This is a genomic window from Reyranella sp. (assembly GCF_050185545.1).
Classification (GTDB): Bacteria; Pseudomonadota; Alphaproteobacteria; order Reyranellales; family Reyranellaceae; genus Reyranella.
Map to the genome: position 1 here is coordinate 2403 of NZ_JBFWZI010000026.1, position 55548 is coordinate 57950.

The window sequence follows — 55548 nt, forward strand, 5'->3', positions numbered from 1 at the left end:
ACCTCGGCGGCGGTCAGATAGACCAGCCGGTCGTTGCGTGGCGATGATTCGATGTAGCAGTTGGCGCACGTGAGGTTGCAAAGCGTGCCGGTGTTGAACCACAGCGTGTCGAGAGAGCGCAGCGCGACATGCGCGCGCGTCTCACCCCTGGCGGTGGTCAGGGGATCCTTGAACTTCGCCGGATCGATCGGAACGGTGAGCATCGATTGGGTCCTGCGTGACGATATGAGGTGAGCCTAGCACAGACCGCCCACGCTCGACCGGGAGCATGGGCTTGGCTACGGTCCTGCATCAACCGGGGAGACAAATGCTCGACGCCCAATCGCTGGACAAGATCCTGAGGAATGCCCGCACGCACAATGTCTGGCTGCCCAAGCCGGTTACCGATCAGCAACTGCGTGAGATCTACGAAATCATGAAATGGGGGCCGACCTCGGTGAACTCCCAGCCGGGCCGCATCGTCTTCGTCCGCACGCGCGAGGGCAAGGAGAAGCTGAAGCCCGCCCTCAGCCCGGGCAACCTCGACAAGACGATGGCGGCGCCGGTCACCGCGATCGTCGCCTACGACACGCAATTCTACGAGCACCTGCCGACCATCTTCCCGCACAATCCAGCGGCGATCGAGCTGTTCAAGGGCGCGGGAAAGGAGGAGATGGCGCGGGTGACCGCGGTGCGCAACGGCACCTTGCAGGGCGCGTACCTCATCATTGCCGCCCGCGCGCTGGGGTTCGATTGCGGTGCGATGAGCGGCTTCAATAATGCGATGGTCGACCAGGCCTTCTTTCCGGACGGCCGCTTCAAGTCGAACTTCCTGTGCAACATCGGCTACGGCGACCACAGCAAGCTGTTCAACCGCAGCCCGCGCCATTCGTTCGAGGAGGCGTGCACGCTGATGTGATCGGGTCTTCGCTGGGAGCGCGCCACTCCGATGGCGCTCATGGTCTTCATCTGGACCGCGGGCGTCCCGCCCGCCCTTCTCATGAGCCATGAGCGGGCGAGACGCCCGCGGTCCGAAAAGAGCATGAGCGCCATCGGAGTGGCGCGCTGACAGTAATGAGCATAATCGCTGAAAGCCTCAAATCCCGAAATTGCGGCCGATCGAGCGCCACGGGATCGGCAGCAGCGAGACCAGGGCGGCGACGCCGAAGGCCAGGATGACGGCGCCGGAAATGCGGTTCAGCCACAGCAGGCCGACGCCGGTGAAGCGTGCGCGCAGCGCCACCGAAGCGGTGCAGATCAGGATCCACCAGGCGAGCGCGCCGCAGAACACGGCGGTGACCAAGAGGCCGGCGTCGGGCAGGCTGGCGCCGACGCCCGCCAGGTTACGGCCGGCGAAGGCCGCGCCGAAGGCCATCACGGTCAGCGGGTTGAACACGGTGATGAAGAAGCTTGAGCTGGCGTACTGGAAGTGGGTCGAGATGCGGTGCTCGCGGTCGTCGGCCACCGGATCGCCGACCGTGCGCGGGCGGTGGCGCATGGTGGTCCAGCCCATGGCGCACAGGCCGGTGCCGCCGAGGGCGAGCAGCCAGGCCTCGCGTTCGGCGACGAACTGCTCGACGAAGGAGAGGCCGAATGCCGCAACCGCGCCGAACACTGCATCGCCCAGCGCGGCGCCGATGCCGGTCAGGTAGCCGGCCACCGCGCCGACGGTGATCGAGCGGCGGATGCACAGCACTGCCGCTGGCCCGACCGGCACGGCGATCAGGAAGCCGATGATGGCGCCTTCGATGGCAAGCGCAATGGGATCGAAGACGAAGCCCGGGACTCTCATGGCCGGGCTAGAGCGCCTCGGCGACGAAGCAACGCCGCGGGGCGACCAGGCGATCCTGCGCCGCCACCAGCTGCAGCTCGCGCTCGCCGGCGGCGCGCGTCGCCTCGAGCACGGCGAAGATCGACGAGGCCGCCTTGCCGAGCGCCAGCGCGACGTCGCCGCTTTCGATCCAGTGGGCGGAGAACAAAGCCGCCACCGCATCACCGGTGCCGTTGGGGGCGATCTCGAAACCGATCAGCGGCGTGGCGATGCGCCAGGCGGCGTCGCGGCCGACGGCCAGCATCTCGATCCGGTCGGGCGGCGCGTCGGCGCGGCGCAGGCTGGTGATCAGGGCGAGCCTCGGCCCGTTCAGCAGAGTGCGCGCCGCGGCCAGCGCGTCGTCCAGGGTCGTCACCGTGCGACCCGTCAGGTGCTCGAGCTCGAAATGGTTGGGGGTGACCAGGTCGCAGGCCGGAATGGCACGCTCGCGGAAGAAGGCGTCGATGCCCGGCCGGACATACAGGCCGGTGTCGACGTCGCCCAGCACCGGATCGCAGCACCACAGTGCGCGCGGGTTGGCCTGGCGCACGCGGCGTGCAGTATCGAGCACGACATCGGCCAGGGCGGCGTCGCCGACGTAGCCGGTGAGCAGGGCGTCGCAGCGCTTCAGGAGGCCCAGCGCCTCGATGCCCTGCACGATCTCGCCCACCTGGTCGGCCGGTGCGACCCTGCCGCGCCAGGCGCCGTAGCCGGTGTGATTGGAGAATTCCACCGTGTTTACCGCCCAGACCTCGTGGCCCAATCGTTGCAAAGGAAAGGTGGCTGCCCGGTTGCCGACATAGCCGTAGGCGACATGGCTCTGAAGAGAAAGAAAATGCATGCAGTCCAAGACCTTGCCACAAGCAGGCCCGCCGTTATAGTCCGCCGCCCCTGCAGGTATCCCCGTCGCCCGGAACCTCACTCCTCGGAACCCCGCTCCCCGGAATCATCGTGATGGCCCAGATCGTCCGTCCTCGCCGCAGCGTCCTCTACATGCCGGGTGCCAACACGCGCGCGCTGGAGAAGGCGCGCACTCTGCCGGCCGACGCGCTGATCTTCGACCTCGAGGACGCGGTGGCGCCCGACGCCAAGGAGGCGGCACGTGCCAACGTGGTGGTGGCGGCGCAAGGTCGCAGCTACGGCAAGCGCGAGATCGCCATCCGCTGCAACGGGCTCGCCACCGAGTGGGGCAAGGCCGACATTGCCGCTATCGCAAAATCGGGCGCCGACGCAATCCTGGTGCCCAAGGTCGAGAGCGCGGCGCAGGTGCACGATGTCGTGACGCAGCTCGATGCGGCAGGCGCGCCGGCCTCGATGATGGTGTGGGCGATGATGGAGACGCCTAAGGGCATCCTGCGCGCCGAGGAGATCGCCGGCGCCCATCCGCGGCTCAGCCTCTTCGTCATGGGCACCAACGACCTGGTGAAGGACATGCGCGCGCGCCACACGCCGATGCGCCTGCCGATGGTAACGGCGCTCGGCCTCGGCATGCTGGCGGCGCGCGCTCACGGGCTCACCATCCTCGACGGCGTCTACAACGACATCAAGGACGAGGCGGGCTTCCGTGCCGCCTGCCAGCAGGGCCTCGAGATGGGCTTCGACGGCAAGACGCTCATCCATCCCAGCCAGGTCGAGCCGTGCAACGAGGTGTTCGCGCCGTCGTCGTCTGAGCTCGAGATGGCGGGCAAGATCGTCACCGCCTTCAGGCAGGCGCAGGCCGAGGGCAAGGGCGTGGTCACGGTCGACGGCCGTATGATCGAGAACCTGCACGTCGAGCAGGCCGAGCGCGCCCTGGCGCTCGACGCCGCGATCCGCGAGATGCTGGAAGCGGCGTGACCGTGTTTTCTTCCGGACCGCGAGCGTCTCGCTCGCTCAAGCTCTTCCTGGACCGCGGGCGTCCCCCCCGCACAAGAACCATGATCGGGCGGGGCGCCCCCAGTCCAGGAAGAGCTCATGTATCTTAAGCGAGCGAGACGCTCGCGGTCCGGAAGACCATGAAAGAGACCAACATGAGAACCAAGAGCAAGACCAGCGCCGGCAACTTCTTCGAAGATTTCCACGTCGGCCAGGAGATCCGGCACGCCACGCCGCGCACGCTCACCGAGGCCGATGCCGCGCTCAATGTCGGGCTCTACGGCTCGCGTTTCGCCATCAACTCGTCCGACGTGTTCGCACGCGCGCTCGGCCTGCCGCGCGCGCCGCTCGACGATCTGCTGGTCTTCCATGTCGTGATCGGCAAGACGGTGCCCGACATCTCCCTCAATGCCGTGGCCAATCTCGGCTACGCCGAGTTCCGCTGGGGTGTCCCGGTCTACCCCGGCGACACGCTGTCGGCGCAGTCGACGGTGCTCGGCCTGCGGGAAAACTCCAACCGCGCGAGCGGCGTGGTCTGGGTGCGCTCGACCGGGGTCAACCAGAACGGCGAGATGGTGCTCGACTACGTGCGCTGGGTGATGGTGAACAAGCGCGATCGCGAGGCTGCCGTCGCGCAGGCGGTGACGCCCAGGACGGCGCCTTCGGTGGCGCCGGCCGACCTGATCGTGCCCAAGGGGCTCGACCTCGCCGGCTACGACGACATCGCGGCAGGGTCGTCGGATCGCTGGGAGGACTACCAACCGGGCGAGCGTATCGACCATGTGAGCGGCATCACGCTCGAGGAGTCCGATCACATGTTCTCGACGCGGCTCTATCAGAACACCGCGCGGGTTCATTTCGACGCTTTCGCCGGCAAGAGCACGCGCTTCGGCCGACGGTTGGCCTATGGCGGGCACGTGATCTCCCTCGCCCGCGCGCTGTCCTTCAACGGGCTGGCCAACGGCTTTCGCATGGCCGCGATCAACGGCGGCAGCCATGTCGCGCCGACCTTCGGTGGCGACACGATCTATGCCTGGTCCGAAGTGCTGGAGACGGCGCCCCTGCGGGGCCGCGCCGACGTAGGTGGCCTGCGCGTCCGCACGATCGCCAGCAAGGATTGCCCGGCCGGCTCGTGGCCGGGCAAGCAGGCCGACGGCAAGTACCACCCGGCGGTCGTGCTCGATCTCGACTACTGGCTGCTGGTGCCGCGCCGGCGCTAGCACCTCATGATCTTGGACCGCGGGCGCCTGGCCCGCCAATGAACGACCATGCGAATGCTCAGCGCTTGACCATGAGGACTCTGAGCGGGCGGGACGCCCGCGGTCCGTCATGATCATGAGCGGGCGGGACGCCCGCGGTCCCGTCATGAAGCAGGGGATACTCCCGACGCCCAGCTCAGCTCGCAAATTTCGCTGAGAAATCCGGGGCTTAAGCTTGAAGTTCCCCTCACTTTCGTTGAACTGACGGCGGCCGCGCGCTAAACAGGACAAAGCCGTCTCGCTATTCGGGGTCCATCGCGATGAGCGTCGCCAATCGGCCGGTCCACCGGCCACTCTCTCCGCACCTGCAGGTCTACCGGCCGCAGCTCACCTCGGTCCTGTCGATCCTGCATCGCGGGACCGGCATGGCCTTGTCGGTGGGGGCGCTCTATCTCGCGACCTGGGTGGTCTACGCCTCCGCGAGCCCCAAGACCTACGCGCTGTTCCAGGGCTTCAACACCTCGATCCTGGGCCGCATCTTTTTGGCCGGCTGGCTGTTTTGTCTATTCTACCACCTGTGCAACGGCATCCGGCACCTGTTCTGGGACGCCGGCTACGGCTTCGAGCTCAAGGATGCCTATCGCAGCGGCTGGATCGTGGTCGGCGTATCGGCAGTGGCGACCCTGGTATCGTGGATCGTCGGCCTGAGCCTGGCGTAAGGAGAGCGGACCATGGATGATCGCAGAACTCCCCTGGCCCGCGCCCGCGGCCTCGGTTCGGCGCGCGACGGCCTGCATCATTGGTGGGCGCAGCGGATCACCGCCATCGCCCTGATCCCGCTGGTCGTGTGGTTCGCGGTGTCTCTCGTGATGCTGAGCGGCGCCGACCACATGGCGGTGCGTGCGTGGATCGGCTCGCCGGTCGTCATGGTGTTGCTGATCCTGACCATCGTCATCGGCCTGCATCACGGCCAGCTCGGCATGCAGGTCGTGGTCGAGGACTACGTGCACGGCGACGGCTGGAAGCTCGCCCTGATCGTGGCCATCCGCTTCGTCGCGTTCTTCTTCGGGCTGGCGGCGGTGGTCGCCATCCTGCGCATCGGTTTCGGAGGCTGACATGGCCGAGGCAAGCAGCGGCAAGACCAACGGCGCCAGTGCCGGCACCGTCAACATCGGCGGCAATGCCTACAAGGTCGTCGATCACGAGTACGACGTCGTCGTGGTCGGCGCCGGTGGCTCGGGCCTGCGCGCCACGTTCGGCATGGCGGCCAAGGGCCTGAAGACGGCCTGTGTCACCAAGGTGTTTCCGACCCGCAGCCACACTGTGGCGGCGCAGGGCGGCATCGCGGCGTCGCTCGGCAACATGGGGCCGGACGATTGGCGCTGGCACATGTACGACACGGTGAAGGGCTCGGACTGGCTGGGCGACCAGGACGCCATCGAATACATGTGTCGCGAGGCAGTGCCGGCCGTCATCGAGCTTGAGCATTACGGCGTGCCCTTCAGCCGAACGCCCGAGGGCAAGATCTACCAGCGTCCGTTCGGCGGCATGACGACCGAGTACGGCAAGGGCATCGCCCACCGCGCCTGTGCCGCAGCCGACCGCACCGGCCATGCCATGCTGCATACGCTCTACCAGCAGTCGCTCAAGAACAACGCCGAGTTCTTCGTCGAGTACTATGCGCTCGACCTGATCATGGACGAGGGCGTGTGCCGCGGCGTCATGGCCTGGAACCTCGACGACGGCACCATCCATCGCTTCCGCGCCCACAAGACCGTGCTGGCGACCGGCGGCTACGGTCGCGCCTACTTTTCCTGCACCTCGGCGCACACCTGCACCGGCGACGGTGGCGCCATGGTGCTGCGCGCCGGCCTGCCGACCCAGGACATGGAGTTCGTCCAGTTCCATCCCACCGGCATCTACGGCGCGGGCTGCCTGATCACCGAGGGCGTGCGCGGCGAGGGCGGCTACGTGACCAACGCCAGCGGCGAGCGTTTCATGGAACGCTACGCGCCGTCGGCCAAGGATCTGGCCTCGCGCGATGTCGTCAGCCGCTCGATGACCATCGAGATCCGCGAAGGCCGCGGCTGCGGCCCCAACAAGGACTACATCGAGCTGCACATCGAGCATCTCGACCCGAAGCTGATCCACGAGCGCCTGCCCGGCATCGCCGAGACGGCGCGGATCTTCGCCGGCGTCGACGTGACGCGCCAGCCGATACCCATCCTGCCGACCTGCCACTACAACATGGGCGGCATCCCGACCAATCATCACTGCGAGGTGCTGACGGTCAAGGACGGCGACCCGAACTACGTGGTTCCGGGGTTGATGGCGATCGGCGAGGCGGCCTGCGTCTCGGTGCACGGCGCCAACCGGCTCGGCACCAACTCGCTGCTCGACCTCGTAGTGTTTGGCCGCTCCGCCGCCAATCGCGCCCTCGAGCTGGTGACGCCCGGCGAGCCGCACAAGCGGCTGGCGCACGCCGGCGAGGAAGCGATCGCCCGCTTCGACCGGCTGCGCCATGCCTCAGGCGGCACCGGCACCGCCCAGTTGCGCACGAACATGCAGCGCGCCATGCAGAACGACTGCGCCGTGTTCCGCACCCAGCAGAGCCTCGACGAGGGCTGCAACAATCTGGAAAAGGTGATCGGCGGGCGTTCCGATATCCGGGTCAAGGACCGCTCGCTGATCTGGAACTCCGACCTGATGGAGACGCTGGAGTTCGAGAACCTGATCCTGCTCGCCCAGGCGACCATCCGGTCCGCCGCCAACCGCAAGGAAAGCCGCGGCGCGCACGCCCGCGAGGACTACCCCGAGCGCGACGACAAGGAATGGCTGAAGCACACGGTGATCTGGGTCGACGACAGCGGCAAGACGCGCATCGATTATCGCCCGGTCAAGCTGCAGCCGATGAGCAACGACGTTCAGTCGTTCCCGCCCAAGGCGCGCGTGTACTGAGCAACGTCCGACAGGTCGAGAGGGAACGATGGCCGAGTTCGCACTGCCCGCCAATTCCAAGATCGGCGCGGGCCAAACCTACAAGGCGCCGGCGGGCGCCAAGAACATCCGGACATTCAAGGTCTATCGCTGGACGCCTGACGACGGCAAGAATCCCTCGCTCGACACCTACGAGGTCGACTTGGACAGCTGCGGGCCGATGGTTCTCGACGCGCTGATCAAGATCAAGAACGAGATGGACAGCTCGCTGACCTTCCGCCGCTCGTGCCGCGAGGGCGTGTGCGGCTCGTGCGCGATGAACATCGACGGCACCAACACGCTGGCCTGCACCAAGTACCTGTCCGACATCAAGGGCGACGTGAAGATCTACCCGCTGCCCCACATGCCGGTGGTGCGCGACCTGGTGCCCGATCTCACCGTGCCCTACGCCCAGCTCGCCTCCATCGAGCCGTGGCTGAAATCGACCAGCCAGCCGCCGACCCGCGAGCGCCTGCAGTCGCACGACGAGCGCGCCCGGCTCGACGGGCTGTGGGAGTGCATCCTGTGCTTCTGCTGCTCGACCGCGTGCCCGAGCTACTGGTGGAATGGCGAGCGCTATCTCGGCCCGGCGATCCTGCTGCAGGCCTACCGTTGGCTGGCCGACAGCCGCGACGAGGCCAAGGGCGAGCGCCTCGACCAGCTCGAGGATCCGTTCCGGCTCTACCGCTGCCACACCATTATGAACTGCACCAAGACCTGCCCCAAGGGTCTCAATCCGGCGAAGGCCATCGCCGAGATCAAGAAGATGATGGTCGAGCGGACGATTTGACGGTCTGAGCGACGGAGATGTAGAATTTTGGCCAAGTTGGCCAGATTTCCATGACCAGGGTCTTCAACCTCTACGAGGCCAAGAACCAGCTCTCGTCGCTGGTGGATCGTGCTGCCTCTGGCGAGGAGATCGTGGTCGCCAAGCACTGTCGGCCGATGGCCAAGCTGGTGCCGGTTCCAGGTGCCCCGAAGGGGCGACGACGCCCGTCGGGGCTCATGAAAATCAAATGGATCGCGCCGGATTTCGACGATCCGCTGCCTCCTGAGCTGCTGAAGCAATTCGGCTACGATCCCTGAGCTGTGGATCTCCTCGCCGACACGCACGATTTCCTGTGGTGGGAATGGAGCGAGCTGTCGCAGACGGCGCGCGAGGCAATCGGCGATATCGGTAACGGGTATTCGTAAGTGTGGCGACAGTCTGGGAGATATCGATCAAGAGAGCCAGCGGTCGCCTCGACTTCGACGGCGACACGATCGCATCATGCACTGCGAGCAGGTTCCAGATACTTCCGATCTTGGCCGAGCACGCGGAACTCGCAGGCCGGCTGCCGCTTCACCATACCGATCCATTCGACCGAATGCTTGTCGCGCAAGCCACGATAGAAGGGCTGGTGCTCCTGACAAGGGACCGTAAGCTCACTCCGTACGGCGTGCCGATCTTCGGTGCGGGCTGAGACGGCGTGGCGTTTGCCAGGCTTGGACTGCAATTGAAACAGAGGGCGCGAGCATGATCGTCAAATCCTTTATTGCAATAGGGGCACTCTCTGGGGCAGTTGCCCTGACGTCTTCACCCGCCTTGGCTGGCACCACGTTCGATGCGGTCAAGGCCAAGGGCTTCGTGCAATGCGCGGTGAATACCGGGCTCGCCGGGTTCTCGTTCTCCGACAGCCAGGGCAAATGGACGGGGCTCGACGTCGATCTCTGCAAGGCGATCGCTGCCGCGATGTTCGGAGATGCGGAGAAGGTGAAGTTCACGCCGACCACGGCGCAGCAGCGCTTCGTCGCCCTGCAGTCGGGCGAGGTCGACGTCATCACCCGCAACGCCACGCAGACCCTGATGCGCGATACCTCGCTCGGCTTCAACGGCGCCGGCGTCAATTTCTACGACGGTCAGGGCTTCCTCGTGCCGGCCAAGAGCGGCATCAAGAGCGCCAAGGAGCTGAACGGCGCCACGATCTGCGTGCAGCCCGGCACGACCACCGAGCTCAACCTCGCCGACTACTTCCGCAAGAACAAGATGACCTTCAAGCCGGTGCTGATCGAGAAGCTCGATGAGCTTCTGCAGGCCTACGCCGCGGGCCGCTGCGATGCGTACACGACGGACGCCTCAGGCCTGGCCGCGGTGCGCGCCGCGCAGCTCTCAGGCAAGGGCGAGCATGCGATCCTGCCCGAGCGCATCTCCAAGGAACCGCTCGGTCCGATCGTGCGGCACGGCGATGACCAGTGGCTCGACCTGGTGAAGTGGACCCTGATGGGCATGATCGAGGCCGAGGAGCTCGGCATCACCTCGAAGAACGTCGACGAGATGCTGAAGAGCGACGATCCCGTCATCAAGCGCTTCCTCGGCGTGACGCCGGGCTACGGCAAGGCGGTCGGCGTCGACGAGAAGTGGATGTACAACATCATCAAGCAGATCGGGAACTATGGCGAGAGCTACGAGCGCCATGTCGGCGTCAACACCCCGCTCAAGCTTGAGCGCGGTCAGAACGCGCTGTGGACCAACGGCGGCCTGATGTACGCGATTCCGTTCAGGTGACGATCTTCTCCTCCCCAGCAAAGCTGGGGAGGAGGGGTTGACGCCGTCACCCCACCCGATCGAAGCGCATCTTCTTGATGCGGCCGGTCGAGACCTCGAGCGCGGTGATGTTGCCGGCGCCGTCGCGCACCAGGTGCGCGAGTTGGGTCGGGGTGATCCAGCTTGCCGGCGATTCGATCTCGATCGTGTCGGCGTCGAGGCCGCGTATCGTCCACGGCGGGCCGCCGGCGATCAGCGGGCCGCTCACGGCCATGGTCCAGGCCTCGCCGTTGTGCTGGATCGTCCAGGTGGCGCCGCAATCGGCCGAGGCGTAGCGGCCGTCGAGCGCGGCCGGCACGGCGTCGCGCTGGCCGAGCCTGCTGAAGGCGAGCACGCGGCCGGCGCCGAGATCGACGGCGACGCGATCCTTGCCGTCGGGCTTCATCGCGAACTCGAACGAGCCGCGCTCGGCAGCGAGCCAGCCGTCGGCACGGCGGCCGAGCACGAAGGGCATGCCGTTCTGCGTCACCGTCGCCTCGCCGTTGCGCCACGCCAGGTCGAACAGCGACGGTTCCTCGGCGTTGAACCAGGCGCCGGCGAGCGGCGCGATCTCGACCTCGGTGAGAGCGGAGGGCGCCGGCTTCAGGCGTTCATGGCCTTCCAGGACCATCCGGGCGATGGTGCGCGCCTGGCGCCACGGATCGATGCTCGCGAGGTTGGCGATCACCACCACGGTGAGATCGGCCTCCGGCACGCGCAGGAACTCGGTGCGGAAGCCCGGCCACAGCCCGCCGTGGCCGATCGTCTGCAGGCCGCCCAGGTCATCGGCCTGCACGCCGCGGCGATATTTGTTGGCGTGGCCGCCGGCGAGGGGCCGCACGGCGGCGAGCTGAGCCGGCAGGTCGCCAAGCGACAGCGTCGGCCGGTCGAAATGGCGGCTCCAGATCAGCAGGTCGTCAGCCGTCGAAGTGAGGCCGCCTTCGCCGCCCTGCGGATAGCCGTGCTGGGCGCGACGGAAACCGCTCGCCGCGTCGCCCAGATAGCCGGTTGCGAGGTCGGGGGTCACGGCATCAATCTCGGCCACCAGCTGGGTCCCGGTCATGCCGAGCGGTCGGAAGAGGCGCTCGGCCAGCACCTCGCCCAGCTTCTTGCCCTCGACCCGCTCGATGATGTGGCCGAGCAGCAGGAAGTTGGTGTTGCTGTAGAGAAAGCGGCTGCCCGGCGTGAAGTTGAGGTGGCCGTTGCGATGGCAGGCGGCCAGGAGATCCTCCGGTCGCGCCGGCTTGTCGAGCCCGTGGCCGCCCAGCCGCAGCAATTCGAGGAAGTCGGGCAGGCCGCTCGAGTTGCGCATCATCTGGTCGATGGTGACGGGCAGGGGCTTCAGCTCCGGCACGTATTTGTGCGGCGGTGCGTCGAGGTCGAGCCTGCCTTCGGCCGCCAGCATCAGGGCGGCGCTGACGGTGAACTGCTTGCTGACCGAGGCGATTCGAAAGCGCGTGTGCGGGCCGATCGGCACGCCGAGCTCGACGCTGGCGAGGCCGTAACCCTTGCGCAGCTCGATCCGGCCGCCTTGCATGACGGCGACGATGGCGCCGGGCGAGCCTTGCTTCGTATAGTGGGCGAACAGCGCGTCGACACGATGTTCGAGAGCGAGAGAGTCGATGGAAGGGGATGAGGCTGGCATTGAGGACATGGCAGGCACTGAAGCCAAGCGGCTCGTGATTGTAAAGCCGAGCCGCTACCATCTCTCGAACACGGGAGGAACGCGAGATGGAGCGGCGCTTCGTCAAGGTCGAGAAGGGAATGGGGCCGCAGGGCCGGATCGCCGTGGTGCGCTTCGATCGCGGCGACGACATCAATGCCCTGAGCCACCAGGCGATGCGCGAGCTGCGCGACGTGCCGCGCGATTTCGAGGACGATCTCGAGACCTCGGTAGTGATCCTGACCGGTTCGGCCAGGGCGTTCTCCGCCGGCTTCGATCTCAAGGATCCCGAGGGCCGGCAACGCGATACCATGGCCATCGGCGAGCGCATCCATCGCCAGCGCCTCGGTCCGAAGATGTGCAAGGCGTGGCAGGACATGGAGCAGGTGACGGTCGCCGCCATCGAAGGCCATTGCATCGGCGGCGGCGCGGCGCTGGTCGTGGCGCTCGATTTCCGCACCTGCGGCCGCTCCGCGCATTTCCGCATTCCCGAGGTCGAGCTCGGCATGAACATGAGCTGGGGCTCGATCCCGCGCATGCTGGCGCTGATGGGACCGGCGCGCACCAAGCAGGCGGTCATCCTTGCCTCGGATCGCATCGGCGCCGCCGAGGCGCTGGCGTGGGGCCTGGTCGAGACCGTGGTCGAGGATGGGCAGGCTTTGCCTGCTGCGATGGCCTTCGCCGAGCGCATCGCGCGCCAGCCGCCGATCCCGGTGCGCATGAGCAAGACCACGGTGAATCGCTTCGCCCACGCGCTCGACGATCTCGGTTCGCACATGGATTCCGAGCAGAACGTCCTGACCGGCCTGACCGAGGACTATCGCGAAGGCACGTCGGCCTTCCGCGAGAAGCGCAAGCCGTCGTTCAAGGGGCGGTAGGTCTTCTCCTCCCCAGCTTCGCTGGGGAGGTGTCGCGTCATACGCGACGGAGAGGTCACGGGCTCATTGCTGGGAGCGCGCCACTCCGATGGCGCTCATCGGATGTATAGTCAGCAAGAAGAGCGCCATCGGAGTGGCGCGCTCCCAGCAATGAGCCCTCCGCCTGCCTGCGCGAAGCCGAAGCGGCTTCGCTTCGGCGAAGGCAGGTCCCCGATGACGGTGACACCTCCCCAGCGAAGACCCTGGGGAGACACCCAGCACGCCGGCGCGCACCACGATGCTGAGAAGATCGGGGCGGTACCCGCCCGATCTTCATAGTAGGCAAATGATCACATCTTCCGGCTGGGCAACTGGTCGATGATGGCCTGGCGCTGCGGGTCGTCGAGCATTGCCCAGCGGCCGATCTCCTCGATGTCGCGCTTGCAGCCGAGGCAGAAGCCGCTCTTGCGATCGAGCGTGCAGATGCCGATGCAGGGCGACATCACGCGGCGCAGCGGAGGCGGGCCGTCTCCCATGGCGGGCGCTCAGGGCTTCTTGCTGAGTTCGGCGAGCTGGTTCTGCAGCTCATCGAGCTTGCGCTTCAGTGCATCGATCGCGGCATCCTTGTTGGGCGCGGCATCTTTGTTCGACGCGGCTTCCTTGTTTGACGCGGCGGCTTCGGGCTTGGGCGGCTCCTGGCCGTTGGCGGCCGTCGGCGGCGGGGGATTGGGCCCGCCGGCCTGGCCGGGGTGGAACGGATTGAACATGCGCATGGCCTTCTCGAACATCGCCATGTTCTGCTTGCCCATCGTCTCGAACTGCTGGAACGGGTTGAAGCCGAAGGCATTCTGCATATAGCGCCGCATCTGCTCCTGGTTGCGGGCGAACTGGGTCATCGACATCTCGAGATACTGCGGCACCACGCCTTGCAGCGAATCGCCGTAGAACGAGATGAGCTGGCGCAGGAACGGGATCGGCAGCAGGTTCTGCCCGCTCTTGCTCTCCTCCTCGAAGATGATTTGGGTCAGCACCGAGCGGGTGATGTCGTCGCCGGTCTTGGCGTCGTAGACGACGAAGTCGGTCTTGTCCTTCACCATCTGCGACAGGTGGTCGAGCGTCACATACGCCGAGGTCGCCGTATTGTAGAGACGCCGGTTGGCGTATTTCTTGATCACCACGGGGGCGGGTTTGGGTCCGCTTTCGGGTACTGCCTGGTCGGCCATTACGCATCGCTCCCTCGTTCCCGAACGCGGTGAACGCCCGTTTATCTCGGAACTTAAACCTTAGCGCTGATACCGCAGTGCGACAAGGCAGGGTTTGCGCTTGCGAAAGCCGTGTTCGCGGCGCGATCCGCCAGCGATCCGCTATAGTGCGGGCATGCCTTCCGACAGCGACGATACCGCCGATTTCGACCGACTGGCGCGCCGTTACCTGGACCTCTGGCAGAGCCAGCTTTCCGGGCTCGCCGCCGACCCGGCGCTGACCGAACAGATTGCCCGCCTTTTCGCTGCCGCAAACGCGCAGTTCGCTTCGGTGCTGCAGGCGGCCCAAGGAGCTCCGCATGCATCCTCCCCGACTGGGACCGCGTCCGCTGCCGCTGCACCTGGGCACGGCCCTGATGACATGGGCGAGCTGCGAAAGCGCGTGGAAGCTCTGGAAGTCCGGCTCGCCCAGCTCGAGGCCCGCCTCGGCGCCTCCTGAGTCGCTGGCCGCCCTGCTGCCCGAGGTCGCCGCCCTCGAGGCGGCGAAAGGCGAGAGGTTCGAAGCGGCGCTCCAGCGCGAGATCGCCCGCCGCCTGCGCCGGCTGGCCGACGGCGTGATCGCCTATCGCGAGCATCCGGTCCATCGTACCCTCGCGAACCCGCTGGCGGTCTGGAGCGAGGGCAACACGCGCCTGCTCGACTATGGCGCGACCCACCGTGCGGCGCGGACGCGCAGCGCGCGCGCCGTGCTCGTGGTGCCGTCGCTGATCAACCGCTGGGAAGTGCTCGACCTGACCCTCGAGAAGAGCCTGCTGCGCGCCATGGCGTCCGAGGGGCTCAGGCCCTATCTGGTCGATTGGGGAACGCCCGACGCCGACGAACGACGCTTCGATCTCACGGCCTACGTGGCCCGCCTCGAGCGTGCCGCGGCCTTCCTCGCCCGTCGGGCGCGCCGCGCACCGGCGGTGATGGGCTACTGTATGGGCGGCACGCTCGCCGTGGCCCTGGCGGCACGCCAGCCGCGCCGGGTCGCCGGGCTCGCCTTGCTGGCGACGCCGTGGGACTTCCACGCCGACCGAACGGGCCACGCCTTCCTGCTGACGGCGGGGCCGATGTTGGCTGAGATGGCCGACCGCATCGGCGAGCTGCCGGTCGACGTCCTGCAGACCCTGTTCTGGTCGCTCGATCCATGGCTCGCGGTCAAGAAGTTCGGCCGCTTCCTCGGCATGGACCCGCAGAGCCAGGCGGCACGCGAGTTTGTGCTGCTGGAGGACTGGCTGAACGGCGGCGCCCCGCTGGCCGGACCGACGGCGCGCGAGTGCCTGATCGGCTGGTATGGCGACAACCTGCCCGGCCGGGGCCAGTGGAAAGTCGGCGGCCGGCGGATCGTGCCGCGGCGGGTGAACGTCCCCGCACTGGTCATGATTCCCTCGGGCGATCGCATCGTGCCGCCCCTGTCGGCGGCGGCGCTTGCCGAGCCGGGACGCGGCTTCGACACCGTCGCGCGTCACGACCTGCCGCTCGGCCATATCGGCATGGTGGTGAGCGGCCGCGCGCGCGAGCTCTGCTGGACACCCCTGTTCGGGTGGCTGGGCGCCATCCCCGCCAAGCGCCGATCGTGATGTCGGGCCGCAAGACCTTCGATTGGCGCCTGTTCACCGCCTGGACGATCCTGCTGGCGGTATCCGTCGCGGCGCGCAGCTACGTCGAGATGGCCAACCAGCAGAGGATCGGCCGGCCGATCGGGCTCGATCATGCGCTGGCGATCGAGCTGACGAGCCATGTCGTCGTCGCGGCGCTGCTGCCCGCGCTGTACTGGCTGCACCGGCGTTGGCCGATCGGTGAATCGGTGCGCACTGTCACGATCCACGTCGCCGCCGTGGTGCCGTTCAGCATCGCCCACACGGTCGGCATGGCGGCGCTCCGCCTGCTCTGGTTCTCGGCGATCCTGCGAACCGACTATTCGTTTCCTCTCACCGCTGATCGACTGGCCTACGAGTTCGCCAAGGACATCGTGAGCTACGGCATGCTGAGCGCCGGTGTCCTGGCGCTGCGCTACCTGTTCGATCGCATACCGCAACGCGCCGACCCGGCGCTGCCGCCCGGGGGGCCCGTGGCGGGAGACACGGCGGCTGAGATCACAGCGGCAGAGCTCCCGGTGTCGGGGACGCCCGCGGCAGCGCCATCGGCGGCAGCATCGCCGCCCTTTTCGGAACGCTTCGCCGTTCGCAAGCGCGGCCGCGAGATCATGGTCGAGATGGCCGACATCGACTGGGTCGAGGCGTCTGGCAACTACGCGGTCCTGCATGTCGGCGGCGAGACCCTGGAGATCCGCTCCTCGCTCAGCAAGCTCGAAAGCGAGCTCGATCCCAAGCGATTCGTGCGGGTCCACAAATCCTACCTGGTGAACGTCACCCGCATCACGGAAGTGACGCCGTGGGTCAGCGGCGACTGGCGCATCCGCCTGCAGGATGGCGCCGAGGTGAACCTCAGCCGGCGCTACCGCCAGCGTTTCGAGAGCCTGGTGCCTGTGAAGAGCTGAAGACTGCGTAATTCGTTTGTCATGCTCTTCCGGACCGCGGGCGTCCCGCCCGCTCATCCTTCATGGATGAAACGAATGGCTCGTTCATGGAAGGAATGAACGGCGCATATGAATGCGCCGGGGTGGGCGGGACCCTTCGGCAAGCTCTCAGGGCAAGCGCCCGCGGTCCGGAAGAGCATGACGCTGCCATTGCGCACCGAGACCGGACGTCACGGCCATCCTGCCGGTCGTCCCACGGGCCGCGCCGGTCGTCACAAAATGCCCTGTAATCAAAGAGTTGAGGCGTAGGAGGGAGGCCCTGTGAAAGGTCCAATTTCCAAGGTGCCGACATGCCCGCCCCCTCTGCTTCCGAGCGCCGCGCCGACCTCGACTGGCTGCGCGTCTCCGCCTTCGCCCTGCTGATCGTCTATCACGCCGGCATGGCATGGTCGGGCTGGAACTGGCATCTCGTCAGTCCCGACAGCATTGACTGGCTGCGCGAGGGGATGCGCTTCGTGAACCGCTGGCGCATGCCGCTGATCTTCCTGGTATCGGGGGCCGCCATCATGCTGGCGCTCGGCCAGCGCTCGCCGGGCGCCTTCGCCCTCGACCGGGTGCGCCGGCTCCTCGTGCCGCTGGTCTTCGGCATGATCGTGCTGGTGCCGCCGCAGGTCTATCTCGAGCGTCTGTACAGTGGCCGCATCACCGAGACCTATCTGCAATGGCTGCCGCAAGCGTTCATCGGCACCTATCCCGCGGGCAATCTCAGCTGGCACCATCTGTGGTTCCTGGCCTACGTGCTTGTGCTTACCGCCGTACTGCTGCCCGTCTTCCTGTGGGCGCGCAGCCTGTCGGGACGGTCGACGCTCGACCGGGCGGCGACTGTCACGGCGCGCGCCGGGCTCCACTGGCTGCTGCCGCTGCCACTCGCCGCCTGCATACTGTGGCTGGCGCCAATCTCGTCCAACCCCAACGGCCTGGTCGGCGACTGGTACGGTCTCGTCTACTACGGCATCCTGCTGCTCTACGGCGCCTTTCTGTTCGGCTCGCGCGATCTCCTGGCCGCGCTCAACCGTCAGCGCTTCCTGTCGCTAGGCATTGGCATTGCGGCCTATGCGGCCCTGTACGTCCTGTTCATCGACGGCGCGGTGCGTCCGGTGATCGCACCGTCGGATCGTCCGGCCTACGCGCTGGTGTCGGCGGTCAACACCATGGCCTGGCTGTTCGCCATCATCGGCTTCGCCAACTGCCACTTGGCGCGGCGGCCGGCCTTCCTGGGCGAGGCCACCGAGGCGGTCTATCCCTTCTACATGCTGCACCAGACCGTGACGGTGATCGCGGTCTACTGGCTCCTCGAGATGGGCGTGCTGCCGGCCGCCGGGTTCATACTGGCTGTCACCGCGACCTTCCTCGGCACGTCGATCCTCTACCTCGTCGCCGTTCGTCCCTGGTGGTTCGTGCGTCCGCTGTTCGGGCTTCGCCCGATGCCCGTGACTGCCCGCGCACGTGCGGCCGGTTGACCCGTGATCCGCACCGCGGCTGCCCCGGTCCTTGCCCTGCTCGACCGCGCCCCTATAAATAGCGACAGGGCGGCACTCGAGGAGGGCACTATGGCAACCGACATCGTCATCGCGAGCGCAGCGCGCACGCCGATCGGCTCGTTCAATGGCGCGTTTGGCTCAGTCCCGGCACACGATCTCGGCAAGGCCGCGATCAAGGGCGCCCTGGAGCGCGCCAAGGTGAAGCCGGAAGAGGTGGACGAAGTCATCATGGGCCAGATCCTGTCGGCCGGTCAGGGGCAGAACCCGGCCCGCCAGGCGGCGATCAATTCCGGCATTCCCGTCGAGAAGACGGCGCTCGGCATCAACCAGCTGTGCGGCTCCGGCCTGCGCGCCGTCGCCTTCGGCTGGCAGGCGATCCGCAACGGTGACGCCTCGATCATGGTGGTCGGCGGCCAGGAGAGCATGAGCCAGGCGCCGCACGTTGCCCACATGCGCGACGGCACCAAGATGGGCGACTTCAAGCTGGTCGACTCGATGATCAAGGACGGCCTGTGGGACGCCTTTAACGGCTACCACATGGGCAACACCGCCGAGAACGTGGCGCAGAAGTACCAGATCACCCGCGCCGACCAGGATGCGTTTGCCGTCTCGTCGCAGAACAAGGCCGAGGCGGCGCAGAAGAGCGGCCGCTTCAAGGACGAGATCGTCCCGGTCACGGTGAAGACCCGCAAGGGCGACGTCGTGGTCGATACCGACGAGTTCCCGCGCCACGGCACCACGCTCGAGGCGCTGGCCAAGCTGCGCCCGGCCTTCACCAAGGAAGGCGGCTCGGTGACCGCAGGCAATGCGTCGGGCATCAATGACGGCGCTGCCGCCCTGGTGCTGATGAGCGCCGACGAAGCCAAGAAGCGCGGCATCCAGCCGCTGGCCAGGATCGTCTCATGGGCGACCACGGGCGTCGACCCGAAGGTCATGGGCATCGGCCCGGTGACGGCCTCGCAGGAAGCGCTGAAGAAGGCCGGCTGGACGGTCAAGGATCTCGACCTGGTCGAGGCCAACGAGGCGTTCGCGGCGCAGGCCGTGGCGGTCGGCAAGGAGCTCGGCCTCGACCCGGCCAAGCTCAACGTCAATGGCGGCGCCATTGCGCTCGGCCATCCGATCGGCGCCTCGGGCGCGCGCGTGCTGACGACGCTGCTCTACGAGATGCAGAAGCGCGACGCCAAGAAGGGCCTGGCGACGCTGTGCATCGGCGGCGGCATGGGCATCGCCATGTGCGTGGAACGCAGCTGAAATGATGTGCGTGGAACGCACCTGAAACGATCTGCGGAGGACACCTGAAGCGATCGGCGTCCGGCGCGATTGACGGTCAGCGACGCGGCCGCTGCGGCGGCATGCGATCGAAGCGCGCAAGCGCGGCGTCCAGCCTGTCCCACGGCTGGGCGCTCGCTATGTAGACAATCGTCGTCGGCACGAACCACGCCGATCATCAAGGCGTCCGGCGATGACGAAGATTGCGCCGGGAACCGTGCCGCTGCGAGGATGATCCGCACTCCGGCAGAAAACGCAGACAGCGGCTTCGCCGCTGTCTGCCATCAATTGGTAGAGCTTGACCGGTCCCGACAGGACGAGCGCCGCCTCCGCCAGCATGACATGGCACGAATGCCCGGTGCCGCTGTCGTACTGGCAATCGCGGCATTGACAGTAAAGCGACACCAGGGGGGCCGCGTCGCTGCGATAGCGCAGCTGTCCGCAGGCCCAGCGACCGGTGAGGGGAAGCTCGGGCATGGTTTCAAAGGCCGAGATCGCTCAGGCCCGGGTGATCGGCGGGTCGAGGACCAGGCGCAGGCCAATGGAACTTGCGGTCGGTCTCGCGCAGGGGCAGGTCGTTGATCGAGGCGATGCGCCGGCGCATCAGGCCGCGCTCGTCGAACTCCCAGTTCTCGTTGCCGTAGGAGCGGAACCAGCTGCCCGAATCGTCGTGCCATTCGTACGCAAAGCGCACGGCGATGCGGTTGCCATCACAGGCCCACAGCTCCTTGATCAGGCGGTAATCGAGCTCCTTCGCCCACTTGCGCGCAAGGAAAGTCTTGATCGCCTCGCGGCCCTGGAAGAACTCGGCGCGATTGCGCCATGCGCTGTCGGCCGTGTAGGCGAGCGACACGCGCTCGGGGTCGCGGCTGTTCCAGGCGTCCTCGGCAGCGCGCGCCTTGGCCGCCGCCGTCTCGGGCGTGAACGGAGGCAACGGCGGGCGCGGCGCGTCGGTCATTGCAGAATCGGCGCCTGTTGTCCCTGGTTGACCAGGCGCCTGCCATCGCCCGGCCCAATCTCCATGAGTCTGGCACTGCCGGGCTCCACGGTGACGGCCTCGAAGAAGCGCGTCTGGCCCGGGTCAACGGTGATGATGAGTTCGGCGTTGGCCTGCGTGCCGTACGCCCGTATGTCGTACAGCTTGGGCACCAGATTCAGGCGCATCCAGCTCTGGCCGGGCAACCCTCCGAGGGCCTGTTGGCCCATGGTGATGTTGATCGGCGGCGCATCGGCTGGGGCAGGTCCACGCACCAGATAGACCGCGGCCTCGCCCGGGTTGGCTTGCGGGAAATTCGTGCCGTAGGCCTGCACCCAGGGCGATTGTTGGCCCGCGCAGCCCGTGAGCATGGACAGCGCCGCGACAACCAGAAGCTTCTTCATCCCCGACCTCCGGGGCGCAAAGTCGACTGATTCGGCGTCAGGCGCAAGCCGCTTGCGGCAAGGTGCGCAAGCGTGCAAGCGGCGAGAGCAGGATGACCAGGGTCGACAGCAGGAACGACACGGCGATCAGCAGCAGCGCGGTCTGCCAGCCGGCCTGCGCCGCGACCAGCCCGCCGGCCAGAGCACCCAGCGGCCGCACGCCATAGATGGCGGTCTGCACCGTGGCGTTGACGCGGCCCAGCAGCGGCGCCGGCGTCACCAACTGGCGCACCGTGGTCTGGCAGATCAGCCACATCATCGGGCCGAACCCGACGAGGAAGTGGCCTGCGGCTGCCAGGGCGAAGCCGTGCCCTGCCGGCGCGGCGAGAAAGCTGCAGGCCGCAATCACGGAGATCGCCGGACCGAAGATCAGGATGGCCAGCGGCGGCAGGCGCCGTGCGGCAATCGGAGCCGCCACCGCACCCAGGATCAGGCCGGCGCCATAGGCCGACTGCGCCAGCCCCATGCCGGCCGGGTCGAGCCCGAGCGGTCCCAGCGCCAGCGGCGCCCAGATCGCGAGCAGGGCGAAGAAGGCGAAGTTCCAGAAGATCGCGCACAGGCTGATGCCGCGCAGCAGCTGGTGACGCACGACGAAGCGGGCGCCTGCCTCGATGGCAGCGACAAAAGACGCCCGGTCGGACTCGGACTGCGGCGCCGGCGCCTTGGGCAGCGCCAGGATGCAGGCGAGTGCCAGGGCAGCGCCGAGCGCCGCCAGCCCGTACCCCCAAGTCGGCGACAGGAGCTGGGCGAGCAGGCCAGCCACGAACGGCGCGGCGAGGCTCACGATGGCCCGGGCGAGCTCGAGCCGCGCGTTGGAGCGCGGCAGGTCCGACGACGGTACCAGGCTGGGTAGGAGGGAAACCGACGTGAGGGCGTAGACGACCGTTCCAGCCGCACCGACGAAGGCGGCGACGCCGAGCAGCAGGGAGAGGTCGGCGGCGGCCGCGATCACGGCAACGATCGAGGCGGTGAGGCCAAGGCCCAGTCCGACGATCAGCAGCGTGCGGCGTGGTGCCCGGTCGATCCACGCGCCGGCCGGCAAGGAGATCAGCAGCCAGGCTGCACTTTGGCAGGCCACCAGCAGGCCGAGTACGTCGGGTCCGGCGCCCAGCACGAGGGTCGCGGTGAGCGGAAGGGTAGCGAGCGCCAGCTGGTCGGCGGCGTGGGTCCCGGCAGCGGCGCCGAGCAGGGCAGTGAAGGGTTTCATGGCGACGGTTCTATGACCGCTGCCCCGCGGCTCGTTATCCGCCACCGTCGGCGAATTCGTCGCGCTTGCCGGCAACCCCACAGAACCGGATAGAGTAGGGCGGCTGCATTGGAAACCGATGGGAGGACATAATGGCCGGACGTGTTGCTGTCGTGACGGGTGGGACCCGAGGCATTGGCGCCGCCGTATCGCGCATGCTGAAGGACAAGGGCTACACGGTCGCCGCCACCTATGCCGGCAACGACGCGGCTGCCCAGAAATTCAAGGCGGAGACCGGGATCAGCGTCTACAAGTTCGACGTCGGCGATTTCGCCGCCTGTCAGACGGTGGTCGCCCAGATCGAGAAGGACCTCGGGCCTGTCGATGTCCTGGTCAACAATGCCGGCATCACCCGCGATTCGACGATGCGCCGCCTCACCCGCGACATGTGGGATGCCGTGATCGACACCAATCTCGGCTCCTGCTTCAACATGTCGAAGGCGGTGTGGGACGGCATGAACACGCGTGGCTTCGGCCGGATCGTCAACATCGGCTCGATCAACGGCCAGGGCGGCCAGTACGGTCAGGTCAACTACGCCGCCGCCAAGTCGGGCATCCACGGCTTCACCAAGGCGCTGGCCCAGGAGGGCGCCGCCAAGGGCATCACCGTCAACGCCGTAGCGCCGGGCTATACCGAGACCGACATGGTGGCTGCCGTGCCGGCCAATGTGCTGGAGAAGATCGTCGCCAAGATCCCGGTCGGACGCCTCGGCAAGGCCGACGAGATCGCCCGCGGCGTGATGTTCCTGGTGGCGGACGACGCCGGCTTCATCACCGGCTCGACCCTGTCGATCAACGGCGGCCAGCACATGTATTGATGATCATTCTCCTCCCCAGCTTCGCTGGTACAGGTGTCCGCGTCCTCGCGGACGGAGGGGGCATGATTCATGTTGGGAGCGCGCCACTCCCATTGCGCTCATGGAATGTGGGATCAACAACAAGTGCGCCAACGGAGTGGCGCGCTCCCAGCAAATACCCCGCCCTCGCCGTATGAAGGCGACACCTCCCCAGCTTCGCTGGGAAGGCGGGCAAGAGGAACCTTCGATGGCCAAGCTCACCGAGTACAAGGACATGAAGCCGCGCGCCAGGACCGTCGTCGACGGCATCGCGGCGGCGCGCGGGGTCGATCCGTCGGCCATCAACAATGTCTGGAAGGCGCTGGCGCGCCATCCTGCCGTGATGGAGCAGTTCGCCGCCGAGATGAAGGCGGCCTTCGCGCCGGGCAAGCTAGATCCGCTGACCAAGGAGCTGATCTACCTCGCGGTCAGCGTCACCAACCAATGCGACTACTGCATCGCCTCGCACGGCGCCATGGCGCGCCGCAAGGGCATGACCGAGGAAATGCACGAGGAGTTCATGGCGGTCGTGCTGGCGGCGCAGAAGGGCAACAAGATCGCCACCGCCTATCGCGTTCCGGTCGACGCCGCGTTCGAGGAGCAATGACGTGAACGATTTCAAGTCACCCGCCTGGGACGCCAACCTCTATCTCAAGTTCGCCGACAGCCGCATGCGGCCGGCCCTCGACTTGATGGGCCGGCTCGATCCGGCAAACGCCGTCCGGCCGGGGCATGCGATCTACGATCTCGGCTGCGGCGCCGGCAACATCAGCCGTGTCCTCGCCGAGCGCTTCCCGCAGGCGCCGGTGATCGGCATCGATTCGTCGGAGGACATGCTGGCCAAGGCGCGCAGCCAGAGCGCCGATCCACGCATCAGCTTCAGCAAAGGCGATTTGACGCGCTTCGAGCCCACTCTGCCGCCGTCGATCCTCTACAGCAACGCGGCGTACCAATGGGTCGAAGGCCATATCGACTACTTCCCTGGCCTCCTGAAGTTGCTGCCGTCGGGCGGCCAGCTCGCCATCCAGATGCCGCGCAACCACGAGGCGCCTTCGCACGCCCTGATGCGCACCGCGGCCGAAGCCGGACGGTGGCGCGACAAGATCGCGAAGGTGAAGGGCATCCGCACGGTGCACGATCCGGCGCGCTACTTCGACGCGCTGAAGCCCCTGTGCTCGGACCTGGAGATCTGGGAGACAATCTACCAGCAGACCCTCACCGGCAAGGATCCGGTGGCGCAATACACGGCCGGGACCGGGTTGCGGCCTTACATGCAGGTGCTCGACGAAGGCGAACGCGCCGGTTTCTACGACGCCTACTGCAAGCTGCTCGCCGAGGCCTATCCGACCCGGCCCGACGGCATCACGCTCTTCCCGTTCCGTCGGCTGTTCATCGTCGCGCGCCGCGCATGATCCGGCGCCTGCTCGCCGCCGTTGTCCTGCTGGTCGCCGTCTGGCGGGTCCCGGCAGGTCTCGCGGCGCCGCAGGCCATGGTGGCGGCGGCCCATCCGCTCGCCGTCGAGGCCGGCCTCGAGATGCTGCGCCGAGGCGGCACCGCGCTCGACGCGGCCATCGCCGTGCAGATGGTGCTGGGCGTGGTCGAGCCGCATGCCTCGGGAATCGGGGGCGGCGGCTTTCTGCTGCATTACGATGCCGCGAGCGGTGCAATCACCGTCCATGACGGCCGCGAGACGGCGCCGGCCGGCGCCACGGCGACGATGTTCCTTGCTGCCGACGGCAAGCCGTTCGATTTCGCCGAGGCCGTGGCGTCGGGCTTCGCGGTCGGCGTGCCGGGTCTGCTCGCCATGCTGGAGCAGGCGCACAGGGAGCACGGCAGGCTCGCCTGGCGCGACCTCTTCGCGCCGGCCATCGATGCCGCTCGCGCCGGCTTTCCCGCGCCGCCCCGTCTGGTGCAGTGGCTCGGCCGCCTGCCGAAGCTCGCCGACGAGCCCGGCATCCGCGCGGTATACTTCAACCCCGATGGCTCGGCGAAGCGGCTGGGCGAGAGGGTGACCAACCCGGCGCTCGCCGCGACCATGCGGCTGATCGCCGACCAGGGGCCGAGCGCCGTGCTCGAAGGCGACATCGCGCGCGAGATCGTCGAGCGGGTGCGTACCCATGTCCGCCCCGGCACGCTGTCGCTCGCCGACCTCGCCGGCTACCGGCCCGTCAAGCGCGAGGTGCTGTGCGGCCCGTATCGCCGCTGGACGGTCTGCGGCATGCCGCCGCCGTCCTCCGGCGGCATCGCCGTGCTGCAGATCCTGAAGCTCCTGGAGCCGTTCGACATCTGGAACGACGCCCCCGACAGCCTGCGGGCCGTGCACCTGATCGCCGAGGCGAGCCGTCTCGCCTTCGCCGACCGTGCGCGTTATGTCGCCGATCCCGCCTTCGTTGCCGTTCCGGTGGCGGGCATGCTGTCGGAAGTCTATCTCGACCAGCGCCGGACGCTGATGTCGCCCATCCGCAGCATGGGCGACGTCGAGCCGGGCCTTCCGCCGGGCTATGTCGAGCGTGGAACCAGCCACGTCAGCATCGTCGACCGGATGGGCAACGCCGTCACCTTCACGACGACGATCGAGGCGCCATTCGGCGCCCGGATGATGGTGCGGGGATTCCTGCTCAATAACGAGCTCACCGACTTCGCGGCGCGACCGGCGATCGCCGGCCGACTGGTTGCCAACCGGGTGCAGCCCGGCAAGCGGCCACGCTCGTCGATGTCGCCGACCTTCGTCTTCGACGGCGATCGCAGGCTGCTGGCGGCGCTGGGCTCGGCCGGCGGCGCGCGCATCATCGGCGACACCGTGCAGGCGGTGATCGGGCTGCTCGACTGGAATCTGTCGATGCAGCAGGCGGTCGCCCTGCCGCGTGTCATCAACGTCAACGGGGTGACCGAGCTGGAGGCCGAAACGCCTCTTTCCGGCCACGCCGATGCCTTGCGCGCGCTCGGTCATCGGGTACAAGTCCGCCGGCACGAGGGCGGGTTGTCCGGCGTGCGCCGGGTGGACGACGGGTGGGAGGGTGCCGCCGATCCCCGGCGAGATGGCGCGGCCAAAGGAGAGTAGTCGGTTGACACAGAAGAAGCGGCCCAGCGTGCTGCTCCGCGCCGGCGAGGATCGCCGCGTACGCGCCGGGCATCCCTGGGTGTTCTCCAACGAGATCCTGATGGACGCCGCGACGCGTGCCCTGCCGCCGGGCTCGCTCGCCGTCTTGCGCGCGCCGGGCGGCGAGGCGCTTGGGTTGGTCACCTTCAATCCGCATTCGCTGATCGCCGCACGCGTGCTGTCGACCAATCCCGAAGCCGCGGTCGATGCGCTGTTCCTCGGCCGGCGGCTCGCCCGGGCTGTCGCCCTGCGCGATCGCCTGATCGGCGTGCCATACTATCGCCTGATCCATGCCGAGGCCGACGGCCTGCCGGGCGTCATTGTCGACCGCTTCGGCGATGCGCTGGTCGTCCAGGTCAACACCGCGGGCATGGAGGCGCTGACCCCGGTGCTGCTCGAAGCGCTGGAGGCCGAGCTCGCGCCGCGCACGATCGTGCTCAAGAACGATTCGCCGGTGCGCGAGCTCGAAGGCCTGAAGCGCGACGTATCGGTCGCCAGGGGCGACGCCTCCGGCACCGTCGAGCTGATCGAGAACGACGCGCGCTTCGTCGCCGATCTGTCGGGCGGGCAGAAGACGGGCTGGTTCTACGACCAGCGCGACAACCGGCGTTTCGTGGCGGGGCTCGCCGCGGACGGGCGCGTGCTCGACGTCTACAGCTACAGCGGCGGCTTCGGCGTGCTGGCGGCCAAGCGCGGGGCCCGCTCGGTGATCTGCGTCGATCGTTCGCAGCCGGCGCTCGAGGCCGCCAGGACGGCGGCCGGCCTGAACGACGTCACGACGACGATGTCGTTCGAGAAGGGCGATGCGTTCGATGCCCTGGAGGCGCAGCAGGCGCGCAGCTTCGACGTGGTGATCTGCGATCCGCCGGCCTTCGTGAAGAGCCGCAAGGATCTCAAGAGCGGCGCCCAGGGCTATCGCAAGCTGGTGCGCCTGGCGGCGCCGGCGGTGGCTCGGGGAGGCTTCCTGTTCGTCGCCTCGTGCTCGCATCTGGTCGATCCGCCGCTGTTCGCCGAGCAGGTGCGGCGCGGCCTGCGCGACGCCGAGCGCAGCGGCCGCATCCTGCTGAGCTCGGGCGCGGCGCTCGATCATCCGGTGCATCCGGCGCTGCCCGAATCGGCCTACCTCAAGGCGCTCACCCTGCAGCTCGATTAAGCCATGCTGCGACCCGGCCCGCGCAACCTCATCACCGACGTCGACGGCATCCTGGTCGGCAATGCCGAGGACCAGCGCCTGCGCTCCGGCGTCAGCGTGGTGCTGTGCGAGGAGCCGTCGATGGCGTCGGTCGACGTGCGCGGCGGCGCGCCGGGTACGCGCGACACCGACCTGCTCGATCCGTCGTGCCGGGTCGATCGGGTCGACGCGATCTGTCTCAGCGGCGGCTCGGCGTTCGGGCTGTCATCGACCGACGGCGTGATGCGCTGGCTGCGCGAGCGCAGCCGTGGCGTTGCCATTGCCGACATCATCGTACCGATCGTGCCGACGGCGATCCTGTTCGACCTGCTGAACGGCGGCGACAAGGGCTGGGACTGGCCGCCCTATCGCGAGCTGGCCTATCGGGCGACGGGCAACGCCGGCCGCGATTTCGAGCTCGGCAATGCGGGCGCGGGACTGGGCGCCAAGGCCGGCAACCTGAAGGGCGGGCTCGGCAGCGCGTCGGCCGTCGATCCGGCGAGCGGCCTGCAGGTCGGCGCGCTGGTCGCGGTCAACGCCCGCGGCTACACGACCATGGGCGACATGGCGCAGTTCTGGGCGTGGCCGGTCGAGCAGGACGGCGAGTTCGGCGGCCTGCCGCCGCCGCCGCGCGGTCTCGGCCTGCCGGTCTCGCACGATCGCGCCGACCTGACGCACGATCCGGCCGACCTGGCGCGCAGCGACCCGCGCGCCAACACCACCATCGCCGTGGTGGCGACCAATGCGCGCCTCGACAAGGCGTCGGCTGAGCGGCTGGCGGTGATGGCGCAAGACGGGCTGGCGCGCTCGATCCGTCCCGTCCATACGCCGCAGGACGGCGACACGGTCTTCTCGATCGCCACCGGCAGGCGCGACCTGGCGAGCGATCCGCTGGCGCTGGCCGAGCTCGGCACGCTCGCCGCCGACTGTCTCGCCCGCGCGGTGGCGCGCGGCGTCTACAGCGCCGGCACGCTCGGGGCGGCGCGCGGCTGGCGGGACGTGTTCGGCCGCTGATAGACTTGTTCACTCAGCAACGGAGGTTTCCGTGAACTCAGTTTCCCGTCGTCGGCTTCTTGGCGCCTCGGCCACACTCGCCTCCCTGTCGGTGCTCGGCGAGGCCGCCTGGGCCCAGGCCAAGGACCGACTGGTGATCGGCCTGTCGCTCGAGCCGCCGGTGCTCGACCCGACCAAGAACGCCGCTGCCGCCATCCGCGAGGTGACGACGCCCAGCATTTACGAGAGCCTCGGCCGCATCGATCGCACCGGCGCCATCGGCCCCGGTCTCGCCGAGAGCTGGAGCATCTCCGAGGACGGCAAGGAGTACGTCTTCAAGCTGCGCCAGGGGGTGAAGTTCCACGACGGCGAGCCGCTCGATGCCTCGGTGGTGAAATTCTCGCTCGACCGGCTGTTCGCGCCCAATTCGACGGTTCCGGCGAAGTCGCTCTACACCGACATCGAGAAGGTCGAGGTGGTCGATCCGTCGACCGTCAAGATCACCCTGAAGTCGCCCAACTCTTTCCTGCTCTACAGCCTCTCGCTGGGCGATGCCGGCATCATGCATCCCAAGTCGGCGCCGACCAACGATAAGCATCCGATCGGCACCGGCCCGTTCATGTTCAAGGAGCGTAAGGAGGGCGATTCGATCACCCTGGTGCGCTCGCCCACCTGGCGCGATCCGGCTTCGATCAAGCTCAACACCGTGATCTTCAAGATCGTCAAGGACCCGTCGGCGCAGGTGAGCGCGCTGCTGGCCGGCGACGTCGACGCGTTCCCCGGGTTCCAGGCGCCCGAGCTGGTCGATCGCCTGCGCAAGGATCCGCGCTTCGTCGTGGTCGTGGGCACCACCGAGGGCGAGGTCATCCTGGCGACCAACAACGGCAAGAAGCCGTTCGACAATCCCAAGGTGCGCCAGGCGATTGCGCACGCCATCAACCGCGACGAGCTGATCTCGGCCGAGTCGGGTTTCGGCACGCCAATCGGCAGCCACTTCGCGCCCCACAACAAGGCCTACGTCGATCTCACCAAGACCTATCCGTTCGACATCGCCAAGGCCAAGGCGCTGCTCGCCGAGGCGGGCTACCCCAACGGCTTCGAGGCCAGCCTGAAGCTGCCGCCGGTCGGTTACGCGCAGCGCGCCGGCGAGGTGATCGCGAGCCAGCTCGGCAAGATCGGCATCAAGGTGGCGATCACCCAGCTGCAGTGGCCGCAGTGGCTCTCCGAGGTGTTCAAGGAGCGCAATTACGATCTCACCATCGTCGCCCACACCGAGGCCAACGATCTCGATCGCTATGGCCGCGACGGCTATTACTGGGCCTACAATTCGCCGGAGTTCAAGGCCAAGTGGCGCGAGGTGGTGAGCGCCACCGACTTCGCCAAGCGCGACGAGCTCCTGAAGGACGCCCAGCGCATCATCGCCAGGGACGCCGTCAACGGCTTCCTCTGGCAGCTCGCCAAGATCGGCGTGTGGCGCAAGGATCTGGTCGGTATGTGGGAGAACTCACCGACCCCGCAGGTCGACCTGACGGGCGTGCATTGGAAGTAGATTCTTTTCTCCTCCCCCGTAATCGGGGGAGGTGCCCCGTCATACGGGGCGGAGGGGTCATGATCATCGCTGGGAGCGCGCCACTCCCGTGGCGCTCATGGGCCGTGCGATCAAACAAGAAGAGCGCCACGGGAGTGGCGCGCTCCCGGCCATGACCCCTCCGTCGCCGTATGACGGCGACACCTCCCCAGCGGAGCTGGGGAGGAGAACGCGAAGCGAATAGAGTGCTCGACTTCCTCTCACGGCGACTCGCCGCGGCGCTGGTGACGCTGGTGCTGGCGACGGTCGTGGTGTTCGCCGTGGTCGAGGTGCTGCCGGGGGATCCGGCGCTGGTCATGCTGGGCACCGACGCGCGGCCGGATACGCTGGCGGCGCTGCGCGCCAGGTATGGCTTCGACCAGCCGCTGGTCGTCCGATACGTCCAATGGATCGGCGGCCTGCTGACCTTCGATCTCGGCAGCAGCCACGCCTACGGCACGTCGGTCGCCAAGCTGATCGGCGATCGCCTGCTGGTGACCCTGCCGCTCGGCGCGCTGGCGCTTTCCTGGGCCGTGCTGGTCGCCATTCCGCTGGGCGTGTTTGCCGCCTGGAAGCATGGCCGGCCGGGCGACTGGGGCGTCATGGGCTTCACCCAGATCGGCATCTCGGTGCCGAATTTCTGGTTCGGCATCGTGCTGGTGCTGCTGTTCGCCGTGACCTGGCAGTTCTTCCCCGCCGGCGGCTTTCCCGGCTGGAGGCAGGATCCGGTGAAGTCCCTGCATTCCCTGGTCCTGCCGGCCCTGTCATTGTCGCTGGGCGAGATCGCCATCCTGACGCGCGTCACCCGCTCCTCGATGCTCGATACGCTGCGCGAGGACTACGTGCGCACTGCGCGCGCCAAGGGGGCGCCTGAGCGGACCGTCCTGTTCCGCCATGCCTTGCGCAATGCGCTCGTCCCCGTTACCACCGTGGCCGGCCTGATCGCCGGATTCCTGATCGCCGGCGCCGTCATCATCGAAAGCGTCTTCCGCCTGCCCGGCATCGGCCAGCTGGTCTACGATTCGATCAACAATCGCGACCTCGTCGTGATCAAGAACGTGGTCGTGCTGTTCACCATCCTGGTGCTGTCGGTCAACCTGCTGGTCGACGTCGCCTACGCCGTGCTCGATCCGCGGCCGCGCGTGGCCACGTGAGTGGCTTCCTCGCCCGCGCCTGGCGTCATGTCGGCTTCCAGATCGGCGCCGTGCTGCTGCTGCTGTTCGTCGGCACCGCGCTCGTGTCGATCTTCTGGACGCCGCATGCGGTCGACGCCCTGCAGATGCGGCTCAAGCTGCAGCCCGCGTCAGCCGCCTTTCCGCTGGGTACCGATCATCTCGGCCGCGATGTGCTGTCGCGCATCATGGTGGGGGCGCAGACCTCGATCACGGTCGGGCTGATCGCCGTCGCCATCGGCATGACCGGTGGGGTGGCGCTCGGCGCCTGGGCGGCAGCGCGCGGCGGCTGGGTCGATGAGGCGCTGTCGCGCCTGTCCGACCTGATCTTCGCCTTTCCCGCCGTGCTGATCGCCATCCTGATCACCTCGGTGCTGGGCGCCAGCGCGCAGAACGCCATCCTGGCCATCGCCATCTTCAACGTGCCGGTGTTCGCCCGCGTGACGCGCGGCGCGGCGCTGTCGATGTGGGGGCGCGATTTCATCCGGGCGGCGACGGCGATGGGGCAGGGACCGCTCGGCATCACCGTTCGCCACGTGATGCCCAACATCGCCAGCGTGCTGATCGTCCAGGCGACCATCCAGTTCGCCGTCGCCATCCTGGCCGAGGCGGGCCTGTCCTATCTCGGGCTGGGCGCGCAGCCGCCAATCCCGTCGTGGGGCCGCATGCTGCGCGACGCCCAGACCTACGTCTTCCAGGCGCCCGAGCTCGCCATCTGGCCGGGCCTCGCCATTGCGCTCGCCGTGCTCGGCCTCAACATGCTGGGCGACGGACTGCGCGACCTGCTCGACCCGCGCCTGCGCCTGCTGAGGGTCGGATAGGTCAGGCGACCTGCGGAAGCTCGGCGTCCTTCTTCGGGATGAGATCGTAGGGCAGCGCGAAGCCGGGCGTGGCCATCAGCCGGTCGCGCCAGGCACGGGCATGCGGGCGATTGTCGAGCGAGAGGCCACCTTCGGCCATGAATACCATGCGGCCCCAGCAGCCGATATCGGCGATCGTGCAGTGATCGCCGACCAGCCACTGCCGTCCCGCCAGGCTGCGGTCGATCACGTCCAGCGCGGCCTCTGCGCCGGGCACGAAGAAATCCATGACCGCGGGGTCGACCTTGCGGAAGCGATGGAAGTGGCGGACCCGCGCCACGTTGACGATGGCGTCGTTCTCCCAGGCGAGCCATTCGCGCGCCCGCCAGCGATCCTGCTCGGTGGCCGCCTCGAAATGCCCCGTCGTGCGGGCCAGGTAGTCGAGAATCACGTTGGACATCACCAGCGTCAGCCCGCGGTGCTGCAGCACCGGCACCTGGCCGTAGCGGTTGATCGCGAGATGCGCCGGCTCCTTCTGCACCCCGTTCTTGAGATTGACCGTGCGGAAGGAGAAGGGCAGGCCGGCCAAAGCCAGGAACAGCATCGGCTTGTAGGTCGAGCTGGAGGTGAAGCTGCCATGCAGCACAAGGCGGTCGTCGTCGGCCATGGGGTCTCCGTTTCATTTCCTCCCCACGAAGTAGGGAGGTGTCCGCGTCTTCGCGGACAGAGGGATCATGGTCATGCGGACCGCGGGCGTCTCGCCCGCTCACGATCTTGAGCGGGCGGGACGCCCGCGGTCCAAGAAGACCATGACCCCTCCGTCGCGTAAGGCGCGACACCTCCCCAGCGAAGCTGGGGAGGAGAATCATAGCTTGCCGCGCTCCGTCCGGCCTGCCTAACTCACCCCATGACCGACGAACGCTACACCGTCATCCTGGGCGACCGGCGCTATGCCGTGCATCGCAAATGGGCCAGGCTTCCCGACCGCCAAGACTTCGGCTTCATCTCCGATCTCATGGTCGATGCCGATGGTCTCGTGCACGTCGCCCAGCGCGGCACCGACCGGCCGATCCTGGTGTTCGATCGCACGGGGTGCCTCGCCGGCGTGTGGGGCGAGGGCGTGCTGGCTGAGCCGCATTACATCAACGCCGCGCTCGACAACTCCATTCTCGTCGCGGATCGCGATGCTCATCAGGTCCTGCGCTTTGATCGATCCGGCAAACTCGTCCAGGCGCTGGGCAAGCGGCACTGGCCGTCGCTCGACGCGCCGTTCAACCATCCGACAGCGGCGGCCCAGGCCGCCGATGGCGAGATCTACGTGGCCGACGGTTACGGGAACTCGAACGTCCATCGCTTCGCCGCCGACGGCACCCTGATCGCCACCTGGGGAGGCCCTGGCACCGGGCCAGGCGCCTTCACCACGCCGCACGCCATCTGGGTCGACCGCTTCGGCAAGGTGCTGGTCGGCGATCGCGAGAACAACCGCGTGCAGGTGTTCGATCGCGACGGGACCTTTCTCGCCGCATGGGGTGATTTCTATCATCCGATGCAGATCTGGGTGGACGATCGGGACATGGTGTTCGTCACCGACCAGATCCCGCGCATCAGCCTGCTCGATCGCGATGGTCGGCTGGTCGGCCGCTGTCGCGGCGCGATCAACGGCGCGCACGGCCTCGGCGGCGATGCCCACGGCAACCTCTATCTCGCCGAGTTGCCGCCGCAGGAAATCACCAAGCTCGAACGCCTGACCTGACGGTTGCGCGCCTGCTATCGGGCGACCAGCAGGACCGGCACGGGCAGCGATTGCACGAGGGCAAGCATGCGGGTGCCGAGAAACTTGGCCTCGCCATGGCGGAGCGACGCGCCGAGCACCACTAGGTCATAGCGGCCGCGGCGCACGGCGCGGCGGATCTCGATGTCGGGCCGCAGGTTGGTGGCGGTGAGGCCTCTGACGGCAACGCCGCCGCGCTTGCCGAGGCGATGCGCCTCGACCAGCACCGACATGCCGGCGCGACGGGGGCGACCGCCGGAAATCAACGTGTTCTCGCGCGGATCGAAGACGTGCAGCGCCGTCAGGGCACCGCGCGTCGCACCGGCCAAGGTCAGGGCTATTTCGGTCGCCAGCCGGGTATCTGCCCTGCCGTCGGCCGGCACGAGGATGTTGAGCGGGGTGCCGGGCGAGATCGGCCGGGAGGCCGCGTTCATCACGATGACAACCGGCCCGTCGAATGCGTCCACCAGGCCGTGCAACGGCTCCTCGAAGCGCGGGCCGGCGGCGGACAGGGGTTGGCTCACGCCGACAAAGGCGATGTCGTAGCCCTTGGCTATCTCCTTCACGAGGGCATCGCCCGATGCGGCGCGCGCCTGCACGAGCGCGTGCGGCGCCGAGGCTGCTCCGCCCGATGGCGGCGAGGACGAGGCTTCGGAACCATTCACGGAGGCCGACCGGGCGGCGGCGAGCCATCGCTCGTGGCTCGCGAGGACCGTGGACTGGGTACCCGCATCGCCGGGTGCTTCCAGCAGCGTCGTCAGCACGTTCTGGCGGGCGGCGAACAGGCCGGCAACGGACGCCATCAGCTCGCCGTTGGGGCTTGCATCGACATGCACCAGCGCCCGCTCCATATGCGGCAGGGCCTGCCGGCGCTCGGCCTCCTCGTTGTCGAGCCGGCGTGTTTCCTCCTCGCGCAGCGGGACCCTTGCCATCATCCAGCGCAGCGTCGGCGGCATGATCATGGTCGTGACCACCGCCATGGCGACGATCATGGTGTAGAGCTGGCCGCTCAGCGCGCCAATCGACAGGCCGATGCTGGCAATGATGACCTCTGTCGATCCGCGCGCGTTCAGCCCCGTCGCCAGCGCCAGGGATTCGATCACGGTCAATCCGCCGATGCGGCCGCCGGCCAGGGCACCGAGAAACTTGCCGACGCTGGCGACCGCGATGATGGCCAGGGTGAACATCAACAGGGTCGGGTCGAGCAGGGTCCGCAAATCCATGCCCAGGCCGGCCACCGCGAAGAAGACCGGGCTGAAGAAGGCAATGATGAAGCCGCGCAGCTGGTTCTCGATGTGCTCGGTGAGAAAGGGCGACTGGCCGATCAGGATGCCGGCCACGAAGGCGCCCAGCGCGGCATGCACGCCGATCAGGTCAGTGGTGAGCGCCATGGCGAACATGACGATCAGGATGGCGCTGATCACCGGCATCTCGATCGCCATGTTGTCGTTGCACCACAGGATGATGCGCGCGACGATCCGCCGTCCCACCATGAAGCTCGCGACCAGGAACAGGCCGGTGAAGGCGAGGCTGGTGCCGACGTCGCGGAAATCGATCACGCCGTCCGCGGCGATGCCCGTGATGATGGCGATGATGATCCACGCCAGCGTGTCGTCGAGGATCGCGGTGGCGAGGATGAGCTGCCCCAGGTCGCGCCGGATGGCGCCGATCTCCATCAGCACCATGGCCACGATCTTGACCGACGAGATGGAGAGCGCGGTGCCGAGGAACAGCGCCGTCACCAGCCGTTCGACCTGCGAGGGGATCAGCGCCGGCGGCAGGGCGTAGGCGAGCCCCACGCCGCAGGCGAAGGGAACGGCAATGCCGAACACCGAGCCCGAGACTACGGCCAACCGCTTTCGGTTGATCTGCGAGAGGTCGGTCTCCATGCCGGTGAGCAGCAGCAGGAGCATGATGCCGACCTGCGATACCGCATTGATCATCGCCTTGAGGGTCGGCGTGTCGGGGAACACGAGGTGGTGAAGGCCCGGCAGCAAGGCGCCGAATACCGACGGGCCGAGCAGCACGCCGGCCAGCAACTGGCCGAAGATGGCGGGCTGGCCGATGCGGGCCATCACCTCGCCCATCAGGCGGCCGACCAGCAGCAGCAGGATCAATTGCGCGACGAAGATTGCCGTCGTGTGGTCTGCTGCCACGCCCGTCCCCCCGGATCGATCCGTTGAATGTCTATAGGCGGTGGCGCGGACGGTCCGCAACGATGGACGTGGGGCGCAATGGACGTAGGGCCCAAGTCGTGCTGACCTTGTGGTCCGGCGGAGGAGAGTGCGTATGGACAAGACGACGATCGAATTGCTGGCGCGCCGCGCCGGCCTCGCCAAGGCGTTGGCGGAATTCCCGGAGGACGTGGCGGTCGCGGCGAAGCAGGCCGAAAGCGCGGTCGCCAAGGTCAAGAAGTGCACCGATCCGCGGGCGGAACCTTGGCCGCCGATGCGCGCGGGGAGCGGGCTGTGAGGGACGGCGCGCTCTCCGAGCTGCCCTGGCTCACCGCCGCGGACGCCGCGCGCGCGATCGCGGCCCGGGAATTGTCACCGGTCGCGCTGGTTACGGCGCTGATCGAGCGCATCGCCAGGCTCGATCCCAAGCTCAACGTTTTCCTTCGCTTCGACGGCGCGGCCGCGCTGCAGGCGGCGCGGCAGGCCGAGTCCGAGGCGATGGCCGGCCGGCTGCGCGGGCCGCTGCACGGCGTGCCGGTCGGCATCAAGGACATCATCGACGTCGCCGGCCTGCCGACGACCTGCCATTCCAAGATCCTCGACGGCAGCGTGGCCGCGGCGGACGCGGTCTGCGTCCAGAAGCTGCGCGGCGCCGGCGCCATCGTGCTGGGCAAGCTCGCGACGCACGAGTTCGCCATCGGCGGGCCGAGCTTCGACCTGCCGTGGCCGCCGGCGCGCAATCCGTGGAACACCGACCATCATCCCGGCGGCTCCTCGTCGGGCTCGGGCTCGGGTATCGCCGCTGGCCTGTTTCCCATGGCGCTGGGCTCCGATACCGGCGGCAGCGTGCGCAATCCGGCGAGCTGCTGCGGCATCGTCGGCCTGAAGCCGACCTATGGGCTGGTGTCGCGCCGCGGCGTCTTCCCGCTCTCCTTCACGCTCGACCATGTCGGCCCGATGACCCGGACCGTGACCGACAACGCGCTGATGCTGGAGACTCTTGCCGGCCACGATCCGCACGACCCCGGCAGCGCCGCCGTCCCTTACGGTCATTACGCGGCCGCTCTCGACCGGCCGGTGCACGGCCTGCGCGTCGGGTTCGTCCAGCATTTCCACATGGTCGACCTTCCGGCCGAGCCCGAGGTGACGGCGGCGCTCGAGCACGTCGCGCGCACCCTGCAGCTCGAGGGTATGGAGGTGCGCGAGGTCAAGCTGCCCTCGCTCGACGAGTTCCGCGCCATCAACCGCGTGATCCTGCAGAGCGAGGCCTGGGCGATCCACGAGAAGTGGCTGCAGCAACGGCCCGGCGACTACGGGCAACTCGCCCGGCGCCAGCTCATGACCGGCGCGTTCTTCACTGCTGGCGACTATGCGCATGCTGCGCGTCGCCGGCTCGAGATGATCGCCGAGGTCGAGGCGGTGCTGCGCGAGGTCGATATCCTGCTGTGCGCCAGCTCGATGGACCCGGCCTGCCGCATCGACCGCCCGGCCGATCTCGAGCGCACCTATCCGCGCCAGGCACGCACGCCGTTCAACGTCACCGGCCATCCCGCCCTCGCCATGATGGCCGGCCTGTCGGCCGACGGCCTGCCGCTCTCGGTGCAGTTCGCCGGCCACTACTTCGACGAGGCGACGGTGCTGCAGGTCGCGCGGGCCTGGGAACGGGCCTCCGGGGTCGACGGCAAGCATCCACCGATTCTGTAGTCGGTCATGGGTCTTCCGGACCGCGGGCGTCCCGCCCGCTCATGAGCTTGATGAAGGCGCGTTCGGCTTCGCCGAGCCGCGCCATGAGCGGGCGGGACGCCCGCGGTCCGCATGAGGCATGGCCGCTCTCTCGGCGCAAGGGTGACACTTCCCTGCAAAGATGATGTACACCGGAGTCCAAACTCATGACCGACATCGCCTCGCACCGCGGCGGCGCCCTCCTGTGGGCCGAGAACAGCCGGCTGGCCTTCGAGCAGACCGCGCGGCTGCCGGTCGAGCAGGTCGAGTTCGACGTCCACCCCTCGCGCGACGGCCGGCTGGTGGTGATCCACGACGCCACGCTGGAGCGCACGACCGACGGCACGGGCGCGGTGTGCCGGCACGACTGGGCCGATCTCTGCCGGCTCACCCTCAAGGGCAGCGGCGGCCAGCGCATGCTGCTGCTCGAGGAGGTGATCGAAATCTTCCGCCCGACCACGATCAATCTGCGCCTGGAGATCAAGGCCGGGCCCGAGCGGATCCCCTATCCCGGGCACACCGCGCGCATCGTGGCTGCCCTGGCGGCGTGGGGCGTCCTCGGGCGCACAGCACTGACCAGCTTCCAGCTCGGCACCGTGGCCGAGGCGCCGCGCCATGGCACGCCGATGACTCACGTGTGGCTGGTGACGCCCGACCTGCAGACCGACATCGGGCTCGATGCGGTGATCGGGCTGGCCCGCGCCCACGGCGTGCCCATGCTCGGCCTGCGCGGCAACAAGCTTGATGCCGCGACGGTCGCCCGGGTGCGCGAGGCCGGCCTCGGCATCGGCGGCTGGGCGTGCAACGATATGGTGTTGATCGGCAGGATGTTCGATCTCGGCGTCGACGTCTTCACCACCGACCGGCCCGACCTCGCCGTGGCGCGGCGCGCGGCATCCTAATCATCGAATTAGTTCTTATCGTCCAGGGCCGCTTGCCGAACGGACCGGCAGGCGCGACATATCGGCCATGAGCCGCAAGCAACTCCGTCTCGGCGCCTTCATGCGCCCGGTCAGCATCCATACCGCCGCCTGGCGCTACCCCGGCGGCACCCCCGATGCCAACTTCAACCTCGAGGCGCTGATCCGCTACGCCCAGACGCTGGAGCGCGGCAAGTTCGATGCCTTCTTCATGGCCGATCACCTGGCCGTGCTGAACATGCCCATGGAGGCGCTGAAGCGCAGCGCCACGGTGACGTCGTTCGATCCGCTGACGCTCCTGCCGGCGCTCGCCATGAAGACCGAGCGGCTCGGCCTTATCGCCACCGCCTCGACGACCTTCGAGCCGGCCTACACGATCGCCCGCCGTTTCGCCTCGCTCGATCACATTTCCGGCGGGCGCGCCGGTTGGAACCTGGTCACGACTTCGAACCCGGATGCCGCGTTGAATTTCGGCATGGACGAGCAGATGGAGCACGCCGAGCGCTACGCCCGGGCGCGCGAATTCTACGATGTCGTCACCGGCCTGTGGGATTCGTGGGCCGACGATGCCTTCATCCGCGATGTCGAGTCCGGCATCTACTTCGACCCGGCGCGCCTGCACGTGCTGAACCACAAGGGCAAGTACCTGAAGGTGCGCGGGCCGCTCAACATCGCGCGCCCCATCCAGGGTTGGCCGGTGATGGTGCAGGCCGGTGCGTCCGACGCCGGCCGCCAACTCGCCGCCGAGACCGCCGAGGTGGTGTTCGCCGCCGGCGGTCCGATCGAGGCGGGTCGCGCCTTCTATGCCGACGTGAAGAGCCGCGCGGCGAAGATCGGCCGCAACCCGGATCACATCAAGATCCTGCCCGGCGCCTTCACTATCGTCGGCGACTCGCTCGACGAGGCGAAGGAGAAGCGCGCCCTGCTCGACAGCCTGGTGAGCTACGACAGCGGCATCGCCGCGCTCTCGATCGCGGTCGGCCAGGACGCGCGCAAGTTCGACCCCGACGGGCCGCTGCCCGAGATCCCGGAGACCAATCAGAGCAAGAGCGGCCGCGAGCGGGTGATCGCGCTCGCCAGGCGCGAGAACCTGACGGTGCGCCAGATCGCCGGCCGGCTCGGCGGCTACGGCGGACTTGCCGTGATGGGCACGCCCAAGATGATCGCCGACCAGATGGAAGAGTGGCTTATGACCGAAGCCAGCGACGGCTTCAACGTCATGTTCCCCTACCTGCCGGGCGGACTCGACGACTTTGTCGACAAGGTCGTGCCGGAGCTGCAGCGGCGTGGCCTGTTCCGCACCGAGTACGAAGGCCGGACGATGCGCGAGAACCTCGGCCTGCCGCGACCGGAGAACCGCTTCTTCGCAGCGACGGCGAAGGCGGCGGAATGAGGCAGGGAATGACCACCAGACCGAGTTCGATCCGCAATCTCGCCTGGGCGGTGATCGGCGACGGGGCGGAGCCGCGCCACGTCTATCGCCGCGGCGTCGATCTGTTCCTGAGGGACGGCCGGATCGTCGAGATCACGCCCGCCGGGGCGCGACCACTGCAGGCGAACGAGCCGGCGCTCGACGGCAGCGGCATGCTGGCTCTGCCCGGCCTGATCAACATCCACAGTCATCCGACGACCGAGCCGGCCTACCGCGGCGTGCGCGAGGACCATGGCGTGCCCGAGCAGCACATGACCGGCCTGATCGAGCGCCTGCAGGCCTTCCGCCTGGACAATGACGGCCAGTCGGCTGCCGCCGTGATGTCCTATTCGGAGATGCTGCGCGCCGGCACGACGACCGTCTGCGACGTCACCGCGCCGTTCGACGGCTGGCTCGACACCATGGTGCAGAGCGGCATGCGCTTCTATGCCGGCCCGACCTTCGCCTCGGCGCGCTGGGGCATGAGCGCGCCCCAGACCGTGACCTGGCGATGGGACGAGGCGGCAGGGCTTGCCGCCTTCGACAAGGCCAAGGCGGTGATGGCCGAGGCCGAATCGCACAATTCGGGTCGGCTGGGCGCGCTGGTCTTCCCGGCCCAGATCGACACCGTGACGCCCGAGCTGTTCGCAGCGGCGCGGCGCCATGCCGACGAGACCGGGCGGCGCTTCTCGACTCATATCGGCCAGGCCGTGGTGGAAGTGCGCGAGATGATCCGGCGGCACGGTACCACGCCGGTCCAGTGGGCGGCGGCGCAGGGCCTGCTGAAGCCCGACACGATCCTGGCGCACTGCATCCTGCTCGACGAGCACCCGCAGATCCGCTGGCACACCGCCCGCGATCTCGACCTGATCGCCGAGGTGGGTGCCTCGGTGGCTCACTGCCCGCAGCCCTTCGCGCGCTACGGCCTGGCGATGGATCATGTCGGCCGCTATCGCACGCGCGGCGTCAATATCGGCCTCGGCACCGACTGCGCGCCGCACAACCTCGTGGAGGAGATGCGGCTTGCCATCCACGCCGCGCGGCTGATGAGCGAGACGCTGGCGAGCCTCGACTCCGCCACCGCTTTCGAGGCAGCGACCATCGGCGGCGCCCGAGCGCTGGGCCGCGACGACATCGGCCGCCTGGCGCCCGGCATGCTGGCCGACATCGTGCTGGTCGATCTCGCGCATCCCCTGATGCAGCCGGCCCGCGATCCGCTGCGCTCGTACGTCTTCCACGCCGCCGACCGCGCGGTGCGCACCGTGCTAGTGGGCGGCGAGGTGGTGCTGCAGGACGGCGCGCCGCTGCATCTCGATCCGGCGGCGGCGATGGAGCGGCTGGCCGAGGCGCAGGCCCGCATGCTGCGCGATGCGCCGAACCGCGACTACGCCCACCGCCCGGCCGAGGAGATCGCGCCTCTGTCGCTGCCGGTCGTCTGACGAGCCCACTAGCGCTTTCGACCCGGAACCAGCGCCAGCCACAGCGACACCACCGTGGAGGCGATGGCGAGCGCCTGCAGCAGCGACAACGGCTCGTCGAGGATCACAACGCCGCTCACGATGGCGACGATCGGGATGGCGATCGACGACAGGGCAGCGACCTGGGCAGGCAGCAGCTTCACCAGGGCGAACCACGCGGCGGTGCCGAGCGCCGTGGGAATGGCGCCGGTATAGATCGTGGCGATCAGCGCTGCGGCCGACGGCCAGCGCTCCGGCAGGCCGTCGAAGATCGCCGCGCCGATCAGCACCGGCGGCAGGCTGATCACGGCCTGCCAGAAGGTGAGCGACAGGCCCATGCCTGGCCAACTGGTGCGCTTGACCACGAACGTGCCGACGGCCCAGGAGATGGCGGCGAACAGACCCCAGAACATGCCCAGCGGTGCATGGGCATAGCTCGTGAAGTTGGGTGCCATCAGCGCCGCGACGGCGGCGCCGCCGATCAGGATGGCGGCCAGCAGGCGGCCGGTCAGGCGCTGACCGAAGGCGACGAAGCCCAGCAGCGCCACCCAGAGCGGCATCGTGTAGGCCAGCACCGAGGCGTGGCCCGACGGGATGTAGAGGACGGCGAGCGCGGTGGCGATGTTCCAGATCAGGATGTTCGTCGTCGAGGCAAGCGCCAGCGCCGGCCAGCGGCCGGCCGGGACGGCAAAGCTCTCGCGGCGCACGGCCAAGATGGCGCCCAGCATCAGGATTCCCGAGATCAGGACGAGGCTGCGGAAGGTCAGTACCGGCAACTCGTCGAGGGCGATGCGGAAGAGCGGCCAGTTGGTGCCCCACATGAGTGTGAGCGCCGCCAGCAGCCCCAGCACCTTGGGCGAGACACCGTTCATGAGTGGAGCGCGGACGGATCAGGCCGAGTGTTCGTCCGGCGCCTGCAGGTAGCAGCCGTTGATCCGCCACGTGCCGTCGGGCAGCCGGGTCATCGGATAGAACGCCATTACCGGCCGCCCGTCGGGACCGACCACATGCACCTTCTGCGTCACCTGGCCGTGCAGGTCCACGATCTCGAGGAAGTCGAAGACCCGCGGCCGATAGACCGCCTGGTAGCCCTGCCGAACCATGTCCATGAACACGTCCGACGTGCCGAACAGGCGGCGGATGTCGGGCGAGGCATAGCCGAAGGCGGCCTCGCCATCGTCGCGCCGAAACGCCTCGACCTGCGACTGGATGGTCTCGCGGATCGCCGACCGGTCGACCTCGGACACGGCGGGCTGGGCCACGGCAGGCTGAGCCAACGTGGGGAGGACCGCGAGGCCGAGGAGCAGCCCGAGCAGGAACAGGGGGCGAAGAGCCATGTGGGCGACTGTATCGCGGCGCCCGTCGGTGCGCGACGGCGGGAAAGGCGGATCGGCGATGCGCGTTTGTCGTTTGCGGGCCCAATCTCCGGTGCTGCGGCTCACCGACGCTGGCGGGCGGCCGCCGACGTCTCGCGGCGGGAGGCGAGCAGAAGCGGCGATTCTCCAATCAATTGAGGCACTTGACGGCTGGCAGGCTACCTTGCCCGATGGCCATCCTGCTGCTTGCAACCGGCCCCCAACTTCATTAGGGTGCGCCCCTCTTCGCCGGACCCCGACTGCGGTCGCTCCGGTCGTGCGCCCGTAGCTCAACTGGATAGAGCATCTGACTACGGATCAGAAGGTTAGGAGTTCGAATCTCTTCGGGCGCGCCATTCTCACAAGCTCGTTTATTTCAAGCTGGCCAGCGTTTTAGTGCCCTCGGTCCCTGTTCCACAGGGAGAACGGAACGGGGGTGTTTGTCTTACGTCCGAGTCTTACGTCGTGAGACGTAAGACAAATCATGCGGACTGCCCCTCGTACGCCAGCCTGATGTTGAGCGCCGCGGCCGCTTGGTCGGCTGTCACAGCGGCATAGCATTTCAGCACTTGGTCGATCGTGTCGAGTTCGTGGCCGGTGACGCGGTTCGTGAGCGTGAGGTCGAGCATGCGGCGGAGCCCGATGTGTCGGGCCAGGAAGTAGCTCGAAGTGCCGTCCGGCGCGACGCCCGCTCGCGCATAGGCCATGGTGAACTTCGAGCTCTCGCCGCGGACAACTAGGTCGAACGCGCTGACCATCGAGAGGCCCGCGCCACCGGCTGCGCCTCTGACACCGGCGACGAACGGCTTCGGGGTGCGGTTCATCTTGTAGATGGCGCCGTGATAGTCGACGAGCATGTCAGACGCGAGCCGGGGAAACCCGTCGCCCGCGGCATCGAACTCCCGGAGGTCGCCGCCGGCGCAGAACACCGGCCCTTCGGCCGTGACGCAAACCGCTTTCACCTGGTCGTCGAATTCGATGGCGAGCATGACAGCACGCAGGTCTCGCGCGCAGGCTGGATTGATCGCATTGGCGGCCTGCGGTCTGGCAAGCCGGACATGGGCGACGCCGGCACGCACCTCGTATTGTATTGTCGTCAGATCCATGATCCTTCTTGCCCCAATACAGCGACACGCAGGCCCCCAACCGGTTCGCCGTTCCCTCCGCGCTCGAGACGATTCCGTCGCTAGTCGGGCGGATTCGCGAGCGAAATCATCTCATTGCGCTATGGCGTTTCTCATCCGACCCGTGCCCTTCTGGGGCACATCAGCCGGCCACCGGGTTGCTCAGGACGCCAATCCTCTCGATCTCGATCTCGATCTCGATCGTGTCGCCCTTGGTGACGGCCGGGGTCTTGCCTGGCGTGCCGGTGAAGATGACGTCGCCCGGCATCAGGGTGACGTACCGGCTGCAGTAACTCAGGATCTGATCGGGCGAGAAGACGAGTTCGCCTGTGTTCGACGACTGGCGGACCTCGCCGTCGACGCGGGTCTCGAGCTTGAGGTTGCCGTAGTCGAGCCCCGTGACGATCGCCGGCCTCATCGGGCCGAAATTGTCGGCTCCCTTGGCCCTGAACCACTGGCATCACCCCAAGGTCACGGTGATGCCGCACGTGGCGCGGCGGCCGACCGTCGACCAGCTCGTCACCGGGGTCGCCGCGAACATCCGCAGCCTCAAGTCCGGAGGGCGCCTCCTGCAGGAAGTCGACGTCACGCGGGGATACTGAGTCGGATCGTAGAATTGCAGACATCGGCGCTGTCGGTCAGATGGACGCCGACATCGGATGCCGCTTGGGTAGCTGCGTGCGATTCTTTGCCTGAGCAAGTCAGAATGCGAATTCGATGCTGGCGTGTGCCACGAGGACGTTCGTGGCTGCCGACGAAACACGGACTTCAGCGAACGACACGGCCTTGCCGAATCGCAAGACCTCCGCTCTCACGTTGAAGTCGTCGTTGACTGCGGGGCGCAGGAAGTGGGTGTGTTGATAGACGGTGCCTTTTGGCATGCGTTCGGCCGTTGTCCTTGCTAAGGACGCAACCGTATCGATGGCGGCCATGATGGCCTGGCCGCACAGTGCGCCGCTCGAGAACTTCAGCGCGTCGTTTTGCGGCAGCACGGCCGACACCACGCCCGGATCGACCTTGAAGTCGCGCAGTCCCAGGGCCTTCACCCAGGGCGCGAAAAGAAAGTCGTAGTATTCAAGCACCGTTGCGTCCGTGAGAGGAATGCAATGACGTGGAACTGGTTTCCCGATGTGACTCATCGCGCGCGCTCCTTGTTCAGGGATTCCGCCGCAGGGGGCGTCCCGCAGGCGACCTGCCACAGCGTTGTATCGCGGCAGCGTCGGTCGCCTGCGTCAGGTTCGCGTCCTGTCGGCCGGTGATCAGCGCCTTCCCCAGATCGGTGTGCGCACGGCGGACGCCTGGGGAAAGACGCTGAGCGGCTCGCCACCTTGCCACTGGACGAACATGATCTCGGCGCCGACCCGGCGACCCTTGTCGTCGAACTTCATGACGCCGTTGCCGCCAGGGAAGAACCGGCCCGAACCGTTCTTCGTCTCCATGGTGCGTATCGCCTCGCCGACCGCCTTGCGATCCGCCTTGCCGGCGATCTCGAGCGCTTCCTTCAAGATCCATACGTGGCCGTACATGCCGATGGTGTCCTGTGTCATCCAGGGCTCGCCGCTCTCCTTCTTGAAGGCTTCGGCGAGCGCCTCGTGGCCTTTCGCCGGCCAATTGGCGATCGAGAACAGCAGCCCCTCGAGGAGATCCTTGCCGACCAGCTTGAGCAGCTCCGGCGGTCCAAGCCCGCCGCCACTGGAAACGACCGGCAATCGTCCCTGGCCGAGCCCGAACTCGTTCAGCTTCTCGAGCGTAAGCTTCACGTCGGTCGTCGTCGTCGGCAGGAACATGAGCATTTCCGGTCGGGCCGACCGGATCTTCTGCACGAGCGGCGTGGCATCGGCCATCGGCGGCGTGAAGATGTCCTCGCCGAGAAGCTTGAGCTTCACGCGTTCGAGCCCGCCTTCGATGAGGGGCTTGGTGAACGCGGTCGGGCCCGCCGAATTGTCGCGCAGGATGTAGATGGTGCCCGGCCTCTTGCCCGACGCCTTCTCCGCGATATTGAGCGCCGTCGGCACGGCGTCGGCGACCATGGCGCTGGAGACCAACGAGGTCTGGAAGACGTTCTTGTAGCCGCGCGCGGTGATCTGATCGGCGTAGGCCATCGTCAGCCATGGCAGTTGGGCGCGTTCGGTGACCTCTGTCACGGCGAGCGTGAACGAAGACAGCCAGGCGCCGCCGCCGGCAACGATGTCGGGTTCAGACGACACCAGCCGCTGGGCGGCGTTCTTCGCCTTTTCGACGTTGTCGCCGCCGTCGATGGAGATCATGCGCAGCTTGGCGCCCCCGAGCGCCTTGATGCCGCCCTGCTCGTTGATGTGCTTGACGGCAAGGTCGCCGCCCATCTTCTTGAGCTGGCCCGACCGTGCCCAGGGACCCGACAGGGGGACGATCAGGGCGATCTTGACCTCGCTCGGCTGGGCGACGGCCCGCCGCCCGCCGAGGGCCAGTGCGCCTGCACCGGCAAGGCCGGATCCGAGAATTGTCCGGCGATTGGGTCGTTGTTTGCTTGTCATGTCGTTTCCTCCTTGGAGCTCCGGGTTCTTGTCTTGTGGTCTTCGAACCATTCGAGGGGATCAGATGCCGAGATAGGCCGTGCGGATGCGGTCGTTGGACAGCAGTTCCTCGTGGGTGCCTTCGAGCACGACGCGCCCAGTCTCGAGCACGTAGCCCCGATCGCACGATTGCAGCGCCTCCACGGCGCGCTGCTCGACCAGCAGCACGGTCAGCTTCTTGTCGCGGCGGATCTCGATGATGCGCTCGAAAATCGTGTCGACGATCGCCGGCGCCAGTCCCATGGAAGGCTCGTCCAGCATCAGGAGCCGGGGTGACGAGGCGAGTCCGCGGCCGATCGCGACCATCTGCTGCTCGCCGCCCGACAGCGTGCCGGCAAGTTGCCGGCTGCGCTGCCTGAGCACGGGAAACAGCGTCAGGATGTAGTCTAGGTTTGCCCGCCATTCGCGCCGGCCGGCTTCGGTCCAGGCGCCCATCTCGAGGTTCTCGAGCACGCTGAGGTTGGGGAATACCTGGCGGCCCTCGGGAACGTGGGCGATCCCGAGATGGGGTCGGTGAGGCGGGGCGACCGCGACGAGGTCCTGGCCTTCGAAGAGGATGCGCCCGGCCACCGGTGTCACGGTGCCCGAGATGGTCTTGAAGAGCGTCGTCTTGCCGGCGCCGTTGGGCCCGACGATCGATACGAAATCGCCGCCGCCGACCTTGACGGAAACCCCGTCGAGCGCCTTCAGGCCGCCATAGGCGACATGGACCCCGTCAAGCTCGAGCATACTGGCTCCACTTCTTGCCGAGATAGGCCTCGATCACCTGGGGATCGCGCGTGACGTTCTGCGGCGACCCTTCCGCCAGGACCGCGCCATGGTCGAGGACCACGAACCGGTCGGCCAGGCGCACCATCGCCTGCATGGTGTGCTCGATGATGACGATCGTGATGCCTTCGGCGGCGAGCCGGGTGATCACATCGAGCACGTCCTCGACGGCATCGGCTCCAAGACCGGCCAGCGTTTCGTCGAGCAGCAGCAGCCGTGGTCCTGCGGCGAGGGCGCGGGCGAGCTCGAGAAGACGCAGCTGCTTGGTCGTCAGCCCGCCTGCCAGCATGTGCGCCGAGCGCTCCATGCCGACCCTCGCGAGGGCGACACGGGCGAGGGCATAGGCCTCTTCGTCGGACGAGGTGGCCGCATAGGCGCCGACGACGACATTGTCGAGCACGGACAGGCGCGGGAAGGGCCGCACGACCTGGAACGTGCGGCCGATGCCCAGGCGGCAGACCCGGTTGGTCGGGAGGCCGAGCACGGGCTGGCCGGCGTAGGTGACGCTGCCGCTGTCGGCCTTGAGGATGCCGTTCAGCAGGTTGAAGAGCGTCGTCTTGCCGGCGCCGTTGGGCCCGATGATGCCGAGGATCTCGCCCTGGCGTACCGAGAAGCTGACATCCTGCACCGCCTTCAGTCCGCCGAAGCTCTTCGCAAGGCCGCGCACTTCCAGCACGACGGGCGTCCCGGCGGCCGGTGCCGTCCGCGCCGGGAGTGCGCCGAGGCCCGATGAGAGTGCGGGCGCAGCCGCAACCGCGTCGGCCGGTAGGGTGTCCGGGGCGCGCGCCGGATCGCCGGCGCCAACTTTCCGGCCAGCCCGGCGCTGCAGCATGTCGCGGACCTTCCAGAAGATGCCCTCGGGCGCGGTCAGGATGATCAGGATGATGGCGGCACCTAGCACGACGCCCTGGATGCCCGGCAGCTTGTCGCCGAGCTCGGCGTGAAGGATCTCCGTCAGGGGAATGAGGACAGCGGCGCCGATGACCGGGCCCCAGGCCGAGCCGACGCCGCCGAACAGGGCCATGATCAGGGCCTGGGCGCTGGTCAGCATGCCGAACACCGTCTGCGGCGTCACGACCAGCAGCACCATCACGTAGAAGCCGCCGATCGCTCCGGCGATGATGCCCGATACGGTGATGGCCTTTAGCTTCCAGCGAAAGGCGTCGATGCCCGACGCCTCGGCGGCGATCTCGTTCTGCTTGATGGCGAGCAGCGACATGCCGAAGCGTGACCGCTCGATCTTCAGGCACACCAGCAGGGCCGTCACCATCAGGCCCAGCCCCATAAGGGAATACATGCGATTGTCGCTGAACTGCATGAATGCCGCCGGCGCGTCGCGGCGCATTGGGAGCGACACCTCCTGCAGCCCCAGCCACTCGAAGACGTAGAGCAGGGCCAGCGGGTAGGCGAGCATCGACAGCGCGAAGTAATGGCCGCGCAGGCGAAAGGTCGGATAGCCGATGATCAGCCCGGCCAATCCCCCGACGACGCCGGCGAGCGGCAGGCCGATCCACGGCGTCACGCCGAGGAAGACGAACAGGATCGTCAGCGCATAGGCGCCGAGCCCGAAGAATGCCGCATGTCCGAACGACACCAGGCCCGAATAGCCCGACAGGATGTTCCAGGAGATGCCGAGCGTCGCCCATACCGGCACCAGCGTCAGCATGAGCTGGTAGTACTGGTTGCGCACGGTCGCGACGAGAATGACGTAGACGACCGTCAAGCCGACCAGTGGGAGGGCCCAGGAGGTGACGGTACGCTTGGTGCGCGGCACGGCCGCCTGGGACGGAGGCGCCTTGCTTTGCATCTCAGGCCCTCGTGACGCTGACGCCGAAGAGGCCTTGCGGTCGCAGGAACACGATCAGCAGGAAGACGATGAAGATCGCGGTGTTCTGGAGCTGGGTCGGGAGCACGAGCGTGGAAAGTTGCTGCACGAGGCCGATGATCATGCCGCCCCAGAAGGCGCCGACGATCGAGCCCAACCCGCCCAGCACCACGCCCGCATACATGACGATGACGAACTCGAGGCCGACATAGGGCTGGAAAGGGTAGTAGGTGGCCACGAGTCCACCGGCTACTGCAGTGATCGCGGTGCCGACACCGAAGGCGACACGGTGCGCCTTGTCGACGTCGATTCCCATGTAGGTCGCCGCTTCCGGATTGTCGGCGGCGGCCCTCAGCGACTTCCCGACGTGCGAGCGGTTGATGAACAGGTACAGGCCTATTGCCACCGCCAGCGCGATGATCAGCGCGACGCCGCGCGCCTTGTTGAGGAACACGCTGATGTTCGTGCCGAAGAGGGGCCCGAGCTCCCAGGCGCTCGAAGACAGCGATGTCTTGATCGACACCGGGGTCGAGCCGAACAACAGCAGACCGCCATTGGACAGGATGAGGGCGAGGCCGAGGGTGAGGATGAGCTGAGCGTAGTGCCCTTCGCCTTCGAGGCTCGCGACCTTCACCCCGGTCACCTGGCGGATGAGAAGGCGATGCAGGAGCAGGCCGACGAGGTACATGATCGGACCGGCGGCGAGCGCCGCCAGGATCGAGCCGAGGTCGGCGCCGAAGAACTGGCCGATGCCGACGATGCCGAATAGGTAGTAGGCACAGTACATGCCGACCATCATCAGGTCGCCCTGGCCGAAGTTGATGACCCGCATGACCCCGAAGATCATGCCGAGGCCGACGCACATCAGTCCGTAGAGCCCACCGATGAATATTCCCGCAGACAAGGCCTGCAGAAAGTTCTCGAGGTGAACGAGCATTGGGTTCACGACGACGTATCTCCTCCCGTGCGCGCCTTGATGAGCGCGCTCTATCGAGAGAGCGCGAACCCTTCGTAGCCCTTGCGTGCGATTTCCCCGCAGATGTCACGATAACGAACCATGCCGCCGGCATAGGGCATGAAGACCCGTGGCTTTCCCGGGATGTTGGCGCCCAGGTACCAGGAGTGGGGCGTGTGCGGCAGCAGCGTCGCGTGCGCCGCTTCGTTGACGCTTTGGACCCAGCGATCCATCGACTCCGGCCGGGCCTCTATGCGTGCGATGTCGTGGGCGCGCATGTGGGCGATGCAGTCGGTGATCCACTCGACATGCTGCTCGATGGCGACCTGCATGTTGGTGAGCACGGACGGGCTGCCCGGACCGGTGATCGTGAAGAGGTTGGGAAAGCCCGCGACCTGCAGGCCGAGATAGTTGCGTGGACCGCCGCGCCAGGCCCCGGCCAGCGTCAGGCCGTCCCGGCCGACGATGTTCATGCGCAGGAGCGGCCCGGTCATGGCATCGAAGCCGGTCGCGAACACGATGATGTCGAGCGGGTACTCGCGGCCGTCCCGGGTCCGCAGACCGGACGGCGTGATCGCCTCGATCGGGGTCGCGCGAACATCGACGAGCGACACGTTCGGGCGATTGAACGTCTCGAAGTAGTCGGTATCGATCGGCGGCCGCTTGGCTGCGTAGGGATGGTCGATGTCCGCCAGGTTGTCCGCCGTGGCCGGATCCTTGACGATCTGCCGGATCTTGGCCTTGATGAAGTCGGAGGCGGTTTCGTTGGCGGCCCTGTCCATCAGCAGGTCGCGGAAGGTCGCACGGAACTGCAGTCCGCCTTTCTGCCACGCCGCTTCGTAGAGCTCCTGTCGCTGCTCCGGCGTCACGTCGAACACCGAGCGATCCTCGATGGCGAAGGGCTGTCCGTTGCCCGTGCTGCGCGTCGCGTCGCGGATGGCGGTGTGGTTCTCCCTGACATAGCGCTGGAAGTCCGGCGTCAGCGGCGCATTCTGCGCCGGGACGCTGTAATTTGCCGTGCGCTGGAATACCGTCAGATGTTCGGCCGTCTGGGCGATGACCGGGATCGCCTGAATTCCCGTAGAGCCGGTGCCGATGACGCCGACGCACTTGCCGCTGAAGTCCACGCCTTCGTGGGGCCACTGCCCGGTATGCACCCATTGACCGGCAAAGCTCGCGAGACCTGGTATTTCGGGGATGTTCGCCGTCGAGAGGCAGCCGACGGCGGTGATCAGGTACCGGGCGCTGAACGTCGCGCCATCCTCCGTCGTCACATGCCACAGATTGGCCGGCTCGTCGTATCGCGCCGAGGAGACCCGGGCGTCCAAGCGGATGTCGCGCCTGAGGTCCAGACGGTCGGCGACGTAGTTTAGATAGCGCAGGATCTCCGCCTGTGCGGGATAGCGCTCGGACCACTCCCAGCCCTCGAACAACTCCTTCGAGAAGGAATAGCAGTAGCCGTGGCTCTCCGAATCGCAGCGGGCGCCGGGATAGCGGTTCCAATACCAAGTGCCCCCGACACCAGCGCCCGCTTCGAGGACCAGGGCTGAGAGCCCCAGCCGATCGCGCAGGCAATGGAGCTGGTAGAGCCCCGAGAAACCCGCCCCGACGACGATCGCGTCGAGCCCTTTGCTTTCAACTTTCGGCATGCGTTCGATTCCGTCCTGTCGTGCGACGGCCTGCGGCCGTTCCGGTTCCGGGCAGCGCGTATTGCCAAGCGATCAGCAGGAGCGCGCGCGCCGGCACCAAGTCAGGCATCGGCGACGACAAGGACGACCGCTCAGCCTGCCCTCGCTGTTGCGCCTGCATCCCCACTCCTCCCCAAGTCTTTCTCGTGCTGCCGGCTGAGCACCTGGATGGCCACTTCTGCGGCTCTGGCGATATGGTCGACGGTGGCCTGCCAGGCGCCGTCGGGATCGCGTCTTTCGATCGCCTCGACAATGCGTGTCACCTCGGCAAGCGTGTTCTTGAGGCGCCCCTTCTGCGACATCGATGTCGACCTGAGCAGGGCCACACGGTTGTTGAGCTGGGTCAGAATGCGCCCGACGATCCGGTTGCCGCATCTGTCGAGCAAGGCCTCGTAGAAGCCGGCTTTCGCCGTGAGCAGCGGCACGGTGCTCTTGCCGCGCACCACGTCGGAGAAGGCCTTTAGCGCCTGGCGCAGGGCGACGATGTCGTCGTCCGTCGCGACCTCGGCGAACCGGCGGGCCGCCAAGCCTTCCAGCATCGCCCGGACATCGTAAAGCTGCCTGGCTTCCGCCACGGTGAGCTCGGAGACGACCGGACCGCGATGGGGCACGATCGTCACCAGCTCCTCGGCCTCGAGTTGCCGCAGCGCCTCGCGCAGCGACGCGCGGCTGACGCCCAGGAGCTGGCACATTTCCCGTTCGATGAGCCGGTCGCCCGGCTTGAAACGTCCCTCCACGATTGCCGTGCGAAGGCGCATCTCGATCGCGCGGCGCAGCGGGGCGGGGGAGACAGAAATGTGCATGTCGTCTGTCATACAGGAATATTGTCTGACAATCTGATGATCTGTCAATTCAGCGTGCCGTCCGTCCATGCGAGACATCGGTCATCCCGAACCCGTTTCCCGCCGCCAACCTATTAAATAACTGGTTGACTAGCTAGTTCATTGTCGCGCCAGCGAGCGTAGTCTCTCCGCCGCGCATCGCTGTTATCCGGCGTGCGATGCCATCGGAGGGCTGAAAAAGGCATGTTTCGTGAGCCGGCAGTCGTTGTCGGTCTGGTGTTCCATGCCTGTTTCGACCCAACTTCTTGCCAATATACTAGTTGGTGGACTAGCTTTTAAACAAGCCGACAACGACAAGAACGGGAGGAAACCTATGGCTGAGCAACGCCTGAGCCGCCGACAAGCCTTGGTGGTGGGGAGCAGCGCAATGTTGGCGGGGCTTCCGGGGGCGGGCTCGGCCGGCGCCCAAGGGGCTTATCCGAACAAGCCGGTGAAGATCATCGTGCCCTTTCCGGCCGGCGGAGCGACCGACATCCTCGCCCGATTGATTGCCAAGCGGCTGTCGGACGGGCTGGGGCAGCCCTTCATCTGCGAAAGCAAGCCGGGAGCCGGCGGCAACATCGGCGCGGCCTTCGTCGCCAAGTCCGCACCCGACGGCTATTCGCTGTTGATGGGCGCGCCCGGCATACACGCCGTCAACGCCCATGTTTATGACAATCCGGGATACGACGGCATCAAGGACTTCGCGCCGGTGTCCTTGATCGTCAAGGCGCCCAATCTGCTGGTCATCAATCCGAGCTTCCCGGCGAAGACGCTGGTGGAGTTCATCGAGTATGCCAAGAGCAATCCTGGCGTGAACTACGGCCACACGAGCAATGGCGGCACCAAGCATCTGGCGGGCGAGCTCCTCGCCCTGAAAGCGGGAATCAATCTGGTCGCGGTCGCCTACAAGGGCGGCGCGCCGATGATGACCGATCTCCTGGGCGGCCACCTGAAGGTCGCCTTCGACGATCTCAGCACGTCCCTGCAGTACATCAACAACAACTCCCTTCGGGCGTTGGCGATCACCGGCAAGAGCCGGTGGCCGAACGTCCCTGATGTTCCGCGCGTCTCGGAGCTCGGTGGCGTGTTTGCGGACTACGACGTGACCGCCTGGTACGGCCTCGTGGCGCCTGCCGGCACCCCTGCGCCGATCGTCGGCAGGCTCAGCGGCATCATCGCCGACGCCTTGAATGAGAAGTCGCTGCGCGACGACCTCTTTGCCAAGGGCGTCGAGCCGATCGGCTCCACGCCCGAGCAGTTCCAGGACTTCATCGCCGAGGAGTACCGGCGCTGGGGCGAGGTGGTGCGGCGTGCCGGAATCAAGATAACCTGAGGGCCGTGACGGAAGCCAGGAAGACTGCACCGGCGTCTCCGACCGGCGAGCCGGACATGCGCCAGTTGCTCGCCGAAGTGGAGGCTCGACGTGCCTCGGTGATGGACGCGGCGCGCCCCGCCGCGCTGGCGCGTCAGCGTGCCAACGGCAAGAAGACGGCGCGCGAGCGCATCGAGGCGCTGTGCGATCCCGGCTCGTGGCGCGAGTTCGGCGCGCTGGTGACGGCCGCCGCCGACACCGACGTCACGCGCGATCTCGATGCGCCAGCCGACGGCATCTTGACAGGGCTGGCGACGATCGACGGCCGCTGGGTCGTCGTGAGCTCGCAGGACTTCACGGTCTATGGCGGCAGCAGCAGCGTCGTCGGCAGCCTCAAGCTCGCCCGCGCCGTCGACAAGGCGATCGATTCGGGGCTGCCGCTGATCCGCCTGCTCGAGGGCGGCGGCCATCGCATCCAGGAAGGGCTGGATGCGCGGCACTTCTCGTCGGCCAAGGGCATCTTCAACGCCTTCACGCGCGCCTCGGGCTGGGTGCCGATCGTCGCCGCCATGCTTGGCCCGTGCTTTGCCGGCCCGACCAACCACGCCGCGCTCGCCGATTATGTCGTGATGGTGCGCGGCATCGCCACCATGGGCATGGCGGGACCGGCGCTGGTGAAGGCCGGCACCGGCGAGGAGATCGACAAGGAGGCGCTGGGCGGCGCGGCGCTGCAGGTCGACGAGACCGGCGCGGCCGATCTCGCGGTCGACAGCGAGGAGGAATGCTTCGCCGCCATCCGACGCTATCTCTCGTATCTTCCCGACAATGCCCGCGCCGAGCCGCGGCGCATCGCCTGCGCCGATCCGTTGGACGGCAATCCGGCCGAGCGACGCAACGAGGCGCTGCTCGACCTCGTGCCGGCCAACCTGCGCAAGCCCTATGATGTGCGCAAGGTCGTGGCCGCGCTGGCCGACCCTGGCACCGTCTTCGAGATAAAGCCTACCCACGCGCGCAACGTCACGACGGCGTTCGCGCGCCTCGATGGCCGGCCGGTGGGCTTCGTCGCCAACAATCCGATGTTCGCCGCCGGCATGCTGGACGGCAACGCCTGCGACAAGGCCGCCCATTTCATCGCCGTCTGCGACGCCTTCGGCCTGCCGCTGATCTATCTCATCGATGTCCCCGGCTTCGCCATCGGCTCCAAGGCCGAGCGCAACCGCATGCCGCGACGCAGCGCCAAGCTGATCCACGAGTTGGGCATCGCCACCGTGCCGCGCGTTTCGATCGTGCTGCGCAAGGGCTATGGGCTGGCCTATGTCGCGATGTGCGGCGGCCGCGGCTTCGGCGCCGACGCCTGCTACGCCTGGCCGACGGCGCAGATCTGCGCCATGTCGGTTGAGGGTGCGGTCGACATCGCCTATCGCAAGGACATCGAAGGCGCGCCCGATCCCGAGGCGCGGCGGGCCGAGCTGATCGAGGACTTCAAGGATCGCCTGGGAGCGCTCCGCGCCGTCGAGCATTTCGGCATCGACGACGTGATCGATCCGCGCGACACGCGCCGGCTTATCGTCGAGTCGCTGCTCACCACGCCGGCCCGGCGCCGGCTCGACACGCCTCCCAAGTACCGTTCGATAGCACCGATCTGAGGCTGCGTTCGCGATCGGCGAGGAGACGATGCAGCAGGAATGGAACGCGATCTGGGGAAGATTGCCTGCAATGTTCCACCGACCGCGCCACTACTGACTCGTCAACCAGCTAGTATATGGGCCATGGGAACACGTCTCTGAGGTCGGAAGTTTCCGGCACTGTCTGGCACGTCCTCGTCGAGCCGGGACAGTCGGTCGGCAAGGACGACGTTCTGCTGATTCTCGAGGCGATGAAGATGGTGATCCCTGTCCTCAGCCCGTGCAGCGGGACCATCGCCGACTGGCGGTGGTGCAAGGCGATTCGGT

Annotated in this window: 54 protein-coding genes, 1 tRNA gene and 3 pseudogenes; 35 read left to right on the plus strand and 23 right to left on the minus strand. The window is 67.4% G+C overall.

Annotated elements, in window-relative coordinates; translation table 11 throughout:
* A pseudogene (locus AB7O82_RS09860) lies at window positions 1-203 on the minus strand (hypothetical protein); the annotation flags it as partial.
* A gap of 104 nt (window positions 204-307) precedes the next feature.
* On the opposite strand from AB7O82_RS09860, the gene AB7O82_RS09865 reads away from it, so the two are divergent.
* Window positions 308-898: a malonic semialdehyde reductase gene (locus tag AB7O82_RS09865; RefSeq protein ID WP_428619286.1), complete on the plus strand. Its 591-nt coding sequence runs from the start codon at window positions 308-310 to the stop codon at window positions 896-898.
* Window positions 899-1075: 177 nt separating this feature from the next.
* Here AB7O82_RS09865 and AB7O82_RS09870 read toward each other — a convergent pair whose 3' ends face one another.
* Complete coding sequence (locus AB7O82_RS09870; protein WP_428619288.1) at window positions 1076-1771, minus strand: LysE family translocator; 696 nt, start codon at window positions 1769-1771, stop codon at window positions 1076-1078.
* A 7-nt stretch (window positions 1772-1778) separates the two neighbouring features.
* Complete coding sequence (gene pdxY, locus AB7O82_RS09875; protein WP_428556479.1) at window positions 1779-2630, minus strand: pyridoxal kinase PdxY; 852 nt, start codon at window positions 2628-2630, stop codon at window positions 1779-1781.
* A gap of 113 nt (window positions 2631-2743) precedes the next feature.
* On the opposite strand from pdxY, the gene AB7O82_RS09880 reads away from it, so the two are divergent.
* The 9 genes from AB7O82_RS09880 (at window position 2744) to AB7O82_RS09920 (ending at window position 10363) form a co-directional block, all read left to right on the plus strand.
* A complete protein-coding gene (locus AB7O82_RS09880; RefSeq protein ID WP_428556476.1) occupies window positions 2744-3625 on the plus strand; it encodes an HpcH/HpaI aldolase/citrate lyase family protein in 882 nt (293 codons plus the stop codon).
* 173 nt (window positions 3626-3798) lie between these two features.
* Window positions 3799-4863, plus strand: coding sequence for a MaoC family dehydratase (locus tag AB7O82_RS09885; protein ID WP_428541610.1), 1065 nt, complete (start codon window positions 3799-3801; stop codon window positions 4861-4863).
* 299 nt (window positions 4864-5162) lie between these two features.
* Window positions 5163-5561, plus strand: a complete 399-nt coding sequence (gene sdhC, locus AB7O82_RS09890; RefSeq protein WP_428619290.1) for a succinate dehydrogenase, cytochrome b556 subunit — start codon at window positions 5163-5165, stop codon at window positions 5559-5561.
* Window positions 5562-5573: 12 nt separating this feature from the next.
* On the plus strand, window positions 5574-5957 hold the full coding sequence (gene sdhD / locus AB7O82_RS09895; protein WP_428541604.1) for a succinate dehydrogenase, hydrophobic membrane anchor protein: 384 nt from the start codon (window positions 5574-5576) through the stop codon (window positions 5955-5957).
* 1 nt (window position 5958) lies between these two features.
* The gene (gene sdhA, locus AB7O82_RS09900; RefSeq protein ID WP_428541601.1) at window positions 5959-7800 is read left to right on the plus strand and encodes a succinate dehydrogenase flavoprotein subunit; all 1842 of its coding nucleotides are present in this window, start codon (window positions 5959-5961) and stop codon (window positions 7798-7800) included.
* A gap of 28 nt (window positions 7801-7828) precedes the next feature.
* On the plus strand, window positions 7829-8608 hold the full coding sequence (locus AB7O82_RS09905) for a succinate dehydrogenase iron-sulfur subunit (protein ID WP_428541598.1): 780 nt from the start codon (window positions 7829-7831) through the stop codon (window positions 8606-8608).
* Between the two features lie 50 nt (window positions 8609-8658).
* The gene (locus tag AB7O82_RS09910; protein ID WP_428541595.1) at window positions 8659-8904 is read left to right on the plus strand and encodes a type II toxin-antitoxin system Phd/YefM family antitoxin; all 246 of its coding nucleotides are present in this window, start codon (window positions 8659-8661) and stop codon (window positions 8902-8904) included.
* 110 nt (window positions 8905-9014) lie between these two features.
* The gene (locus AB7O82_RS09915) at window positions 9015-9281 is read left to right on the plus strand and encodes a type II toxin-antitoxin system VapC family toxin (protein ID WP_428541592.1); all 267 of its coding nucleotides are present in this window, start codon (window positions 9015-9017) and stop codon (window positions 9279-9281) included.
* A gap of 53 nt (window positions 9282-9334) precedes the next feature.
* Window positions 9335-10363, plus strand: a complete 1029-nt coding sequence (locus tag AB7O82_RS09920) for an amino acid ABC transporter substrate-binding protein (RefSeq protein WP_428619292.1) — start codon at window positions 9335-9337, stop codon at window positions 10361-10363.
* Window positions 10364-10409: 46 nt separating this feature from the next.
* On the opposite strand, the gene AB7O82_RS09925 is transcribed toward AB7O82_RS09920, so the two are convergent.
* Window positions 10410-12026, minus strand: a complete 1617-nt coding sequence (locus AB7O82_RS09925) for a serine hydrolase domain-containing protein (RefSeq protein WP_428619295.1) — start codon at window positions 12024-12026, stop codon at window positions 10410-10412.
* 86 nt (window positions 12027-12112) lie between these two features.
* Between AB7O82_RS09925 and AB7O82_RS09930 the strand changes: the two genes are divergently transcribed.
* A complete protein-coding gene (locus tag AB7O82_RS09930; RefSeq protein ID WP_428541583.1) occupies window positions 12113-12922 on the plus strand; it encodes an enoyl-CoA hydratase/isomerase family protein in 810 nt (269 codons plus the stop codon).
* A 329-nt stretch (window positions 12923-13251) separates the two neighbouring features.
* On the opposite strand, the gene AB7O82_RS09935 is transcribed toward AB7O82_RS09930, so the two are convergent.
* Both AB7O82_RS09935 and phaR read right to left on the minus strand, forming a co-directional pair.
* Window positions 13252-13437 carry a DUF1289 domain-containing protein gene (locus AB7O82_RS09935; protein ID WP_428541580.1) on the minus strand — a complete coding sequence of 62 codons (186 nt, stop codon included), beginning with the start codon at window positions 13435-13437 and terminating at the stop codon, window positions 13252-13254.
* Between the two features lie 9 nt (window positions 13438-13446).
* Window positions 13447-14124, minus strand: a complete 678-nt coding sequence (phaR, locus tag AB7O82_RS09940) for a polyhydroxyalkanoate synthesis repressor PhaR (protein ID WP_428541577.1) — start codon at window positions 14122-14124, stop codon at window positions 13447-13449.
* A 338-nt stretch (window positions 14125-14462) separates the two neighbouring features.
* On the opposite strand from phaR, the gene AB7O82_RS09945 reads away from it, so the two are divergent.
* The 4 genes from AB7O82_RS09945 to AB7O82_RS09960 all read left to right on the plus strand — a co-directional run bounded on the left by AB7O82_RS09945 (window position 14463) and on the right by AB7O82_RS09960 (window position 19416).
* The gene (locus AB7O82_RS09945) at window positions 14463-15725 is read left to right on the plus strand and encodes an alpha/beta fold hydrolase (RefSeq protein ID WP_428619297.1); all 1263 of its coding nucleotides are present in this window, start codon (window positions 14463-14465) and stop codon (window positions 15723-15725) included.
* Complete coding sequence (locus AB7O82_RS09950) at window positions 15725-16645, plus strand: LytR/AlgR family response regulator transcription factor (protein WP_428541568.1); 921 nt, start codon at window positions 15725-15727, stop codon at window positions 16643-16645. Before AB7O82_RS09945 ends, AB7O82_RS09950 begins: the two co-directional genes overlap by 1 nt.
* A 329-nt stretch (window positions 16646-16974) precedes the next feature.
* A complete protein-coding gene (locus AB7O82_RS09955; protein WP_428541565.1) occupies window positions 16975-18144 on the plus strand; it encodes an acyltransferase family protein in 1170 nt (389 codons plus the stop codon).
* Window positions 18145-18234: 90 nt separating this feature from the next.
* A complete protein-coding gene (locus AB7O82_RS09960) occupies window positions 18235-19416 on the plus strand; it encodes an acetyl-CoA C-acetyltransferase (RefSeq protein WP_428541562.1) in 1182 nt (393 codons plus the stop codon).
* Window positions 19417-19572: 156 nt separating this feature from the next.
* Here the strand turns inward: AB7O82_RS09960 and AB7O82_RS09965 are convergent, their stop codons facing one another.
* The 4 genes from AB7O82_RS09965 to AB7O82_RS09980 are packed head-to-tail and all read right to left on the minus strand — an operon-like array spanning window position 19573 to window position 22060.
* A complete protein-coding gene (locus AB7O82_RS09965) occupies window positions 19573-19911 on the minus strand; it encodes a GFA family protein (RefSeq protein WP_428541559.1) in 339 nt (112 codons plus the stop codon).
* A 4-nt stretch (window positions 19912-19915) separates the two neighbouring features.
* Window positions 19916-20392 (minus strand): DUF1348 family protein, encoded by a 477-nt coding sequence (locus AB7O82_RS09970; RefSeq protein WP_428541556.1) that lies wholly within the window; start codon window positions 20390-20392, stop codon window positions 19916-19918.
* Complete coding sequence (locus tag AB7O82_RS09975) at window positions 20389-20814, minus strand: hypothetical protein (RefSeq protein ID WP_428619299.1); 426 nt, start codon at window positions 20812-20814, stop codon at window positions 20389-20391. Before AB7O82_RS09975 ends, AB7O82_RS09970 begins: the two co-directional genes overlap by 4 nt.
* 37 nt (window positions 20815-20851) lie before the next feature.
* A complete protein-coding gene (locus AB7O82_RS09980) occupies window positions 20852-22060 on the minus strand; it encodes an MFS transporter (protein WP_428541550.1) in 1209 nt (402 codons plus the stop codon).
* A gap of 131 nt (window positions 22061-22191) precedes the next feature.
* Between AB7O82_RS09980 and phbB the strand changes: the two genes are divergently transcribed.
* The 9 genes from phbB (at window position 22192) to AB7O82_RS10025 (ending at window position 31759) form a co-directional block, all read left to right on the plus strand.
* Window positions 22192-22917 (plus strand): acetoacetyl-CoA reductase, encoded by a 726-nt coding sequence (gene phbB / locus AB7O82_RS09985; RefSeq protein ID WP_428541547.1) that lies wholly within the window; start codon window positions 22192-22194, stop codon window positions 22915-22917.
* 226 nt (window positions 22918-23143) lie between these two features.
* A complete protein-coding gene (locus AB7O82_RS09990) occupies window positions 23144-23542 on the plus strand; it encodes a carboxymuconolactone decarboxylase family protein (protein ID WP_428541544.1) in 399 nt (132 codons plus the stop codon).
* A 1-nt stretch (window position 23543) separates the two neighbouring features.
* Window positions 23544-24347 carry a methyltransferase domain-containing protein gene (locus AB7O82_RS09995; RefSeq protein WP_428541541.1) on the plus strand — a complete coding sequence of 268 codons (804 nt, stop codon included), beginning with the start codon at window positions 23544-23546 and terminating at the stop codon, window positions 24345-24347.
* On the plus strand, window positions 24344-25996 hold the full coding sequence (gene ggt / locus AB7O82_RS10000; protein ID WP_428541538.1) for a gamma-glutamyltransferase: 1653 nt from the start codon (window positions 24344-24346) through the stop codon (window positions 25994-25996). Before AB7O82_RS09995 ends, ggt begins: the two co-directional genes overlap by 4 nt.
* Before the next feature lie 4 nt (window positions 25997-26000).
* Window positions 26001-27188, plus strand: a complete 1188-nt coding sequence (locus AB7O82_RS10005) for a class I SAM-dependent rRNA methyltransferase (protein WP_428541535.1) — start codon at window positions 26001-26003, stop codon at window positions 27186-27188.
* 3 nt (window positions 27189-27191) lie between these two features.
* Window positions 27192-28220, plus strand: a complete 1029-nt coding sequence (locus tag AB7O82_RS10010) for a P1 family peptidase (protein WP_428541532.1) — start codon at window positions 27192-27194, stop codon at window positions 28218-28220.
* A gap of 31 nt (window positions 28221-28251) precedes the next feature.
* Window positions 28252-29748, plus strand: a complete 1497-nt coding sequence (locus AB7O82_RS10015; protein ID WP_428541529.1) for an ABC transporter substrate-binding protein — start codon at window positions 28252-28254, stop codon at window positions 29746-29748.
* Window positions 29749-29972: 224 nt separating this feature from the next.
* The gene (locus tag AB7O82_RS10020; protein ID WP_428541526.1) at window positions 29973-30920 is read left to right on the plus strand and encodes an ABC transporter permease; all 948 of its coding nucleotides are present in this window, start codon (window positions 29973-29975) and stop codon (window positions 30918-30920) included.
* Window positions 30917-31759 carry an ABC transporter permease gene (locus AB7O82_RS10025; RefSeq protein ID WP_428541523.1) on the plus strand — a complete coding sequence of 281 codons (843 nt, stop codon included), beginning with the start codon at window positions 30917-30919 and terminating at the stop codon, window positions 31757-31759. Before AB7O82_RS10020 ends, AB7O82_RS10025 begins: the two co-directional genes overlap by 4 nt.
* 1 nt (window position 31760) lies before the next feature.
* Here the strand turns inward: AB7O82_RS10025 and AB7O82_RS10030 are convergent, their stop codons facing one another.
* Entirely contained in the window at window positions 31761-32405 is a 645-nt protein-coding gene (locus AB7O82_RS10030; protein ID WP_428541520.1) for a glutathione S-transferase family protein, read from the minus strand.
* 240 nt (window positions 32406-32645) lie between these two features.
* Here AB7O82_RS10030 and AB7O82_RS10035 point away from each other — a divergent pair, with 240 nt between their 5' ends.
* The gene (locus tag AB7O82_RS10035; RefSeq protein WP_428541517.1) at window positions 32646-33491 is read left to right on the plus strand and encodes a 6-bladed beta-propeller; all 846 of its coding nucleotides are present in this window, start codon (window positions 32646-32648) and stop codon (window positions 33489-33491) included.
* A gap of 14 nt (window positions 33492-33505) precedes the next feature.
* Here AB7O82_RS10035 and AB7O82_RS10040 read toward each other — a convergent pair whose 3' ends face one another.
* Window positions 33506-35665, minus strand: coding sequence for a cation:proton antiporter (locus tag AB7O82_RS10040; protein WP_428541514.1), 2160 nt, complete (start codon window positions 35663-35665; stop codon window positions 33506-33508).
* A 133-nt stretch (window positions 35666-35798) separates the two neighbouring features.
* Here AB7O82_RS10040 and AB7O82_RS10045 point away from each other — a divergent pair, with 133 nt between their 5' ends.
* The 5 genes from AB7O82_RS10045 (at window position 35799) to AB7O82_RS10065 (ending at window position 41175) form a co-directional block, all read left to right on the plus strand.
* The gene (locus AB7O82_RS10045; protein WP_428541511.1) at window positions 35799-35981 is read left to right on the plus strand and encodes a hypothetical protein; all 183 of its coding nucleotides are present in this window, start codon (window positions 35799-35801) and stop codon (window positions 35979-35981) included.
* Window positions 35978-37387 (plus strand): amidase, encoded by a 1410-nt coding sequence (locus AB7O82_RS10050; protein ID WP_428541508.1) that lies wholly within the window; start codon window positions 35978-35980, stop codon window positions 37385-37387. Before AB7O82_RS10045 ends, AB7O82_RS10050 begins: the two co-directional genes overlap by 4 nt.
* Window positions 37388-37572: 185 nt before the next feature.
* Window positions 37573-38307 carry a glycerophosphodiester phosphodiesterase family protein gene (locus tag AB7O82_RS10055; protein ID WP_428541505.1) on the plus strand — a complete coding sequence of 245 codons (735 nt, stop codon included), beginning with the start codon at window positions 37573-37575 and terminating at the stop codon, window positions 38305-38307.
* 67 nt (window positions 38308-38374) lie between these two features.
* A complete protein-coding gene (locus AB7O82_RS10060; RefSeq protein ID WP_428541502.1) occupies window positions 38375-39718 on the plus strand; it encodes an LLM class flavin-dependent oxidoreductase in 1344 nt (447 codons plus the stop codon).
* Window positions 39719-39726: 8 nt separating this feature from the next.
* Window positions 39727-41175, plus strand: a complete 1449-nt coding sequence (locus tag AB7O82_RS10065) for an amidohydrolase family protein (RefSeq protein ID WP_428541499.1) — start codon at window positions 39727-39729, stop codon at window positions 41173-41175.
* Between the two features lie 8 nt (window positions 41176-41183).
* Here AB7O82_RS10065 and AB7O82_RS10070 read toward each other — a convergent pair whose 3' ends face one another.
* Window positions 41184-42065: a DMT family transporter gene (locus AB7O82_RS10070; protein WP_428541496.1), complete on the minus strand. Its 882-nt coding sequence runs from the start codon at window positions 42063-42065 to the stop codon at window positions 41184-41186.
* Window positions 42066-42083: 18 nt separating this feature from the next.
* Window positions 42084-42530 (minus strand): DUF4864 domain-containing protein, encoded by a 447-nt coding sequence (locus AB7O82_RS10075; protein WP_428541493.1) that lies wholly within the window; start codon window positions 42528-42530, stop codon window positions 42084-42086.
* A 297-nt stretch (window positions 42531-42827) separates the two neighbouring features.
* On the opposite strand from AB7O82_RS10075, the gene AB7O82_RS10080 reads away from it, so the two are divergent.
* A tRNA-Arg gene (locus AB7O82_RS10080) sits at window positions 42828-42904 on the plus strand.
* A gap of 126 nt (window positions 42905-43030) precedes the next feature.
* Here the strand turns inward: AB7O82_RS10080 and AB7O82_RS10085 are convergent.
* Together AB7O82_RS10085 and AB7O82_RS10090 are read right to left on the minus strand one after the other, a co-directional pair.
* The gene (locus tag AB7O82_RS10085) at window positions 43031-43627 is read right to left on the minus strand and encodes an enoyl-CoA hydratase/isomerase family protein (RefSeq protein WP_428541490.1); all 597 of its coding nucleotides are present in this window, start codon (window positions 43625-43627) and stop codon (window positions 43031-43033) included.
* A gap of 187 nt (window positions 43628-43814) precedes the next feature.
* Window positions 43815-44090: a fumarylacetoacetate hydrolase family protein gene (locus AB7O82_RS10090; protein WP_428619301.1), complete on the minus strand. Its 276-nt coding sequence runs from the start codon at window positions 44088-44090 to the stop codon at window positions 43815-43817.
* On the opposite strand from AB7O82_RS10090, the gene AB7O82_RS10095 reads away from it, so the two are divergent.
* A complete protein-coding gene (locus AB7O82_RS10095; RefSeq protein WP_428619302.1) occupies window positions 44071-44274 on the plus strand; it encodes a hypothetical protein in 204 nt (67 codons plus the stop codon). The genes AB7O82_RS10090 and AB7O82_RS10095 overlap by 20 nt on opposite strands.
* Before the next feature lie 99 nt (window positions 44275-44373).
* Here the strand turns inward: AB7O82_RS10095 and AB7O82_RS10100 are convergent, their stop codons facing one another.
* From AB7O82_RS10100 to AB7O82_RS10130, 7 genes and pseudogenes are all read right to left on the minus strand, one after another.
* A complete protein-coding gene (locus AB7O82_RS10100; RefSeq protein WP_428619304.1) occupies window positions 44374-44754 on the minus strand; it encodes a PaaI family thioesterase in 381 nt (126 codons plus the stop codon).
* A gap of 177 nt (window positions 44755-44931) precedes the next feature.
* The gene (locus AB7O82_RS10105) at window positions 44932-46185 is read right to left on the minus strand and encodes an ABC transporter substrate-binding protein (RefSeq protein WP_428551426.1); all 1254 of its coding nucleotides are present in this window, start codon (window positions 46183-46185) and stop codon (window positions 44932-44934) included.
* A gap of 273 nt (window positions 46186-46458) precedes the next feature.
* Window positions 46459-46953, minus strand: a pseudogene (locus AB7O82_RS10110) (ABC transporter ATP-binding protein); the annotation flags it as partial.
* Window positions 46940-48799 carry an ABC transporter permease subunit gene (locus AB7O82_RS10115; protein ID WP_428619306.1) on the minus strand — a complete coding sequence of 620 codons (1860 nt, stop codon included), beginning with the start codon at window positions 48797-48799 and terminating at the stop codon, window positions 46940-46942. The gene AB7O82_RS10115 and the pseudogene AB7O82_RS10110, both read right to left, overlap by 14 nt.
* A gap of 1 nt (window position 48800) precedes the next feature.
* A complete protein-coding gene (locus tag AB7O82_RS10120) occupies window positions 48801-49754 on the minus strand; it encodes a branched-chain amino acid ABC transporter permease (protein WP_428551442.1) in 954 nt (317 codons plus the stop codon).
* Window positions 49755-49804: 50 nt separating this feature from the next.
* Entirely contained in the window at window positions 49805-51421 is a 1617-nt protein-coding gene (locus AB7O82_RS10125) for a flavin-containing monooxygenase (protein ID WP_428619308.1), read from the minus strand.
* 131 nt (window positions 51422-51552) lie between these two features.
* Window positions 51553-52332, minus strand: coding sequence for a GntR family transcriptional regulator (locus AB7O82_RS10130; RefSeq protein WP_428551433.1), 780 nt, complete (start codon window positions 52330-52332; stop codon window positions 51553-51555).
* A gap of 193 nt (window positions 52333-52525) precedes the next feature.
* Between AB7O82_RS10130 and AB7O82_RS10135 the strand changes: the two genes are divergently transcribed.
* The 3 genes and pseudogenes from AB7O82_RS10135 to AB7O82_RS10145 form a co-directional block, all read left to right on the plus strand.
* The gene (locus tag AB7O82_RS10135; protein WP_428619310.1) at window positions 52526-53617 is read left to right on the plus strand and encodes a Bug family tripartite tricarboxylate transporter substrate binding protein; all 1092 of its coding nucleotides are present in this window, start codon (window positions 52526-52528) and stop codon (window positions 53615-53617) included.
* 56 nt (window positions 53618-53673) lie between these two features.
* Window positions 53674-55242, plus strand: coding sequence for an acyl-CoA carboxylase subunit beta (locus AB7O82_RS10140; protein WP_428551437.1), 1569 nt, complete (start codon window positions 53674-53676; stop codon window positions 55240-55242).
* Between the two features lie 116 nt (window positions 55243-55358).
* A pseudogene (locus AB7O82_RS10145) lies at window positions 55359-55508 on the plus strand (acetyl-CoA carboxylase biotin carboxyl carrier protein subunit); the annotation flags it as partial.
* Between the last annotated feature and the right edge of the window lie 40 nt (window positions 55509-55548).

Bases quoted from the DNA above. Each gene is read 5' to 3' on its own strand.
- AB7O82_RS09920 (WP_428619292.1), top strand. From the start codon at position 9,335: ATGATCGTCAAATCCTTTATTGCAATAGGGGCACTCTCTGGGGCAGTT.
- AB7O82_RS10055 (WP_428541505.1), top strand. From the start codon at position 37,573: ATGACCGACATCGCCTCGCACCGCGGCGGCGCCCTCCTGTGGGCCGAG.
- AB7O82_RS09930 (WP_428541583.1), top strand. From the start codon at position 12,113: ATGGAGCGGCGCTTCGTCAAGGTCGAGAAGGGAATGGGGCCGCAGGGC.
- AB7O82_RS09925 (WP_428619295.1), bottom strand. From the start codon at position 12,026: ATGCCAGCCTCATCCCCTTCCATCGACTCTCTCGCTCTCGAACATCGT.
- AB7O82_RS09990 (WP_428541544.1), top strand. From the start codon at position 23,144: ATGGCCAAGCTCACCGAGTACAAGGACATGAAGCCGCGCGCCAGGACC.
- sdhA (WP_428541601.1), top strand. From the start codon at position 5,959: ATGGCCGAGGCAAGCAGCGGCAAGACCAACGGCGCCAGTGCCGGCACC.
- AB7O82_RS09870 (WP_428619288.1), bottom strand. From the start codon at position 1,771: ATGAGAGTCCCGGGCTTCGTCTTCGATCCCATTGCGCTTGCCATCGAA.
- sdhD (WP_428541604.1), top strand. From the start codon at position 5,574: ATGGATGATCGCAGAACTCCCCTGGCCCGCGCCCGCGGCCTCGGTTCG.
- AB7O82_RS09960 (WP_428541562.1), top strand. From the start codon at position 18,235: ATGGCAACCGACATCGTCATCGCGAGCGCAGCGCGCACGCCGATCGGC.
- AB7O82_RS09950 (WP_428541568.1), top strand. From the start codon at position 15,725: ATGTCGGGCCGCAAGACCTTCGATTGGCGCCTGTTCACCGCCTGGACG.
- AB7O82_RS10115 (WP_428619306.1), bottom strand. From the start codon at position 48,799: ATGCAAAGCAAGGCGCCTCCGTCCCAGGCGGCCGTGCCGCGCACCAAG.
- AB7O82_RS09865 (WP_428619286.1), top strand. From the start codon at position 308: ATGCTCGACGCCCAATCGCTGGACAAGATCCTGAGGAATGCCCGCACG.
- AB7O82_RS09980 (WP_428541550.1), bottom strand. From the start codon at position 22,060: ATGAAACCCTTCACTGCCCTGCTCGGCGCCGCTGCCGGGACCCACGCC.
- AB7O82_RS10070 (WP_428541496.1), bottom strand. From the start codon at position 42,065: ATGAACGGTGTCTCGCCCAAGGTGCTGGGGCTGCTGGCGGCGCTCACA.
- AB7O82_RS09905 (WP_428541598.1), top strand. From the start codon at position 7,829: ATGGCCGAGTTCGCACTGCCCGCCAATTCCAAGATCGGCGCGGGCCAA.
- AB7O82_RS10075 (WP_428541493.1), bottom strand. From the start codon at position 42,530: ATGGCTCTTCGCCCCCTGTTCCTGCTCGGGCTGCTCCTCGGCCTCGCG.
- phbB (WP_428541547.1), top strand. From the start codon at position 22,192: ATGGCCGGACGTGTTGCTGTCGTGACGGGTGGGACCCGAGGCATTGGC.
- AB7O82_RS10065 (WP_428541499.1), top strand. From the start codon at position 39,727: ATGACCACCAGACCGAGTTCGATCCGCAATCTCGCCTGGGCGGTGATC.
- AB7O82_RS10130 (WP_428551433.1), bottom strand. From the start codon at position 52,332: ATGGACGGACGGCACGCTGAATTGACAGATCATCAGATTGTCAGACAA.
- AB7O82_RS10090 (WP_428619301.1), bottom strand. From the start codon at position 44,090: ATGAGGCCGGCGATCGTCACGGGGCTCGACTACGGCAACCTCAAGCTC.
- AB7O82_RS10125 (WP_428619308.1), bottom strand. From the start codon at position 51,421: ATGCCGAAAGTTGAAAGCAAAGGGCTCGACGCGATCGTCGTCGGGGCG.
- AB7O82_RS10140 (WP_428551437.1), top strand. From the start codon at position 53,674: ATGCGCCAGTTGCTCGCCGAAGTGGAGGCTCGACGTGCCTCGGTGATG.
- ggt (WP_428541538.1), top strand. From the start codon at position 24,344: ATGATCCGGCGCCTGCTCGCCGCCGTTGTCCTGCTGGTCGCCGTCTGG.
- phaR (WP_428541577.1), bottom strand. From the start codon at position 14,124: ATGGCCGACCAGGCAGTACCCGAAAGCGGACCCAAACCCGCCCCCGTG.
- AB7O82_RS09910 (WP_428541595.1), top strand. From the start codon at position 8,659: ATGACCAGGGTCTTCAACCTCTACGAGGCCAAGAACCAGCTCTCGTCG.
- AB7O82_RS10120 (WP_428551442.1), bottom strand. From the start codon at position 49,754: ATGCTCGTTCACCTCGAGAACTTTCTGCAGGCCTTGTCTGCGGGAATA.
- AB7O82_RS10045 (WP_428541511.1), top strand. From the start codon at position 35,799: ATGGACAAGACGACGATCGAATTGCTGGCGCGCCGCGCCGGCCTCGCC.
- AB7O82_RS09945 (WP_428619297.1), top strand. From the start codon at position 14,463: ATGCATCCTCCCCGACTGGGACCGCGTCCGCTGCCGCTGCACCTGGGC.
- AB7O82_RS10135 (WP_428619310.1), top strand. From the start codon at position 52,526: ATGCCTGTTTCGACCCAACTTCTTGCCAATATACTAGTTGGTGGACTA.
- AB7O82_RS10060 (WP_428541502.1), top strand. From the start codon at position 38,375: ATGAGCCGCAAGCAACTCCGTCTCGGCGCCTTCATGCGCCCGGTCAGC.
- AB7O82_RS10035 (WP_428541517.1), top strand. From the start codon at position 32,646: ATGACCGACGAACGCTACACCGTCATCCTGGGCGACCGGCGCTATGCC.
- AB7O82_RS10010 (WP_428541532.1), top strand. From the start codon at position 27,192: ATGCTGCGACCCGGCCCGCGCAACCTCATCACCGACGTCGACGGCATC.
- AB7O82_RS09975 (WP_428619299.1), bottom strand. From the start codon at position 20,814: ATGAAGAAGCTTCTGGTTGTCGCGGCGCTGTCCATGCTCACGGGCTGC.
- AB7O82_RS09955 (WP_428541565.1), top strand. From the start codon at position 16,975: ATGCCCGCCCCCTCTGCTTCCGAGCGCCGCGCCGACCTCGACTGGCTG.
- sdhC (WP_428619290.1), top strand. From the start codon at position 5,163: ATGAGCGTCGCCAATCGGCCGGTCCACCGGCCACTCTCTCCGCACCTG.
- AB7O82_RS10105 (WP_428551426.1), bottom strand. From the start codon at position 46,185: ATGACAAGCAAACAACGACCCAATCGCCGGACAATTCTCGGATCCGGC.
- AB7O82_RS09885 (WP_428541610.1), top strand. From the start codon at position 3,799: ATGAGAACCAAGAGCAAGACCAGCGCCGGCAACTTCTTCGAAGATTTC.
- AB7O82_RS09935 (WP_428541580.1), bottom strand. From the start codon at position 13,437: ATGGGAGACGGCCCGCCTCCGCTGCGCCGCGTGATGTCGCCCTGCATC.
- pdxY (WP_428556479.1), bottom strand. From the start codon at position 2,630: ATGCATTTTCTTTCTCTTCAGAGCCATGTCGCCTACGGCTATGTCGGC.
- AB7O82_RS09965 (WP_428541559.1), bottom strand. From the start codon at position 19,911: ATGCCCGAGCTTCCCCTCACCGGTCGCTGGGCCTGCGGACAGCTGCGC.
- AB7O82_RS09970 (WP_428541556.1), bottom strand. From the start codon at position 20,392: ATGACCGACGCGCCGCGCCCGCCGTTGCCTCCGTTCACGCCCGAGACG.
- AB7O82_RS09880 (WP_428556476.1), top strand. From the start codon at position 2,744: ATGGCCCAGATCGTCCGTCCTCGCCGCAGCGTCCTCTACATGCCGGGT.
- AB7O82_RS10030 (WP_428541520.1), bottom strand. From the start codon at position 32,405: ATGGCCGACGACGACCGCCTTGTGCTGCATGGCAGCTTCACCTCCAGC.